Source organism: Paenibacillus sp. MAEPY2 (genome assembly GCF_000499205.1).
Taxonomy (GTDB): domain Bacteria; phylum Bacillota; class Bacilli; order Paenibacillales; family Paenibacillaceae; genus Paenibacillus; species Paenibacillus vandeheii.
Window position 1 is genome coordinate 1 of record NZ_AWUK01000006.1, and the last position, 57671, is coordinate 57671.

The following is a 57671-nucleotide window of genomic DNA, read 5'->3' on the forward strand; positions in this document are numbered from 1 at the left end:
GTGCTGGCTTCTTTATTTTACCTTTCTACATAAGCTGAATTTTAGTTTATACCATAACGGAGAGTGCAGAACCAATCTGAAGAAGCAGTAGCGTTCTCCTTTATCACCGGATTTTTTCCTACTTCATAGGGAATCAAGAAAATCTGGGGATAAGAGAGATCGAAAGATGGTACTGCAATCGGAGTGACAGGTGTAACCTTTCAAAATCAACTTATATACCTTCTATTTTTTTGCCATATACTTACGGATATCAAATGCCACCGCGGCCACAATAATCAACCCTTTAATAATGAGCTGCCAGTAAGGACTTACGCCAATAAAGGTCAGACCATAGTTGATAACCCCAAAGATCAGCACCCCTGCCATAACTCCAGGCACCGTACCAATACCACCCGCAGTGGAGACGCCCCCCACAACACAAGCGGCAATGGCATCCAGCTCATACATGTTACCGTAATTGTTCGTTGCCCCGCCCGTACGCGCGGCTTCCAACACACCGCCCAGTCCATACAATGCACCTGCAATGGCATACAACGCAATCAGGTTGCGTGCCACGTGAATGCCGGACACATGTGCAGCCTGAATGTTGCCACCAATGGCATACATGTTCTTCCCGAGTCGAGTCTTGTTAAAGACGACCCAACAGATCAGCGCAACTGCTATGGCAATCAATACGATATACGGAATGGAATAACCACCACCAAGATCAATGTAACCAGATCCGATAACGGTAAAATCCTGTCTCAGTCCACCAATTGGTTGTGACTGGTTGGGCTCCGTATCAAAATAAATCGAGTTCAAACCATAAACCGCAACCATCGTACCCAGGGTGGCAATGAAAGGTGGAACATGCAGTTTGGCGACTATGATGCCATTAACGAGTCCGACCGCCAGACCAGCGATGATCCCGATGATGATCGGAAATCCCACCCATAAATGTGGCAGATCGGGAAAGAACCGATTGGCATATTCGTCGATTTGCAGCATGGATGCCGATACAACAGCGGTTAGACCAACGACCCGTCCTGCCGACAAATCGACCCCACCCGTTACAAGGATAAACGCAGCACCCAGCGCAATGATGGCCCGTGTGGAGGACTGTTGTAATATATCCCGAAGTGTAGAGAAAGCAAGAAAGTGTGGATCGGCAATGGCAATACCAATGACGAGCAAGATCAGCACAATAAAAATCGCGCGCTGCGCCACATACTGCTTCACCTGATTGATAACCTGTGTGTTCATGTATTCCCTCCTGACTAAGCCATCCGCTGCTGCGCGGCCAGCCTCATGATATCCTGCTCTGTTGCCTCGGCTCCATCCACGATTCCGGTGAGCCGTCCTTCACTCATGACCATAATTCGATCCGACATGCCTAACAGTTCGGGCATCTCCGAACTGATCATAACAATGCTTTTGCCCTGGCGGGCCAGTTCCGTAATAATCGTGTAGATTTCAAATTTCGCGCCCACATCAATCCCGCGTGTCGGTTCATCGAGCAGTAGAATTTCCGGGTCAGTCAACAACCATCTAGCCAGTAGCACCTTCTGCTGATTTCCACCAGAAAGGTTGCGAATTAGCGTGTTAACCGAAGGAGTTTTGGTTCTGAACTTCTGAGTCTGCTCACGTGCCTCATCTCGGCCTTTCTTCTCATCTAACAGACCAATCCGATTCCGGTAACGTCCGAGACTCGCAATAATGGTATTTTCATATACAGACAATACCGGAAAAATCCCCGTGACTCTTCGCTCCTCGGTCAGCAGCGCTATGTTATGGCGCTTCGCTGCGGCGGGCGACTTGATCTTCACCTTGCGTCCATGAATTGATATCGTACCTGAAGCAAGTCCGCGTAAGCCAAACAGCGACTCAATCAATTCTGTTCGCTGTGCCCCAACAAGACCGCCGATTCCAAGCACTTCGCCTTTCCTCAGTTCAAACGTCACGTCCCGGAATGAATTCGGCTGGCTGGAGGTTAAGCCTTCTGCCTTCAAAATCACTTCTCCAGGTACATTCGTCCGTTCCGGGAACCGTTCATCCAGATCACGTCCAACCATGCGGGTAATGATCAGATCGGTCGTTAAATCGGCAGCATCCCAAGTACCCACCACAAAGCCATCCCGCATAATCGTGACCTCATCCGAGATCGTCAGAATTTCCTCCATCTTGTGCGAAATGTAGATAATGGACACGCCGCGACTGCGCAGCTGATTAATAATGGCGAAGAGCTGGTCCACTTCCTTGCCCGTGAGCGAGGACGTTGGCTCATCCATCACGATGACTTTGGATTGAAAAGAGACTGCTTTGGCGATTTCCATCGACTGTATTTTGGAAACGGATAGAGTTCCGGCCAGAGCCTTGGGATCAATGTCCAGATTGAGATCCTGGAACAGGGTCAATGTATCAGCATACATTTGTTTCTCATCCACCAGCAGTCCCCACTTGGGAAACCGTCCGAGCCAAATGTTCTCCATCACCGGACGATGAGGTACCGGATTCAGCTCCTGATGAATCATCGATATGCCATGCTGAAGCGCCGCTTTCGAACTCGGAATCTCCACCTCATTGCCGTCCATCCGAATCGTTCCTTCATCCGGGCGATACATACCGAACAGACATTTCATTAGCGTGGATTTGCCCGCTCCGTTCTCTCCCATCAGCGCATGTACCGTGCCCGGCTTTACCTTCAATGTGACCTGACTCAGTGCCTGCACACCCGGAAATGCTTTGGATATTCCGTCCATCTCCAGCAGGTAAGGTGATTCCATCTTTCATCCTCTCCTTCCGTAAACCCGGCAAAAAAAGGACGCCATCTCATGACGGACGTCCCTGTTTGCTGCTGTTATTGGGCGTCGGCAATGTTGTCTTTCGTAATTTTTTTGTATGCAATCCAGACGTATTTGCCATCCGTAATGTCATAACCCGTATTTTCCTTCGTTGGCGTCTCACCCTTGGCGAGTACGGAAGCGAGTGCAACCGTTGCTGCGCCCTGGTTCTTGGCATCATTCAACACCGTACCCAGCATCGTTCCGTCCTGAAGAGCCTGAATGGCTGGAGCGGTCGCATCTACACCGACAACCGGCATCGTTTTGCCGTCCTTGAAGTATCCGGCTGCTTTCAACGCCTCAATGGCGCCAAGTGCCATGTCATCGTTGTTAGCCAGTACCGCTTCGATCTTGTCTCCATGGGAGGCGAGGAACGCCTGCATTTTTTCCTGGCCTTTGACCCGATCCCACATCGCCGTATCTTCTGCCAGCGCCTCTACCTCGATACCTGCATCCTGAATGGCCTGAACGGAATATTTGGTCCGCAGTTCAGCATCCTGGTGGCCCGGTTCGCCTTTCAGCATGACGTATTGCAGCTTGCCGTCCCCGTTTTTATCTGCCTCAGGGTGAGCCTTCCAGTAATCCACAATGAGCTGACCCGAGATCGTGCCGGACTCTTCCGCCTTGGCTCCAACGTAATACACTTTATCCCACTTGTTCATGTCTTCGGCAACTGGCTCACGGTTCAGGAAGACCACCGGAATGCTTGCCGCTTTGGCTTTGTCAATAATGACGCCTGCTGCGGTCCGGTCCACCGGATTCACGGCCATTGCATTGTACTTCTTGGATACAAACAGATCGACTTTTTCATTCTGGGTTGGCTGTGCGTTCTGGCTATCCACGATATCGAGTGTGGCTTTGCCTTCCGCTGCTGCGGTCATTGCATTCCTTACCCCCGTCATGAACGTATCATCGAACTTATAGATCGCCACACCTATCTTCGGTGTTTCTGTTCCTCCTGCTGCCTGACCTCCTGCATCTGTTCCCGTACTTCCGCCTGCACTGTCTCCGCCACTGCTGCACCCCGCCGCCGCAACCATACATGCTGTAAGCAACAATGTCATCCACGTTTTCTTCATATCCTAATGACCTCCCCCAAGTTCATTCGGCTTTACCGATGTCTTTATTATGAAAGGGTTTACAATAAATTCGAATACAATATCTTCCTCTGTTTTATCGAAATCTTCCTCAATTATCTTCCTGTCTTCATTGTACAAAAGGAAACAGCAGCTTCTGGTTATCCATCCAGAACATATTGTCCGTACTGACCAACTTCGTTTCCAGCGTTACTCTGGCTTGCACCTGTTGTTTGTTCAGCCGTGCAGCGGCCTGATTCACGCCAAGATATCCTGCACTGAATCCATTTTGTACAATCAAGTGCTGAATTCTGCCTTCCTGTAACTGTTCTAACTGCTGCTGTTCACTGCCAAATCCCACAATCTTTACCTTGTTCCCATTTCTCTCGGAAATTCGCCGGTTCAATTCATCCGCTGCACCCAGAGAAGCAGGTTCCTGAAGGGCAATTATTCCGTCCACCTGCCGCTGATCAAGCAGTTGCTTCGTCGCCTGCCAGCAACCATCCCGGGTGCTGCACACGGATTGTGTCTCCACATGAATGTCCGGATAACGGGCTAGTGATTCCTCTACCCCTTGCTCTCGGTTAATCAGACCCGGATTTACAGGATCAGGACCGAGCAAGGCAACGCGCCCTCGTCCTCCCAGCAGTACAGCCATGGCCTCGCCCGCCTGCCGTCCAGCCTCAACGTTATCCATCGAGATGACACTTGTTATGCCTTTTACAGGAAACTCGTCATTCAGCAAAATTACGGGGAGGGCCACTCCGTTGACATCCTTTGTCTGTGCCTTCTGGATGATGCCGGTTAGTGCCTTCTCACTCAAGGGATCGATCAACAGGGCCGAAGCTCCCTGTTCCAGTGCCAGCATGACTGCATCGACCTGAGCTTGTTCACGCTCGCTAAGTGGATAAGTTCCATTTTGCAAATGCTCTTGCTCGACCTTTCCCTGTCCTGCTGTGAAGTCAGGGTTAGAGGGCGCGTAAGTTAACCCCTCCGAGGGAAAAGCCTCCACCGTAATCAGCTCTGCCCCCACTTCTTTGGCAGCCGCTTCAGCCCCAAGACGAATCGCTTCTGCAAGTTCCCCTGTTCCCGCTGGCGTAATTAGTGCAATACGCGGCGGCGACCCCGTCGGATCAGCGTTCGACAACCCACACGCCATACATAACAACAGGCAGCAGATAGCTGCTGTCATGGCCATATAACGAAGTATAGCGACTCTCACGCGAATATTTTCCACGCGTATGCAGAGTTTCATTTTCATAACCAAATGCCCGATCCAGTCAGTTCTATTGATCTTATTCGCCTTGTTGGTTCGCTTGGCGCACGTGCTGTTCCCTTTATTGTTCATCATGAACATCGTCCTCCTCCCGTTCCCATTGGAGCGGAATCCGAATCCAGACCGTTGTACCTTCTTCCAGCTCACTATCGAATTCAAGACCATAAGCCTCGCCATAATAGAGCTGAATTCGATCATGTACATTGCGTACAGCTACACCTGATCCTGCACCACTTTTCACGATAGGACTGCCTACCAGGAGTTTGGACATCTGTTCTTCCGTCATGCCGACCCCATTATCCGTAATGCGGAACACCAGCTTGTCGTTCTCCCGGTATACACGAATCTCAATACATCCCTCGTCCATATGATATTCAATGCCATGTACAATCGCATTTTCAATGAGTGGTTGAAGCACCAGCTTAAGTGTCAGGCAGTCCAGCGTGTCCTCATCCGCATTCATGCTGAAATTGAATTTGCGCTTGAATCGCATTTGCTGAATTGTCAGGTAATGATGGGCATGCTCCAGTTCTTCCCTGACCGTAATAATCGTTTTGCCCTGACTGAGACTGATGCGAAACAATCGGGACAACGAAGTGATCATCGTAATGACTTCCTCATTCCGGCTCATGCCCACCATACGCACGACCGAATTTAACGTGTTGTACAGGAAATGCGGATTAATCTGAGCCTGCAAAGCTTCCAGTTCAAGACGCCGTTTCTGTTCCTGTTCATGTATAATTTCACTCATTAAGGTACGGATTTTATTAACCATCAAGTTAAAGCGACGGGATAAACGTTCCACTTCCAGCGGCCCTTCAATAGGTAGCTCCACGTTGAAATCGCCCCGTTCCACGGCCTTCATCTTTCGTTCCATGCGCCGAATTGGACGTGTCAGACTGGAAGAGAGGAACAACGAAACCAGGATGACCAAGACCAGCACAACGAGCAGCACCCGAATCAGATATCCATTAACCTCCTGTCGGGTCGTCATGATCTCATCCAGATAGGCCACACCAACGATCTTCCACCCAATATTGGCGACAGACTTGACGGTATTCAACCTTTTCTGCCCATCCGCCTCATCTTCATAACTGCCCGTTGCAACCAATGCCTGTTCAATATTTTCACTTTTGAGCCCCATGTACATCAATTGCTGCTGTGGATGGTATACGATATTACCTGCACTCTCGTCGATGATATAGACGTATCCCCGTTGCCCCAGACTGACCCGGCGGCTCAGTTCATCCATCTGTTTGAAGTTGATATCCACCAGCAAAATGACCTGCTGATCCTGACCTTTTTGCCGTATGGTGATGCCTTTGCTCATGGAAACGACCCATTTGTATGGGCCTGTGTACATGTTCTGGATATGAGGCAGCGAGAAACTAAGGTGATCCGGCACCCTAAGCGCAGATTGAAACCACCCTTGCTGTGTCACATGGGCACTCGGTTTTAATTCGGCTGAAGGTCTGTTCTTGAGCAAATGCCCTGTCGAATCCAGCAAAGTAATGGAGATGATATCTTCGCGGCTGCTAAGCAGCGTGTCCAGCTGTTTGTCTACTTGATCCCCTTCCCACGTTCCATCCCGCAGCATATGCTCTTCGATAGCTCGATACAGATGCGACATGCTGCGGACATAATCCTCCAGATTGTAACTGACCTGGTCCACGATCTGTCTCGTCGTCAGCTCCGCACTTCGCTCCGCAGCCTGTGTGAATTTGTCATGCAGCAGCAGCGCCATGATGGTGAGCACCAATACGATGAAGACGGAGAAGGACCACGTAATAATAAAGCGGATACTGCTGACTCTCGATGACCTCAACCTGGACCGCAGCCTAAGCCAAAGGGATCTCATCCATCCGGCAAACGGTCTCATCGGATTGAGCCTTCATTAGCTGTTAGTGCTGCCTGCTTGCGATATTCTTTAGGCGAGATGCCGATATGCTTTTTAAAACAAAAACTGAAATAATTCGGTTCGGCGAAGCCTACCTGACCTGCAATCTCAAACGACTTCAGCTCCGTGGAGCGAAGCAGTTCCTTGGCCGCTTCCATACGGATCTGCATCAGATATTGCAGAAAGGTGAGCTGCACTTCTTTTTTGAAAATGCCACAAAAATAACCCGAGCTAATATGCAGATGTCCGCATACTTTCTGAATAGACAGATCCGGATCGGCATAGTGTTCTTTGGTAAACGATAACGCCTGCTCCACAATATCCTTATATACATGCTGCCGTCCGCTGGCGATGCGATGTTGTACAAGCAGACAAACCTCCCGCACTTTGTTCTGTGCCTCGGACAAGCCTGGTAAACGGAACAAATCAGCGTACAACTGGAACCCCGCTCCAAAGATGTCCTCCATCGCCTCACCTGATGCCTGAGCTGCCTTCCAGACGGTCGTTAGAACTTCAATTAAATAGAGCTGAATGTCACTTCGCCCATGCTCTACCGTAATTTCCCGGAAAATGATCTGCAGCGCTTCGTCCAGTTCCGCCTGCGTGCCCGCCTTCAGACAGCGTGTCAGCGTCTGCTGCTTCAGCTCGTCAAAACGAAGCTTGCCCGCCGTCTGCCGCTCGACATCGGCAATATAGATAAGCGGATCGGTCCCCGGCACAAGTCGGTAATCCAGCGCCAACAGTGCATCCTCATAAGCATGCTTTACACCCGCCAGTGTATTGACAATCTGTCCTGATCCTACGGTAGCGGGAATACGCAAATAATGGTTTATGCTGCGCATGACATTTTCGAGTGCCTGCTGCTGGCGTTTCTCCCCCTCTGCTCCACCCCAGCGATCCATGTAAAGCAATACAATCGTCTCCTGATGCATAAAAGCATGTCCGGCCCCGTGTTCCATCCACACTTCTGCTGCAATGTTCAGCGCAGCGAATTGCTTCAACTCCGCATCCTCCGATTGAAGCAAGGACTGTCCTGTACCTTGTCTATGTTCAAGTGTATTTTGACGTTCAGCACCAGACGGCTCGCGATCCACTCCTTGCTGCACTATCTCAGCATTCCGTGCCTGTGAAGTTTCCGCTTGCATACGCCGCGGCATTTTCTTCCCTTCTCCATCCATATGGAGGGTCAATACAGAGACACCATACCGTTCACCGTGCAGATCCAGTCCGCATTGCTTCGCTTTGTCATGAATATATTCCGGCGATTTCTGCCGATGCAGCAAAGTTGCCATCAGATCGGCCTGCAACAAGGGTAAGCTTGTATAATAGTGATCGCGTAGCTGTTGTACATTTTCCCGTTCAGCTACTTCGGACTCCATCTGCGCACGCAATCTGGTAAGCAGTTCTGTCAGATGCTCCGCCGAGAAAGGCTTCAGTAAATATTCATCCACACTCAGCGAGACCGCTTGCCGGGCGTAGTCGAATTCATCATATCCGGTCAAAATCACCACTTTCACAAGCGGATTACGCTCCCGTAACCTTTTGGCAAGTTCAAGTCCATCCATAAAAGGCATGCTGATGTCTGTCACCACAATATCCGGGTCCACCCGCTCGGCCATCTCCAGTGCTTCCCGGCCATTCTCCGCCAGACCAACAATGCGCAGATCGAGCGCTTCCCAATCTACCTCTACGACCAACCCTTCGCGTACATCCTCTTCATCATCCACCAGCAATACCCGGTACACGTTCGGATTCCTCCTTTATTTAAGGGGCCTTAAGCCCAAGCAATAATGTATATGTCGATATGATCCAAGGTTGCCATCATAATATACAATATAATTTCGATTGTGTAACCGCTTACTTTCAAGGTGATAAGATTATTAAAATGGCGCTCACAAACGATATATATGGTAAATTATTGAAAGGAGTCCATCTACTGATTCCTCACGCTGGGAGAACCAACCTCAAGAACTTCAAGAGAAGTTAACAAAATCGTGGAGCGGGGGTATAGAAGCGATTCGTGACACGCTGGATGAACATGATGAGAAAGAGAATATAACCGAATGGAAACTGTTTAACAGCTTGGAGGATTCATTAACCACACTTCCCCATAAAGAGCAATCTTCCTTCATCGCTGCCTATTATAGTAACGAACGAAGAACTATGTTGGAAAAAGGGGACATCATGCCAGCCTTGCTTTTACATCCAGATCATACAAAGGCGATGCTCTTTTGGGAAAAGCATGATGGAACCTATGCCACGATAATGATGGATACCCGAATTAATGAAAATGGCAAAGACGAGTGGTATGTAAGTCGTTCACAGGAAATAAATAGGCCCTAACCCATTTAAGCGGGCTAGGGCGTTAATCATCCTCAAGAGGGAACTGCTTAGGTCCAGTTCTATCCACTGCTGTGTACACCTCATGCTCAATTGCTGCATGTGCTTTAATCAAATTCCGTTTCTCCATCCTCTTCTACTGACGAAGATAGATTGGCATTTAACCCCTTCACATAAATCATGGTGGTATCGGGATTGGTATGCCCCATCATTTCGGCCAAGCGATGCAGTGGTGTATGCTCGGCCATAGCGTATCCGAACCGATGACGCAGATCATGGGAACTTAGCCCTTCCAGTCCGGCTGTGGTCATCACCTTTTTGATCAAATGGCGCAGCGCCCTCTCCGTTAAGCGATCACTGGTTTTCTCGGAAGGAAACAGGTAAGGACTATCCAGATCAAGTCCAGCCATATACGCCTTCAATATCGCAATACACGTCATGTTCAGCGGGATTTTCCGTTGACCGTTTCGTTTATCGGCCCTCACGGTAAGTTGCCCGCTTCGTTTTCCCAATTCAATATCTGTGGGAGCAAGATTGCATACCTCCATCGTTCGCAACCCCGTATGAAACATGAGGGTAAGGATGGTCTGATCCCGAAGCGAGTTGCCGTTCTCGACCGCAGATATGAACGATTTTTCTTCCTCGGTAGTCATTCGGCGCGGGCTAACCTTGTCTTCCGGAATGAATTTCAGTGGTTTGGCAGGATCACTGATCATCCTGGATTCCGAGGCGGCCCACTTGAAAAAACGCTTCAATGTAATCAATCTGCGATTAATGGTAGATGGTTTCAAATGCATTATCTTTTGTGAATCTTCCCGGTAACGGACTAAAGTCGATGTGTGCACGTCCTCGATTTGGAATGAGATCCCTTCCCCCCGAGAATTATTTCCTTTATACCATTCGGTAAAATGCTTCAAATCACTCGCATATTCCTTCAAGGTTTTGGGAGTCAATTCTCCCTGAATCATAAGTATATGTATGAATTCCTGAACAACCATTTCTCCTTGTACCGAAGTACCAGATCCCTTATCCAATAGAAAAAACCTCCAAATCTTGACTTATATTAGCGGACATGGTATTATCATATTAATCGATACATTAGCGGACATCAAGTCTGTGGGTTTGAATATACCTGATTAGCGTTAATTTTCTAAATTAGCCTTTTCAAAATGGTCGTTTAAAAACTTATTTTTTTGGAGGAATCACATGCAAACAGGTACAGTGAAATGGTTTAACGCGGATAAAGGATTTGGCTTTATCGAAACTGAAGAAGGAACAGACGTATTCGTTCATTTCAGTGCAATTCAAGGCGACGGCTACAAATCTTTGGATGAAGGACAACGCGTCCAATTTGAAGTAACTCAAGGTAACCGTGGACCACAAGCTGAGAACGTTACTAAAGTTTAATTATATTAAGGCTGCCTGTACAAGGCAGCTTTTTGTTTTATTTCAACCAAATACGAAAAGTGAGGTATGACAAATGGACAAAGAACAATTGATCACAGAAGTAGCCAAAAACGGCGGATTCTCCAAAAAGAACGCTGAAAAGGCCGTAACGGTTGTACTGGATTCGATTTTGGAAGCATTGAAAGAGGGCAAAGAGGTTCAACTGGTCGGATTCGGCAAATTCGAAGTACGTAATCGTGAAGCACGTACGGGCAAGAGTCGTAGAACGGGCAAGGAAATTCAACTTCCAGCAGGTAAGGTTCCTGTATTTACAGCCGGATTAACGATGAAAGAAGCTTTAAACTAAATAGCAACAACAGGATTGGAAAAGAGGTTTTTATTCAAACACACAATGAACATTTTGATGTAAATGTCGTGTTTTCTACGGTTGATGATATCATTAACTTTTATTCCGGCAAGCAGACAGACCAGAATAACGCGGAAGATCACACCCATTCAACACCCCCATTAGAAGAGTCTGCACAGACGCCACAACCACCCACTCGCTAAAACGAACCTTTCATCTTGGACAATAAGAAGCCCTGTTCCGCTCAACACGGTCCAGGGCTTGATTTGTGTCAATCGAGCACCCAGGGAGAATGAATTTTGGGTACGTCATTGATTAATTGCTTGGTGTAGGGATGCTCTGCATGGTGAATGACCTCCTCTGCTCTCCCTGCCTCCACCATTCGTCCATGCTCCATAATGCAGATCGTGTCGCTCACATAATAAGCCAGACCCACGTCGTGCGTAATAAACACAATGGTCATGCGGTTCTCGTCACGCAGCTTGAGCAGCATATCCAGAATGGTTGAACGCGAGCAGGCATCCACCATGGAAGTCGGTTCATCCGCAATCAGCACCTTGGGATGCAGCATGAAAATGCGAGCAATCATAAGCCGTTGCATCTGTCCACCGGACAGCTCAAACGGATATTTGTTGTATAATTCCTCGAACTTCAGGTTAACGAAGGAACAAGCTTCCTTCATTTTGGCATATTCCTCGTCTTTGTTCAGCTTCAGTCCCTGAAGTTTGATACAGTCCACCAGCAGCTTTTCCACCCGGTGAAATACGTTGAACGAGGAGAACGGGTCTTGGAAAATAGCCTGAATATCCTTCCAATAGGCTTTACGCTCACGGTAACGCTTCAGCTGTCTGGGCTTGCCATCGTATTCGATCGCTCCACCCGATTCCTTGAGCAATCCCATAATCATTTTCGCAAGCGTGGTCTTGCCACTGCCGCTCTCTCCCACAATGGAGATAATCTCCCCTTCATGAAAATCAAAGCTCACATCGTCCACTGCTGCCTTTTTGCGATTGCCTGTACCGTACACCTTGGTCAGATGGCGGCCGCTGATCAGCACCTTGCCCATCGTCATACTACATCACTCCTTTCGGGGAGCCTTGATCCGAGCCGATTACGCCCAGAAGGAATCATTTCATTGGTCTGCACTATCGTCTGTGTCGACTTGAACATCCTGGACTTCTTCTCCGTTAGAAGCGTTCTTTTCTTGGTTCTGTTCCCTCTCCTGGGACTCTTCGTTCACACGCTCCTGCACCCTGATCTGCTCCAGCATCTCCGGTGTCAGGAGACAGCGATATATGCGCCCATCAACATGTATGTTCTCAATTTTTCCCTGGCGGCACTCGTCGGTCACCAATGTACAGCGCTCTGCGAAGCGGCAGCCTTCCGGCACATTTTTCAGATTCGGTGGTGCACCGGGAATCGCAGCCAGCTTATGCTCCTTCATACCCTCTTCCGGCACAATAATGGAGCCCATCAGCTTGCGAGTGTATGGATGCAGCGGATTAAAAATCATTTGCTCTGCCGTTCCTCGCTCCACGATCTCCCCGGCATACATCACCATAATTTCATCCGTCACATGGTACAGCAATGGCAGCTCATGCGTGATGAACACCAGTGATTTAATGACCTTGCGTTTCAGCAAATCCTTCAACAGACGGATGACTGCCTTCTGAGAAGTGACGTCCAGTGCCGAAGTAGGTTCATCCGCAATCAGCACATTCGGATTCAGAATCGTGGAGATCGCGATGACCGTACGCTGCTTCATACCGCCGGACAATTCATTTGGATACATATCCAGCACATCCGGCGACAGATTCAATGATTGGAAGCGCTCCGAAGCCATCTTCCGCACATCCGGACGTTTCATCTCCGGACGATGCTCCTTCATGATGTCTTCAATAAACCTGATAATCCGCAGCGTTGGATTCAGTGCATTCATGGCGGCCTGTGGAATATAGGCAATTTCCTTGCCTAGAATTCGAGCACGAAGCTGCTCTTTGTTCAACTGCATAATATCGGTACCATTGATCCGGATCGAACCACTGCCATAATGCAGGGGCGGGAAATAAAAGCCCATCAGGCTGAGTGCCAGCGTCGATTTGCCACAGCCCGATTCACCTGCAATCCCAAGAGTCTGCCCCTCTTTCAGCCCGAACTCCACCCCGTCAACGGCAAAGACATTTTCCTTGAGCCGGGTACGGTAGTAGGTTTTGAGACCGCTGACCTGAAGTATAGGTTGGTTCATGGTCTTAGCTCCTTATTTTCGGATTGAAAATTTCGTCCATGCCCGTATTCATCAGATAAAGCGAGAAGGTAATGACGGCAATCGCCAGCGCCGCAGGAATGAATGCCCACCATGCCCCTGCTACTGGGGCTTCGAACACCAATGCCCAGTTCATCAGAATGCCGAGTGAGATCGTATTATACGGTCCCAGCCCCAGCATGGAGATGGAAGCTTCGGACAGGATGCCCGAGGCCGTCTGGAGTACAAAAGCCATCACCACATAAGATGCGATATACGGCAAAATCTCATGAATAATGATCCGCGGCGTACTATGTCCCGAAATTTTCGCAATATGCACATGATCCCGGCTGCGAAGAGATGTCGTCTGGGCTCGCACAGCCCGGGCTGTCCAGGGCCAGCTGGTTATCCCGATAATAATGGCCGTCACTAGGGAACTGCGTGAATCAATGCTGACCGAGATCAAGATCAGGATGATGAACGAAGGTATAACGATGAATATGTTTGTAATTGCCGTCAGAAAGTTATCCAGCATGCCTCCGATATATCCCGACACCAGGCCCATAACCAGACCGATAACGGTCGCAAAAATACCTGCAATCAGTCCCACGCGTATAGACGTCTGGATGCCATACATCAATTCAAGGAAAATATCCCGTCCAAAATTGTCCGAGCCAAGCAGCAGGCCATCACCCGGCGGCTGGAACGCCATCGCAATCATCTCCAAGGGATCACTGCGATTGATGAGCGGATAGATTGTAACCAAGAGCAGCATGCCGACAAAAGTCACCGCGCCGATCATGAATTTGGGTGACTTCAGCAAAATAGAGATCGAATGCTTCATATCACTGTTCCTCCATTTGAGCGGCCTTGATGCGCGGGTCAATGAAGCCGTAGATGACATCGATGGTAAAATTCGCAAGTAATACAGCAATAGCAATCAGAAGCGTGCACCCCGAAATTAGAGGATAATCCAGCTGCCGTATAGCCGTGAACAGCCATGTGCCGATGCCCGGATAACTGAACACAATCTCACAGATGAGTGATCCGCCAACCATCGTACCGATGGAGAGCGCAAGTCCCGTAATTTGCGGCAGCATAGCGTTGCGGAAGACGTAACGGGAGATCTTTCCGTCGCGTATGCCCAGCAATTTACTGTACAGCACATAGTCGGAATTCAGCTCATAGATGGACATCTCCCGCATGCCAATAGCCTGACCGCCAATGGTCACAAGCACAATGGAGAGAAATGGCAAGGTATGGTGGCGAACGACGGACATGATGAAGTCGAAGCTCAGCTGCGGTACCATCTGGAAGTCATATCCCCCCGACAGCGGGAACCACTTCAGTGATAACGCAAAGACATACAGCATAATAATAGCCAGAGTAAAAAAGGGAATGGAATTGATAAACAACGCTACCGGAAAAAGCACTTTATCAAAAACACCCTTCCGGTACGCCGCGATGGCGCCGAGCAAATTGCCAATCAACCAGCCGACCAGGATGGCCGGAAGTTGAAGCCCCACCGTCCAAGGGACGGCGGAGGCCAGAATGTCCGTCACAGGTTTCGGATACAGTCCAAAGGACGTACCCAAATTACCTGTGAACAGATTTTTCAAATAAATGCCGAATTGGGTCCATAGTGGCTGATCAATGCCGAATTCAACCGTAAACGTCTCATACACCCGCTTGATGGAATCCGAGTCGGTCATCCCTGAAGTCATTTTGGAAGCAATCATGCTCACCGGGTTACCTTCAATCAATCTTGGCAAAATAAAATTCAGTCCGATGGCTATGACCAGGGTCAGGCCGTACCAGAATACTTTTTTGGCGACATATCTGGAATAGGCATTCATAGAATTTAGCACCCCCGAGTTTAGCGGATAAGGGCCTTATGTCTGAAGTGGCGTGTTACTTCATCGTGTCCTGATTCAATATGAGTTCCTTAATTGTGAATCTGATATAACGCCTTGATGCCGGCTCCGTCCATCGAGATTTGCGGTGGAATGTTGGTGCCATCTCCTTCGGTCGGGAAGCCCTTCCAGACCGATTCATTCACGGTGTCAAACACCCATGGTCTGTACATCAACGGAATGGAAGGAATGTCTTTCAACCAGATCGTATTCAACTCGGTATAGAGTGCCTTCAACTTCGCCTCATCAGACACGGATGGAATCTCTTCAATAATGGCGTCTGCGCGGTCATTCTGGTAACGTCCCCAGTTCCAGAACGCCATCTCGCCCATTGGGGCAACCCCTTTGGAGTACATAATCGTCATCGCACGGTTCCACGGCTGGCTTGGGCTGACCCCGCCTGCAGGTGTGTTCATGATGATATCGAATTTGCCGGTTTGCAGATCATTGGTCCACACCGGGGATTCCGGGAATTTGGTGCGAATCTCGATACCTATAGCCTTGGCGCTCTGTGCTACGATCTCCAGGGCAGCGTTCCAGTCGGACCAACCGTAAGGGCATTCAACTTCGAAAGGCCCAAGGCGTGTGCCGTTAAGGACGCGGATGCCATCCTTGCCTTTCTTCGCTCCAATCTTGTCGAGCAGGGCATTGGCTCCTTCAATATCCATCGTCCATTGCAACGACTTGATGGCATCCTGGTCAATGTATTTGGACTCGGCGTCCGAGTTCAAGGTCAGGGAAGGCTGCATCGGTGCAGAATATCCGCTCATGGCGAGCTCCGAGATTTTGTCATAGTTGATGCTCATGGCTATCGCGCGGCGAACGTCAGCATTATCGAGTCCAGCTTTGGACAGATTGAAGAAAATGCTTGGCATGGAACCGGGCAGGTAATACGGCGCATCCTTCAAATACGTTTTGACGGCAGCCCCGCCTTCCCACATCTTCCACACCTGAGGGATAAACTGCTGGGAGACGTCCACTTGCCCGCTCTTGAACGCCAGATCTCCTGCGGCATTGTCCTTGTAGATCACATGGGTGATGTACTTTGGTGCAGGCAACTTGCCGAACAATTTCTGCCCCCAGTAGTTGTCGTCACGGACAATCGTAATTTTCTGGTCGTTGTAAAAATGAAGCTTATATGCTCCGGTTCCCACCGGATTGTCATTGATCTCTTTGCGAATCGCGGTCAGATCATTATTGTTTTTCTTCTCGATCTCTTCCCAGATGTGCTTCGGCAGCATCGGAATCAGCTCAATGCTGTCCAGCACGGTCAGCTTGTTCGGGTTATCGGGGTTCAGCTTGATTTCCACGGCCTGTGCTCCATCCGCTTTCACCTCACTGATGTAAGTCCAGAAGCTGCTCCAGTTGATATCGTATTTTTTGCCCAGCTCATAGGTATATACAACATCATCTGCCGTAAAAGCCGTACCATCGCTCCACTTCGCATCCGCATTCAATTCAATGCGCAGTGTGGTTTCATCCGTCCACTCATACGACTTGCCCAGCAATGGCTCAAGCCCGCCATCCAACTGGTTCACCATAAACAGCGTCTCATATACCAGTTCCCTGGAGTTGCCGTAATTCACAGGAAATGCGGGATTTCCGCTCAGCAGATTAAAGTTGGTAGGCGGCCCCCATTGCAGCCCATTGATATACAAGGTCTCGTTACGCGGGGTCTCCTTGTTGGTTTGTGGCGCAGGTTCGTTCTGAGTTGTCGTGGTCGGTGTATCTACCGTCCCTTGTGGTTCACTTACTGATGGCGGCTGAACACTTTGGCATGCGGCTAACAGCGTGACAGACATGAACAGAGCAACGAGCGGTTTTGCAGCACTCTTGAATCGCATCCTGAACCCCTCCGTGAATTCATTTTGACATTATTGGAAGCGCTTACTTAAAGTTATTCTATGACTTATCTCACACCAAACATTCCATCTCTTTTCTCAATGTTGAGACATTGTTTTTGCAGTCACACGAAATAACCAGCTCCGCATGGGACAGCTGGTTATTTACTGATTTGTACTATTACTCCACTGAGGATGAGGCAGGTTTACTTGACGAATCCATTACGAATCGCAAAGACGACCGCCTGTGTGCGGTCTTCCACCTGAATCTTTTGCAGAATACGATGTACATGAGTCTTGACTGTGCTCTCTCCAATAAAGAGCTTGCGGGCAATCTCCTCATTCCGTAATCCGTAGGCCATCTGTTGCAAAACCTCCAATTCCCGTCCGGTAAACGGTTCCGGCAGTTGTTCGTTAGCCAGCGTTTCCTTCACCGGATCCGAATGACTCGGGGTTGAACGAATGGCGAGGCCGATCACCTTCGATGCCACCGCAGTGCGATAAATAGCCTCCCCCCGGTACGCAGCTCGTACCGCATCTACAAGTTCATCCGGTGCCGCATCCTTGAGCAAATATCCGACAGCCCCGGCACGTATTCCTTTATAAACATAGTCCTCATGATCGAAGGTGGTCAGAATGACCACTTTGCAGTCAGGCAGCACCTTCAGCAACTCCGCTGTCGCTTCCAGTCCGTCTCCTGCTTCCATCTGCACATCCATTAACACCACATGTGGACGAACCTCAGCTGCCAGCCGGACTGCTTCATGTCCCCCGCCCGCTTCGCCTACCACTTCCATATCCTGTTGTGCATTAATAATAAAACGGAGCCCATGCCGGACCAGATGCTGGTCATCCACGAGTAGTACATGTATGTTCTGCTCCATTATTGTTCATCACCTCCCATCATCTCCTTCGCATCTTGTGGAATCGTGAGGGTTAGTCTCATTCCATGTGGGTCGACCGCATCAATGGACAAGGAGCCGCCTGCCCTTTCACACCTTGCTCTCATACTCGACAGTCCGAAACCGGGGGAGATTGGATTTTCTTTTTGATACATTCCGTTATCCTCCACAATCATATAAAGCTGATGCTCCTTCTCCAATATGTCCACCTTCACTTGGGAAGCCTGGGCATGACGAATGATATTCGTTAACGCTTCCTGAAGTACACGGTACAAGAGCTCGGACGTTTCTGGCGTCCAATGACTCGTCTGCTCCTGGGGAGTGAGTTTGATCGTGAAGCCTGCCATCTCTCGTATCTCATTCACCAGACTTGTCAAGGCGACCAGCCCGAGGCCGGCTTCATTGCTGCCCATCTGATGAGCAACGGTCCGAACCTCCTGGAGACATTGTCTGACCACTTCAAGTACTGTTCCCATCGCATTGTCCGCTTCTGTTGTGTCCATCTTCATCATATAAGGTAATGCCTGAAGCTGAACAATAATGGAGGTCAATCGGTTGCCAACACTGTCGTGCAAATCCATGGAGATCCGGCTTCGTTCTTCAAGCACGGCATACTGCATCAAACGCACGGTAGCCTGTTCCAGCTCCTGATGTGTATCCTGAAGCTCTTGATGGGCATGTGTCAGTTCAGCATGCACTTTCTGCAATTCCTCATAATGGCGTTTGCTGTCCTGTCTGCTTTCCCGTCTAATTCTTGCAGCCCAGCACAGAATATAGGTTACAGCGTGAGCCATCGAATACACCAGAATCTGATTGGGTTCGTATTCATCCATATAGAGCAGCGCCGCATTTCCGATGAGAATAATGATACCGAGCAACGAAGAACGATGAATGGGCAGCTTCAGCGCAGTATATCCAATGAGATAAAAGGTTAATTCAAATATGCGATTCTCGGCTTGGAAGAACTGGGCATAGAGCAGCGTCACGATCCAAATCACCAATACCGCTAACGTCCGTATTCGCTCATTTCGAAGTGACTGTGGGACCCAAACCAACATCAGGTATGGCAGCCTAACGATCAGTCCTGCAGCCAAATCAATCCATGCCAATTCTTTGAAGGGCTCAATTAGACTGTAGAGCAGTAACAACGTTAAAATAATATCTGCTGTATGATCCAGTACAACCTTTCGAATCTGCATCCATATCGAATCGTTCTGCATAGCTATCCTTTCCTATCCTAAAGTTTAAAACAATTACACACCTCTGCCTTGAAAACGCCGGACTTTGGCATACAGAAAATAACGCCGGGCAGCAATGCTTCCCAAAGGCAGAAACAACAGAGCACTGCTCAGTGAGACCACAGCATGATGCACATCCCATTGGCTGGCGAGCTGTCTCAGCATCATAACTACGATCAAGAGCAAGCTGCTCGCCAGCGATCCCTTGGACATCATTTTGCCTGTGGTCGGATGGATTCGAAGCTGTTCCAGATGTACACGCCACGCGCCAAGCCCGCAACCTAAAATGAGAAAAACAATATATAACAGGATGTTGCCCACCGTTAGTGGCGTCTGTGCTATGCTCGAAAGCACCCAAAACGCAAGAATCGCTGGTAACAACCATAAACGTGAGGTCTTCACTTCCTTCTCCCTTAAAGATAACAATAGAACAATGACGGCTACAATCACAATATTCATCATGTTTTTTTCCTCACCTTCTCCACATGTTCTTCGATCTACATTCAGTGTAGCCGAATTCCGCGGGAGTTAAGTCCACCTATAGATGGATTGGCTCTCTTCCGCTCTTCCATCCAGGGGCTTAGCGCGCAGATCCGAATTTCCATGAAGTGTGATCAAGGATATATGGAGGCCAAAATAAAAAAGCCGGCTCCATAAGGAACCAGCGATAGCCTCGCATTTTTGCAAATGAATTCACGCACAAACCTACTTGCTCTTTAGAAGCTCACGCAATGTCTGCGGATCATATGTAGAGACCAGTCGATCCAAATGTGTGTCCAACCACGCCTCATCCTGATCCCACCATTTCAGCTCCATCAGTAAAGCAATGATTTCATCGTCGAAGCGCTTTTTAATTGGCTTGGAAGGATTTCCACCCACAATGGTGTAAGGCTCGATGTCTTTGGTGACCGTAGCATTGGAAGCGACGATGGCACCGTCTCCAATAGTGACACCCGGCATAATGGTTACATTTTGCCCAAGCCAGACGTCGTTTCCCAATACAGTGTCTCCCTTAAAAGGAAGCTGATCCAGCGTAGGGGTTACTCTCTCCCAACCACCACCAAAAATATTGAAGGGATAGGTCGTCATGCCCTCCATTCGATGATTGGCACCATTCATAATGAATGTCACGCCTTCGGCAATTGCACAAAACTTGCCGATCACCAGACGATCACCCAGGAAATCATAATGATGCTGAATGCGGTCATAAAATTGCTCAGGTGGACGACTGTTGTCACTATAATACGTATAATCACCGATCAGCACATTGGAGCGCGGCGGCAAATTTTGAATGTAACAAACGGTACGAATGTTATCGTTAGGGAAAAGTTTTGTTTTATCGGGAGCCATATGTGTTCCCTCCTTTTCCCTCATTGTACCAAAAAGGGATTCGATCTGACCATCGAATCCCTTTTCTCGTTCTCCATAGAACAACGTTACTCTACCGGAGATATTTCTTATTTGGATGTAAGTGTTACTTGTGCAGCTGTTTGATCCCAATCCACAGTCAGTCCCAGTCCTTCAGAGATGAAGCGTACCGGCACAAGCGTGCGACTGTTTTTGATTATGGCTGGTGCATCAATTTCGAGCGTTTCACCATTCACTGTAGCTGTGCTGCTTCCGATCTGGAGCACAAGCGTCTGGTCATTTAGAACGGCGGTTACGGTTTTCGCTGTTTTGTCCCACGTTACTTCTGCACCCAAAGCTTCAAGGATAGCGTTCACAGGAACCATCACTCGTCCGCTTTGTTGCAATGGGTCTTGATCCGGGAACGTAACTGATTTGCCATCCAGGGTTACAGTGATCGCTTTGTCTGTTGTTCCTGTTCCGTTATCCGTACCTGTATCTTCCGAAGTCTCAGGCAAAGGCGTTACTTCACGTCCAAGCTGCTCTTGCAGGTTGGCAAGTCGGTTCAGGGCAAACGTGGTCAGCGATCCTGCTGCCATGGAACCCATACCCCCACCTCCGCCAAAGTTGACGCCAGGACGTGTCTGGGTATTGCCTGCGCTGTCTGTTGTCCCTGTTCCCGCTGTACCATCTGGCTGTGTTGGTGGTGTTGTTCCATCCGGTGGTGTCATACCTTCAAACCCTTCCGGAGGCGTCATGCCTTCCATGCCCTCTGGCGGTGTCATACCTTCGAATCCTTCTGGTGGTGTACCACCCATGCCGCCCATACCGCCCGTTGCATCAGCGTTGGCAGAGTATGCAATGTTCGATTCAAACTGTTCTGTTGTGTAGAACTTCGTTGGATCTGCTTCTACATAAGGACGAATGATGTCAGCCAGACCTGTGATGCGGTCCTGGATGCCTTCCAAATAATCCGTCAATTCGTTGACGTAGCTCAAGTATTTTCCCTTATACTCAGGCACTTCAAGCAAGTTGTTGATCATCGGTACATTTTCCATGCTAATGCCCAGTACTGGCTCGTCCACAGATACGTTCGTTGCATTGGTGTTAGTCGTGGTCGATCCAGTTGTTCCACGTCCGCCTCCACCCGAGTATCCATTGAAGGACATGTTAAAGTCCCAAGGTACAACGGTGAACTTGCCATCCGCATCGCCATAAAGCATGTAGTTATGCCCTTTGTCGCCGCTATAGCTGTCATAGTTGCCAAAAACCATGTTGCCCGCGATATATTTCAGCGCCGAATCGACATCCAGTACGCTCTCAATATTGCCTTTTTCACCTTCAGGCATGTCATTCAGCGTTTTAATAAAGTTTTTGAGCTTGGTTTTGTTCTCGTCCGTACCCAAATCTTCCGTGATTGTGCTGTAGTCACTGCCTTCTGAATATTGCAGGTAACTCTTCTCATCCGTATCGTAGAGGACGCCGTCCTCGTAATCTTCTCCGTAGTTGCGTTCCAGATAGCTGTCATCTACCGCTTCAACCCCGGTATAGAAACCAACCAGTTCGCCGTTTACATACAAGTTAACGTAGTTCGTCATCGGTACATCCATACCAATGCTGCGCAGCGCTTCATAATGAAGAACTTCACGCATGTATGATGGATCGGCGTAGTTGTTGTTCAGGACCATTTTGTCCAGACCGAGCAGGGTTTGTGTTTTGTCGTATTTATCGAATTTCAGTCTGAAACTGTAACGGTCCGAATCTTCCATCGAAGCTACGGATTTCAAAGTCAGATTGCCCTTGGTGGAGAAACCAACGTTATCCAGCTTGTTGCCGTCCACTTCCACACTGACCTTCTTATAATCCTTATCCAGCGGACTTTCGAGCATGCTCTTCCAGTCTGCATCATCAATCGTAACATTCACATCAATCACGTTGTCCGTCTGGAACAACGATTCATAGGCTTGCGTGACACCTGTGCTGGTGCTCGTATCTTCTGCGGCAAATGCAGCGTTCGGGCTTCCTACCAAGGCAAAAGATGATGATGTTACCATCGTCACGGACAAGGCCGTTACTGCAACTTTACGTAGTAAACTATTCAATGATTGAATCCTCCTTCTTGGTCTCTGTTAAGCAACTCAGGCTTATGAAATCATGGTAGAGGACAAACCTTTAATGAATCTTAAATCAATGATTCACAACAAAAAGTAGCCCATCAGGCCTGACGCCGCCTGCTGGGCTACTTGTTCTGATCCTTTATAACTCGGTAACTGTCACACCTGCTGCTTTGTAGTAGTTCTCATTTACGTTGTTTAGAATGTTGGCCTTCAGCAGAATGCCGACTCCGGCAAAGAGTCCGATTCCGTTTGTGTTACCTTCAATTCGGTTATTTTCAATCAACACATTCTCGGGGTTCCCTTCGCCGATGTTGCCTGCTCCGGCATCTCCTTTGTCACGCTCAAGCCGCACACCCCAGTATCCATTGGCGGTATTGTTACGGATTACATTGCCTCGAATCACCGTACCCGGTCCGTTCAACACTTTAATTCCTGCGGCATCTGCAATCGTGGTTGTATTCTCGATAAGATTATCCTCGATTAACGTATCTGGTGTGCCCATGGTTACCGAGATGCCGATTTGGCTATTCGTGATCGTGTTGTCATGAATGTAGTTTCCTTTGCCTGATTTGCTGTGGTTGCTGGGTGCTGAACCCCCTGTATTGCCAAGTCCAACCCCTGCACCTGTCAGCACATCGGTAATCACATTGCCGGAGATTTCATTGAAATACTCCAATTCGCCATGAAGATCGATGGCATCCAGTTTCGTTCCGTTAAACGTATTGCCACGCAGCACGTTGTTGTGAGCCACAAACTGGATCAGTGCTCCATGTCTGAGATAGGGACCCTCAAACGTGCTGTCCTCCACCACATTCCATATCGTATCATTGGCAAAGCCGAGCCGATCGGTCTTGGCCGTCCCCTGAATGGAAATTCCATAGCCTGAACCTCCTGGGCCCAAATCTGTTGCATTGCGGAATATTGCATGCTTCACAACAACATCGCGGCTGTGCTCGATGCGGATAGCCATTCGTTTGAATTTCTCCACAATCACGCCATCGATCGTAATGTTATACGACGGAGCCTCGCCATAGTTGGCGATGTGAATCATGCTATCTGGCCCCCCTGCGGAGGGATTATTGGATTTGTGGTCGGTCGTGTAGCTACCGGACCAGGAAGAAGTTATGGTCATATTGGATATGAGAATGCTATGCTGAGCCGATGCTTTCAGGACGGCGCTGCCCGTCACCTGATCCAGCGATGTCTTGAGCACGGTTCCTTCACTGCTCTCTCCTCTCAGGTTCACCCCGGATTTGAGCATCAGATTAGTGGTCCCATCTGGTCCGGATAACAAATTGTACACTCCATTAGGTAAAAACACTTCATCGCCAACGTTCGCCTCATCAATCGCAGCCTGTATAGCAAGTCGGTCATCGCTTGTATTGTCAGCCAAATCTGCTCCATAATCTCGTACATCAATCGTACGTCCGGTTACGGCATGTGGAGAATGGACAGCATGTGGTGTACCATCTGTCTCCGTCAGACCTGGAGCGATAAAGGGCACCGTTCCCTCCGGTGGTTGGGGCTCAAGGTATGGAATCAGTGCAACAGGCGTCCCTCCACCAGCAAAAGGGGCATACAGATGTACATCGGTCAGGCTCGTATAAATACTTGAATCTGAATTCCCATGCCCGGTGATCCGTACATAACGCGCAGAAGTGTCCGGGATATCAAATGCTTGCATCTCTGTCGTATCCCCGCTGCTTTCTCCGTCGAACACCTGCGTCCACAGTTCACCGTCAACAGATGTTTCGATTTCAAAGAAGGTCTTCCTTACATCCCCTTTGTAAAAGCCAATACCAACATAGCCAACTTGCTGGGTCTGCCCCAGATCATATGTGATCCACTGCCCCACTCCGGCAACAGACCAGCGTGTATAACTGTTATTGTCGATGGTATTGGTCGCCAGGTTGCCATCGCTGCCGCTTGCCAAGACGGAAGCAACGGGCAGGGAAGATACGGGAACGACAAGGGTGGTCAGGTCGGTTGATAAAGCACTGCTGACGTTGCCCGCCTCGTCAATGGCTCTCACTTGAAACGTGTACGATGTTCCGGCTGCAAGTCCGCTGTCACGAAATGACTTCTTATCTTGTTCAGCCAGCAAAACTCCATCCCGATAAATCCGGTAGGCAGATACAGCTATATCATCGCTTGCAGCGGGCCATCTCAGTTCGGCAAACTCCGTTCCCCAGTTGCGAACTGCCAGTGCGGCGTTCGGCTCCCATTCCGGGGGTTGTGTGTCAGTTCCATCTTCGATTAAAGCGATGACGGATAACTGCGGACGCGGATTGCTCGTTCCGTTGGCTTCCTTGGTATACACGTTCACGGAAACGCCTGTTGACCCGGCGTCCCCGAGCAGAAATGCCACCTGTCCCGCCGCTGAACGGCTCTTCACATAATCGGTCACATCGACTTCGTAGACTGCCGGGCTTCCATTACGATCTGCCGTGACCTGGAATGAACCAAGTAACGAACTTTCACTGAGACTTTTGACTGGCGCATTCGACCAAGTTAACGATGATTCGCTCCAGTCTGTTGCATCCAAACCGTACACAGACAATTCCGTATCCGTATTCGACGTGCCTTTCTTTGCGGCAATCCGCAATCGATACCGATCTCCCTCGGGCTCATTTCCGGTCAAATTAAACTTGAAATACACATATTTCTTGGTGGACGAAGTCGAGGAAATGCTGAGCAATCCGGTGCTGGAACCCGTAGCCTGATTAAAATTAACGTCAGGCTTGCCGCTATCAATCGCCGCATCGTCGCTTGGCAGCTTGCTGGCGATGACCTTCTCTATCAACGGTTTGTCTTCTTCCTCTTCTTCATTTCCAGGCGAAGTTTCTTCGGGATTGCTTTTGAATATGATTGGTTCCGTAACGACCCGGTTCTTCACATGTTCATCCAGGAAGGCCCACGCCTCTGCATTAGCAGTCTCGGATGCCGTTCCCGTAAACCCATGGCCCTGACCGGGTACGACCTTCAGATCCACAATTGGGACACCCGCGGATTGAAGCTGTCCGGCAAAAGTAACGCTGTCGGTATAGGGAATGGTGGCGTCAGCATCGCCGTGCCGAATCCAGAACGGTGGGTCATCCGATGAAGCATATGTGCCCGGCATGGCAAGTCTGGCCTGTTCCGGTACATCGAATGCACGATGCCCGCCAAGCAGAGCCGTGACCGAGCTATAGTTATTGGCAAATGTCGTCGTAAAATCAGCGGGTCCATACCAGTCGGCGACCGCCTGCACTTTGTCGGAATACTCAGGCCATCCGCCTGAACCTTCCAGATCAGGGACATCTACCGTCACTCCTGTATCGAGCACTACAGTGTCACCAGCGACCATGTCCCCTGTTGTGCCGAGTAATGCAGCCAGATGGCCGCCAGCAGACGAACCCCAGACACCGATGCGACTCGGGTCCAAATTGTACTGGGCTGCATGGGCCCGCAAGTATCGGATAGCGAGCTTCACATCCTGAATCTGGGCAGGGAAAGGCGCCTCAGGCGTCAGCCGGTAGTCCAGAGAAACACCGATATAACCGCGTTTGAGTACATAATTGCATATGGAGTTCAATGCCTGCTTCCGGTCCCCGTGGTTCCATCCACCTCCATGGATATAGACCATGACCGGCATCGGTTCAGCTGTCGCTGTCTCGGGAACAGCAATGGATGAATAGATTGCTCGCCCGCCAGCTGTGCCTATCTCCACATCCTCGTATAAAGTCACTCCTTGTGGTGGTGTGAATTCAGTCTCCTCTTCTCCAGGCGGCACTGGGGAAGGGGCAGGCGTTATACCGGGAATCGCCTGACCGTAAATGGCAACATTGTCAATATACATGTTGGCCTGCATGGCATCTCCTGTCCGAAAACGAATTTTCACCGCGCTGTTATTGTTCGCCTCTGAACCCAGCGTCCAGCTTTTTAGCGTATTGCCTTCCTTGTTCTTCACGTCAGAAGTGCCTAGAGGAAGTTCAAATGTCTCCAGCGTTATCCAGGAAATGCCCCCGTCCTTCGACCATTCGATAATAATGCTTCCGCTGATATAGGAAGAAGCACGCGTGTAGTAGCTCAACCGGATGTTTCCGTATCCGGTCAAGTTTAGCGGCAGCGCAAGCGCATCATTTCCGTCAATCTTGATCATGTTGGGCAGCGACGGTGAGGTTGTGGAAGATGACGTTTTGGCCTTGCTTCCGCCTGCACCTTCCTGCAACCAGGGAGCTCTCAGTGCAATTCCACCCGTAGAGCCAAAATTGTCCGGGTCATCAAAATTTTCCGCGTAAATTTCCAGCTCCGGGCCCTCCGGATCTGGGATATTCTCCTCCTGCGTCGCATTTAAAATAGAATGAGGAGCAGCGTCATCCATTGCCCGGACTTCGTGTACTGGAACGATGGTGCCGCTAATGAGAATCACAGACATGGCAACAAGTACAACGCACTTTTTCCACGTTTTGAACAAGTCATTCACTTGTATCCCCTCCGCACGGTAGTCAAATCTCCTGACATTATGCCCTTGCGATCTGCCCGTTCTCCGGAGCTGCTGCTTCTCGTTGACGTGTTTCATCTGCACGGTGAGCAGGACATCCTATTGCTAATTGAAGTCGTTGCTTATCCCGCACAATTCTAGCGACGCGGCAAAGATACGCCTTCACCGTCCTTGAATTTCTGCGTGGCTTCCTCAATCGCACGATCGCCGCCTTTGGATTTCCATTCCTCAACCACTTTCGGCCAATCGGAGATCGGCTCCTTCCCGTATACCATCTTGATCATGTGCGTGAGCAATACCTGAGGAGGTGTATCCGAATTGGGAGCGATATCAGGATTCTGTACAAAAGCTTCTAAACGTGGATCAAAGTTGATGCCATCCCGGCCTTCTTTTGCTAAAACAGTATCGTAAATATTCATCAGCTTTCTGCCTTCTTCTGTCAGTGATAACGAGCCTTTATTGTACGTTGTGTCCTGTACGAACCATAAGAACGACTGACGGTAACGCTCCTCGTCCACGCCAGCAGAGTCTGTCGGAGCTGTATATGAAATCACGCCATTATCCTCTGTGTACGTCTCTCCTTCCGTGCCGTACGTGAAAAATTTCTCCGCTTCATCTGACACCATCCAGTTAAAAAAACGGATAATGGACGCCGGATCAGCCGCATCTTTGTTAATAAAGTAAGCTCGTGTCACCGGACCGTACAGATAATAACCACCTTTTCCGTCCGGGCCGACAGGTGAAGGGATAATCTCGATTTTGGCATCGGGAACCGACGCTTTAATCTGCTTCTCCCACTGGATCAGTTCGTTGGCGTTCATGGACCACATACCTGCTTTGCCCGAAAGAATCGTATTTTTGAAAACCGTTGAATTAATGGTCGCGAACTCTTTGTTAATGAGCCCTTCCTCGTACATCGTCTTGTAGACAGTGAGGGCTTGCTGCATATTCTCATTATCCATAAACTTCGGTACAATCTGATCACCCTGCTGCTCCATCATGGACAGGAACTGCTGTACGTCATAGGCACCGAAAAAGGTATCTGCATACTTGAAATCTTCACGCCCCATATACGGATTCTCCACGCCAAGCTTCTTAAAGGCACGTAAAACGTCCATAGTCTCCTCGACCGTAGTGGGCACCGGTAGTCCCGTTTGATCCAGTAAATCCTTGCGGATCCAGGTTGCCCGGCGAGATGGATTGGATAAATATTCGGGGATGGCATAAATATGGCCGTCATGGGTTACCTGGTCCCAGGCTTCCTTCGGCACGGCTTTGAGCAAATCTTGCCCGTACTGCTGCAGCAGTTCATCCAGCGGCTGAAATACTCCTGCTTCGACCGATCCGGCCATCTCTTTACCGTTGACCCCGCCGTCACCCTGCACCACATCAGGAATATCATTGGTGGCAAACATCTGGACCATTTTCTGCTCATATTCCTTATGAGGCACCAGGACGATTTTCAGATCGGTATTGGTCAGATCCTCCAGCTTCTTGACCCATTTATCCTTGTTAATGTCCGGCGACTTCTCCACATACGTATACGCCAACGTGCGCAACGACATGGAGAACTTCGTTTTGCCGTCTCCCCCGCTCTCACCGGATGCCGCGCCGCTCCCCTTGTTGCACCCTGTCATGACAGCTGCTACCAACAATAGCGCCATGCCTGAGACCATCCACTTCTTCATGCTACCCCTCTTTTCATCCTGATTTAGATTTAGGTACCACTCGTTGGTGAAGCGCTTTCAAATTAGATGTTAAAACATCCCTACCGCCTGCAACAATGGGGATGTTTTAGATGAGGTTGCGTTTTCTTTAGGTCAGCATCCCTAGTACGTCTTGGATACCTCGATCTTCTTCGTTACACCGTTGTCGGTGAAGTAGAGATGAATACCGTGATCCTGGTCATCGATGAAATAGGGGACATATTTCGGCTCCTCGACCTTATACGGTACAAGCAGTGTTACAATTCTATGGCTTGAGGCAGACCGCGTTTCCGCGCTTAGATGATAATGTCTTTCCAGCCCTTCGTACTCTGCCGGGTCCACCTCTGCAAATTGATCCGTCTGGCTGAGCGCCAGCTCACCGGAGGAAGCATATACAAAAGTTCCCTCAAGCCCTGCCTTATTCCCGTTTAGACAGAAGCTTTGCCCTTTTAGCTGTAGCGGGTGCAGTGCATGGAACAGCCATTGAACGCTGTCCGGCTTCTCCAGATCAATGTGGTCCACAATGACGAAGTAGGATGATTGTAGAAAATGGATTTCCCGTACAACACGCTTCACATGTGGTACGGTGCTGGCGTAGGCATCGGTCGCTACCGCGCGTACATAACCATCACCGTCTCGCCAATAGGCTTCTTCAATCTGTCCCGTTGCGGCCATATTCAGCACCTTGTTGTTCTCGGCGTACTGTCCTGCTCCACCAATCAGCAGGTTGTTTTTGGAGCGCGTCTGCCTGCGCCATTCCCGGTGAAAGGAGCTGCCGTGCGCGATATAGTAGCCAGTATCCGCGGCGAGCGGCTCACCGAATGCATGCAGAGTGAAGCTGTTCTGGTCCGCATGACTGTGGCTGATGGAGCCATACCGGCTCGACTTGAGCAGCAGCATCATATGCTCATCCGGATCATCCATCCGGTGATGCATGGCTACCCACCCCACATCCCGGAACCACTTGAGCGGTTCGATGTCTACAGGAGACTCTTCCTCCACCTGGGGGTAATCGTGGCGGTATACCAAGTCGTCAAAGTTAAAGTCCCACCAACCGTAGTTATAAAAAGCTCCCTCTGTCCCCGGATCGGATTGGCGTACACGTTCAAAGTACCACTGGTACCATCGATTGCCTGTAACACCTGCCAATTGGCGGACAAGATAGCCTGTTTTCAAGTTTACCGGGTCACCAAGCGTAGACTGATCTCCGAAGCTGGCGCGCCGAGCATCAGGAGGGTACACGTAGAGTGGAAAATCCCCGGTACGCTGGAAGAACGGCCGACGGAAGAAGTCGATGCCCGCGTAGTTTCGCAACAAATTCATTGCTTCGGTCACATAGGCCATGCCTGTTGTCCAGTACATCGGACCCTCGGCCCAACCTCCATCACTTCCTCCCCAAGGGGAGTACAGACAGGCATAATAATCGATCGCATAATCCAGCCACGCTGCGGCCTTTGGTTCCTCATGCAGCAAGGCCATACAGCAAGGTACAAGCACGGAGGACAATGAACGCACCGCATGGCTGTCGTAAGGCACATGATGGATCTTCGAGCGAACCATCACATGCTGGGCCACCTGCTCTGTCCGCCGCAGCAAACTGCGCCTTACCACATCTTGCTCTTCGCTGTTCAGCTCATCATGCAGCCAGTCATAACCCCAAGCCAGCGCGGCGGCAACCCGAAAGGCTGCCTCGTCATTATAATCGCGGGATGTCGTTCCCTCCGTATCCCAGGCTACCACATGCAACAGCCATGTTTTTGCCGCTTCAAGCAACCGTTCGTCACGAAGCACCCGGCCAGCGATGCTCAGATGACGAATGGCATATAACACTTCCTGACAGTCAATATACATTTGGCGCCATAACGGAGCGACGCGTTTGTTATCCGGGTAAGGCAGCGGTTCACTAATCGGCTCGCGGTTTGCCCACGGCTCAACGGAATTTGCCATAAATACATCCCAGCCGCAATATGAGGGATCGGACGCAATGTCATCTGCAAGTGCCTGCAGCCCACTTACTCCGAGCCATAACCGGGGATGAGCCGTGTCCGTGGAAACATACCGCTGTGCCCGAGAAGGTATCGGTGTCTCGGGTAATCCCGCTGGTACCGTAAACCGCCGCACCTCACTCCATGCCGACATTTCCTGCTGCTTCCCCAGAACGGCGTCCACTTCGGCTTCGCTTCCTTGCTGAACTCGATGATCTACAAGCAGCGCATATCGCCAATAATATTCACCAGGTTCAAACACCCGGTCTGGCGTGAAAAAGTTATACGGGAGCGGTGCAAAGGTCCTCGTCTCTTTTTCCTGAAAAGATGGCCCCACTGACACCTGTAGAATATAGGCATTCTCATCCTCCTGCTGTGCCGCCATCCAGGTAAACCTCGGTGGATTCTCTGCCAGAACGGTATGTTCATCAGGCTCATAGTCCACATGGAACGGCCCGCTGATTGGTTGGTATAACGGTCTTTCTGCAAGTTTCCGCTTCACTTCCATCGTATCGTCCCCTCCTTATCGCAATGGTGTAGCATCAACGCATATACATTCCGCCATTGATTTCAAGCGTTTCTCCCGTTATAAAAGAACCCAACTCCGAACACAGGTACAGCGCCGCACCTGCAACATCCTCGGGACTGCCTTCCCGTCCAAGGGGAATGCTGCTTACCGCAGAAGATCGGCCTTCCTCCGAGGTGAACGTTGCATGGAACGCCGTTTGCCCGATGAAGCCCGGTGAGAGGGCATTAACCGTAATCCCGCCAGGAGCCAGCTCTTTGGCAAGCCCTTTAGTTAACGCGATGACTGCTGCCTTGGAGGCTGCGTAAATAGCTGCACCCGGACCGCCACCATTATGAGCCGCTACCGAAGTCAAATTGATTATTCGACCGCCTCCAGCTGCCTTCATGCCTGGAATGACCGCTTTGGAGACAAATACGGCACTTTTCAGATTCACATCCATAATTCGGCTGTAAAGCTCCTCGCTCATCGTTTCAATGGGGCTCCGCTCCACCAGATGTCCCGCATTATTGATCAACAGGTCAATCGGACCACCAAAGCGGAGCGTAATATCCCCAACCATCGATTCAATCGCATCCGTATTCGTCACATCTGCCTGAAATGCTGCTGCTTCACCGCCAGCATCTCGAATTGCAGCCACAACCTCCTCAGCCCGATCCATATTATGCAGGCCATTCACAGCCACCTTTGCCCCGCAACGAGCCAATGCCCCAGCAATGGCAGCCCCAATCCCTCCGCTAGAGCCTGTGACCAGCGCAATTTTGTTCTGCAAGTTAATATTCATTTTCTATCGTCCTCCCTGTTATAGGTTCAATTAAATCCGCTTACTATGCTGATCCGCCGGAAGCGCCATCGTAATGGTCGTTCCCAATCCTTGCTCACTCTCAATCATCAAGCCATACGTTTCTCCAAATACCAGCTGAATTCGGCGATGGACATTCATGAGCCCGATGCCCCCGCGATGGTACACATCATCGGAATCTTCGCCTGCCAGGCGGTTCAATTCCAGACGTCGACGCAGCTTCTCCAAGCGTTCCTCACTCATGCCCATGCCGTTATCCTGAACGATGACAAGAAAGCGATCTTCAAGACGCCGAGCGTCGATTCGGATAAAGTGACCGGGCTCCATGCCTCGCGGAAAAGCGTGTTGTAACACATTTTCCACCAGCGGCTGAAGGGTGAGTCGAACCATTTTCTCCAACAACAGATCCGGTCTAATGATGACCTCCACTTCGAGTTCCCGATCCATGCGATGCTTCATGATGGAAAGGTAGGCCAGCACATGTTTCAGTTCATTCGCAACCGTGATTTCCTCCAAGTTCGTCTGAATGGAATAACGGAGCATATGGGCCATTGATTCCACCATTTGCGTAATTTCTTCTGAATCCTGTACAACGGCATAACATTTGATCGTCTCCAGGGTGTTGTAGAGAAAATGCGGATTGATCTGCAACTGAAGTGCCTGAAATTCCGCACGGTGCCGTTCCAGCGCCTCCTGCTGAAGCTCGATCTCCGATTTCTGACGGCGCAGTTCCGATTCATACACACGCTCAATCATGTCCGACAAGCGGCTGACCATCAGATTATAACTGCGAATCAACACGCCGATTTCATCGCGCCTTTCCTTCATCTCCACCTTGTTCCAGATTCCCTTCTCGGTCTGTCTCATTCCGTTCATCAGCACACGAATGGGCTCCACCTGTGAAGCGCCGATTCGATAGGCCACGACTAGTGCAGCCAGGAGTGTTCCTGCACCAACCCACAATGTGGTTGAGCGAATGGTTGCAATGGGTCGTTGAAGCTCCTCCAGGGGCACGGAAGCAACAAAGCGCCAGCCAGAATACTCGGACAGCTCCGAAATGAACAGCCGTTTGGTGCCATCCGTGTTCAGTTCAAGCGAGCCTGCCTCCATTTGCATAAGTCTGTTTACGCTGCTGGATGGCATCGCTGTCTGCGCCTCTGCCTCACCGGGTGTGTATATAACCGTTCCGTTCTGATCTAACACATACTGATAGCCGCCCTGGCCGAGGTCGAGTTCTCCCCATATTTTGTCAAGCTCCAGCACATTCACTTCCATCGCCAGTACGCCGTTGGGGGTATAGGAGGACACTCCTCTGATCCGGCGCGCAATCGTAATGACATTGGCACTCTGCTCGCTGCGAATACTGCGTGTAAGCAATGTGGATTCACCGTTTGTAGGCGTTGCGGCCAGCAACTCCTTATACTGCTGAGCCGCGTCCATATCCGGTATACCCGCTGAATTCTGGTTGTCGTCAATCACAACACGTCCGTTTTCCCCAATAACATACAGAAACTTGATCTGCGGATATAACATAAAAACAGGCGGGAACACGTTCGTTTTGATCTGACGACTGTATTCGTAATAGGCATAACTATCCTCCGGATTCATGTCCAGAAATTGCTTAACACTTCCACTCGCCAGAATGGAGTACGTGGCCCGATCATAATTTTGCAAATACAGGTCGGTCTGGTACGCCGTATTACGCATCGTTTGGGCGATATTGTCCGCAAGCTGATCGTTCATTTCGGTTGAAGCATAGGTATAGGTAAACAAGCCGATGGCGGACAGGGACAACGTAATTACAATGGCAAAATGAAAGAACAGGCGGATCGACAGGCTGCGCTTCATCACTCAATGCCCAACTTACTGCGGTACTCGGACGGTGTCAGTCCGGTAATCTTCTTGAACGTCTTCGTAAAATGGGGATGATCCGCATACCCCACTTCGTAGGAAATATCCGTAATCCGGTTACCCGGCTGTTCCAGCATGCGCTTGGCCAGTTCCATTTTGCTGCGTATCCGGTATTGGATAAAGGTCTGACCTGTCGTCTGTTTGAACAGCTGGCTGAAGTAGGATGGGTTAAGCCCCAGCTTGGCTGCAATCTCATCCAGCGATACTTCACGGCGCAAATGCTTCTCCAGATAGGCTTTTGCTTCTTCTACCGGATGCTTGCGCTTGCCGCTGCGCTTTTCCTTGATCGTCTTCATTAATCTGTGAATCTCGTTGCCCAGAGTCTCAAAGCATTCTTTAGAGGAAGCGCTTACATTAATCTCGCAGGACGTACTCATCGTTCCGTTGCCACGTGCATTCATTCGGGCCACAATCAATTCGAGCAATTCCTGAAAAAGCTCCGCTGTCTGTTCAGGCATCAAGGAATATGCCGGATAACGACCAGACCATGCTGCGAGCAGCTCTGTCACATCGGACTGCCGTAACTCCCATATGGCCTCTTCCAGGCGCATCGCCCAATCATTCAGCTCCCTCACGGGTACAAGGGAAACCGTAGGTTTTTCCTCTTCAGACGCAAGCAATTTGAGTAACAGCTCATGAAGCTCCTGTCGTCCCACAGGCTTCAGCAGATATCGCTTTACCCCATAATCCATACAGGCTCTTGCATATTCAAAGTCCGAATAACCGGAGACCACAATAATGCGTATCGTACTTCCTTGCTCGGATAAACGTCGACACAGCTCGATACCATCCATCGTTGGCATGCGGATATCCGTAAACAGGATGTGTGGCCGAAAGGCTTCAACCACCTGCAGTGCCTCTTCCCCATGTGCTGCCTGCCGAATCTCACAGTCGAACAGCCCCGCTTGCTTGATCATCTTCGCCAGACCCATCCGAATCATCGGCTCATCGTCCGTAATCAAGATTCTGAACATCGCCATTCCCCCGTTTCCGTCAGATCTGTATGCTTCTTGTACTTAAGATTTGACGGAGCCGACCATGATTCCTTTTACAAAATGCTTTTGCAGAAAAGGGTAAATGATAATAATCGGTAAGGTGGCGATGATGATCGTTGCCATTTTGATGCCTTCCGGCGATGTATGTGCAAGAGTGCTATAGACGGCAGAGCCCGGATCGACGGAAATATCGTCACTTTCAAACAGTTTCTTAAGTGTTACCTGGATCGGCCACCAGGCCGGATCATTCAGATAATATAGCGCGGTGGAGTAGGCATTCCAGTGGCCAACCGCATAGAAGATGCCGAGTGATGCCATGGCCGGTTTGGACAATGGAATGACGATACGCCAGATGATACCGAATTCCCCACAGCCATCGATGCGGGCAGCGTCGATCAGTTCACCCGGCAGCTGTGCGAAGAACGAGCGCATGACGAAAAAGTTAAAGGCATTAATCGCTCCTGGCACAATCAGTACCAGCGGATTGTTGACCAGATGCAGTTCCTTCATCAGGATAAAGTTCGGAATGAGCGGCGCCGAGAATACAACGGTCACTAGAACAAACATGACAACCAGCGAGCGCCCTTTGTACTCTGGACGGGAAACGGGATAGGCCAGCGATGCCGTTGCGGCGAGATTGATCAGCGTCCCGAACAGTGTCACCCCAACCGATACCGCAAATGCCCGCCAGAACGAAGCATCGCCGAATACATATTCATAATTGATCCAGGTAAAAGCAACAGGCCAGAAGCTGACCTTTCCGCCCATGATCGCTTCCGAGCTGCTGAGTGATTGGGCCAGCACATTAATGAAAGGCAGAATCATCGTCAACGAGAGCAGCGTAAGAAAAACGAGATTTCCAATGCGGAATATACGGTAACGGACACTGGGGGTACGCATCTATCTCGCCTCCTAATACAGGCTTTCGCCGGTTGTTTTTTTGCTGAAAAAATTACCCAGTAGAATAAGCATCAGGCCAACAACGGACTTGAACAACCCGATGGCCGTTGTATAGCTGTATTGCTGTGAGAGAAGCCCGGCTTTGTAGATGTACGTATCGAGAATTTCACCGGATTCCAGATTGAGCGGATTCAGGAATACGAACACCCGCTCAAAGCCCAGATCGAGGAACTTCCCGATGTGCAGCAGCAGCAGAATCATAATCGTCGGTAGCAAGGATGGCAGGGTAATCGACCATATTTGCTTCAAACGTCCGGCTCCATCCACCTCTGCCGCCTCATACAGATCGGGATTGATGCCCGCAATGGCAGCCAGGAAAATAATTGTGCCGTACCCGGAGTCGCGCCAGATTCCGGAACCGATTAGAATGGAACGAATGTATGAGTCTTCCCCAAGAAAGTAGATTGGCTGCATCCCCAGAAATCCAAGTGCCTTGTTCACCACCCCGGCATCCATCGAGAAAATCCCCATGAAAATACCACTTATGACGACCCAGGACAGAAAGTGAGGCATGTATACAATCGTTTGCAGCAAACGCTTGAACACAATCATCCGCACCTCATTCAGCAAAATCGCCAGCAGGATGGGAACCGGAAATGCAATTACGAGATCATATAGTCCAAGCAGAATGGTGTTATTGAGAATCCGCAAAAAGTCATAATGGCTGAACATCTTCTGAAAATGCTCCAGACCTACCCAATCACTTCCGGTGATGCCTTTGAAAATGTTGTAATTCTGAAAAGCAATGACCGAGCCGAACAGAGGTACATATTTGAAGAGGAAAAAATACAGGATGCCCGGTACCGAGAGCAGATATAGTATCCGGTATCGCCACAGATAACGTCCCGTATCTCCGAGCCGGGTGCCCAGACCAGACGAATTAAGTCTGGCTGTTCCCCGGCTTGGCGGCGCGATATCCGCCGGCTTCACGTCTTCTCCCCTCCCTGCTTCTGTGATTGCATGTTTCTCAAATTATCAGGAACATTCTCGTCCCATGGGATTTCATTGAATTCAACGGAAATGTACTCCGGCTCACGATCGATAATACGTGAAAGCTCACGAGTGAACACCTCCACGATCTCCTGCTTTTGCTCATCCGTCCTGCCTTCATACAGCCTGATTGAAATTTCTGGCATCCGAGTTCAGCTCCCTTTCACCACGTAATGTAAACGCTTTAACAACTTCATCTTAGCGTTCCTGTGAGAGAGCAACAATGGACTGTCTTTTCGTTCACTTGTGTTTTCTTTAGGTGAGAGCAGCCCTGGTGTTCAACGCTTCCGGGCTAAAAAAATGTAGTTTATGTAAATTCAGCCTATAGCGGTTTTTCCCACTATAGGCTGAACATGCTTGATATTATGGTTTTTCACCTCGTTAGAAAGCCCTTCTACTAGTCAGCTCTCTAGGACTACATTTATTTTCCTACATACTCATACAAAAAACGATCTACTCTTTGGAAATATTCAGTGGGGTAGTGGTTGATCGCATCGATGTGCTCTGTATTTTCCGGATACCATACTTCTGCGCTTGGATTATCTTTTAAGGACTCATAAATCACTTCTGTATTTTTATAACTAATTTGCTGATCTCCAGTACCATGGATGAGCATTACTGGCTTGTCTTGCATCTTTTTTACCGCATCCATAGGAGATACGGAATCAAGATCAACCTTATAGACCCAATTGGCCATCCAGGTCGATGTATAACTGAATGGGAACGCAGGTAAACCTGAAAAGAAAGGCAGACCCTCTCTCAGAAATAGACCGGCATTGCGAAACGGACTATCCGCGATTACAGCTTGGATGTCATCACTTTCACTCGCGGCCAGCAATGAAGTAGCAGCGCCCATTGAAAAGCCGATCACTCCAATGTTATCACCCGCATGATCCTTGGATTTTATATAGTCTACGGCTCCCAGCAAATCGTATTTTTCATTGAGACCAAGTGTAATCAAATCACCCTCGGATTTACCTTGCGAGCTGAGATCAAATGCTAATATATTGTAGCCTTTTGGAACGAAATGTTCTACTAACTTCGGTGTCCGCCCTTTGACTAAACGATTGCTCGTATATCCATGGACGATAATAATCGTCTTATCGCTTGATTTAACACCAGCATGTGCAGGAAAGAAAGTACCTCTAATCGTGTTATCATTTTTCAAACTCTTGAACTCGACCTCTTCGTAGGGAGTTTTATCGATATTCAATTCGTAGCTAACATTCGTGTCTCTAGGATGGTGCAACAAGGTGTCTACTACTTTAAACGATATAAAAAATATAAGAGCCACCACAAGCAAAAACACGATTCCTAGGCTCCATAGAATTTTCTTACGTTTTTTCACACGAACGTTATGATTGGTTTCTAATGATGGTTGATTCAATCTGACTCCTCCAGTTTTTCTATAGGTGTGTGGGTGCGAACAAATAAAAGGCATGCGCCTTCAGATTTTCCCACTCGGGATGATGAATAATACTTTCTCCAAGAGTTAAGGCCACTCCATTTAAGAAAGAGATATAGGCACGAGAAATCATTGCTGGAGAAAAGCTTTTGTTGAATTCTCCCATTAATTGTCCCTTGGCATAGACACCTTCGATCTCATCTGTCATTACCTTAATACTCTCAAGGACCTCCTGTGTAAGTTCAGGGAATCTTTCTCGTTGTCCTAAGATAGATTGGGCAAGCCGCAATTCATTGGTATAGAAGTAGATATGGTTGAATTGTTCTTTCACCATGTTCTTAATCAATGCGCCCGGCGTTCCCTCTTGTTGTAGACAAGCAATTGATTTCATCTGAATATCAGCAAGCGGCTCAAGAACAGCGGCATAGAATAAAGCTTCTTTGCTAGGGAAATATTGAAAAATGGTTCCAGAAGTAACTCCTGCACTTTTCGCAATGATAGCCGTTGTGGTATTGGAGTATCCACTTTCTGCGAACAGGACAACAGCTTCTTTTAGAATCTCTTTACGACGCTCCAGCCTTTTTTCTTCATTGATGGGTCTTGCCAAATGTATTCCCCTCTCTAATACACCTTAATTAATTAAATGATCAGTTAATTAATTAATAATATATCTTTAATTATGGATGATTGCAAGAGCTAATTTAGCTTAACTCCAAGCAGGATGAATCTCTACAAATACAAATAAGCCGGAGTGCAGCCCAACATGCCCCTCCGGCTTATTTGTATTTGGGTACTTTTGAAAGAACACGTTTCGCTTTCCATAAGTATTTTGCTGATCGTTCATAAACGCAAACAAATTTCAATACACACACTTCATGCAGAGTGCGACAACTATCAAGTCACTCCTAAAGCAATGGAGAAGTTATTTCAATCCACGCAGTCCATACGGAGTGCGACTTGAACCAGTACCAACCATAGTTTTGACTATTCGTTATTTCAATCCACGCACTCATACGGACGTCAACATGTCAACATATTGTGCAATTATTTTATTGGAGGAATCTTCTTGAACGAATTAGTTATTCGCTGCCGTCTAGGTGACATTATGAAAGAGCGTGGATTGCAAAACAAAGACGTTGTAGAATTATCAGGTGTAAGTCGTAATACAATCACGTCATTGGCCGGTAACGCGACAAAACGTATTGACTATGATACTCTCGGTGCCCTCTGTTATGGGCTTGGGATTACACCAGGAGATCTCCTTGAATACATACCCAAAAACGAAAAGGGTCGTTAACTATACGGCTCTTTTTTGCATGGATTACCGTGAAATCAATAATACGATCAAATTACCGTAGGGTCTACGACCTAGAATTTGTCGCTTACTAACAACAGTTTTTAGAATTGATATTGTGAAGTAAAACTAAGCATATTTTAAAAAAAGGTGAAAATTGATTTCATACGAAGTAGTCATATTATCCTCAAGTATGGAATTGTCATAATTGGCCTACATATTGGGACACAAAAAAGCGATAGCACCCCTAAAATCTGCTACCGCTAATCACTATTCAAGCTTTATCGTCACCACGGGCAAGGTGAATGTGAGATTGCTACGTCAATGCGCATTTGTTTCTTCATTTAGAAAAGCTCTTGTTTCTTATTCAACGTATACCAAAATGGAATTGTATTTACATATGACTTGAAGCACAATTTAATAATACTCGTACCGCCTGGTCGTTTCTCCCATTTCTTCCGTAGTACATTGAAAGCTCATAACTGAATTTCAGATAATATGAAGCATCCACATCAGGAATTCCATTCCAGTTTATGGCCTGTATATTCTCTTCAAATAAACTCTCAAAATTATTTATTGGCAATCCACTTAATCGATTTGCCTCAAGTAATGTTAAGAGTCCAGAAATCAATTCGTCCTTACTTTGCAGTATAAATGATAGGTATTCATCTAAAGCCTCTGCTTTACCTTCCAATAAATCTAGCACCATCAAATTAACTTTAGAAATCTCTGTATAATATTTAATTTCATTTAGCGTTTCTGCATCTGTGCTTCTTAACCATTTGAGATTACCATAACTATTAATACATTCTCTGGCTTTTTCAAATTCCAATAATTTTTGATGAGCTATTCCCCGCATCAATAGAGCATAGCCTATATAGTAAACAATTACACGATCTGTGTGTATCTCTTCGGTGTACCTTTCTCCAACTAGCATATTCAAATTGTAAATTCTTATGGATTCATCATATAACGGTTCGCTTAGTTTAATTATTTCGCTCCAATGATTTAAATCATAAGCTATTCTGAGTAGTGTCACAGTCGAGTCTAATCCGTATCCATCATAATACCTCGACATACCCTCCCTCCTTATTTTACAATTAATAACATTATATTGATTTTTCTACCATAGTCAAACCTATTTGTCTAACAAAATAGTTTAAAATATGCTGCATTTAATACAATATTTCAGTTTCGGAATTTCCCCTAGATCTTATTATGTCTCTTAAACAAAAAAAATCTTACCCACTTATCCATGCTTAGCATAGGAAAGGTAAGACTCTATTATGGAACTCCACTATCTTTGCACTTCCATTCGAAAATACCCATGATAATCGTGAGATCTTCGTTATATCCTTAATGCAGCAGTAAGACCCAATGTGATACAAAGATAATTTAAAAAGAAACGTTATTCTCAATCTACGCACTCCATACGGGGTGCGACGATGAAGTTAGAATATTCATATATTATTACATATTTACGATCATTCGAAAGAGTTACACTATCAATTTTGCTGAAAAATCAGCATAAATCCTACTTACCTGTTGCCAAAAGGTCATACAAAGGACGCTTTCGACAAAAATTGAGGTGCGAATTTCCTAGGGAAATCATGTGAGTTTGGGGTTCGCACCTGCTCAGATGGAACTCATGGCAATCAACAATCTGAACGATCCATTGATAGATACGAAGGCACATCAATTCACACTATAAGATTAAACTCACAAAAATCACATTTTCAATCAATACAGATAATGCAAACTCTTTATATCAACCCATTTGAGATTAGCTAAAGTACGGGTTGAAATGCTCTATTATAAATTGTTTGAACAAGCTTGAAATTTCGTTCATTTTATTAGATTTTAATTCAATGATATTATGACTAATGATGATCGGATCACCTAGTTTTATAATTTTCAGTGTGTTTGAGGATAACTCATTTTCAACTGAGCATTTGGGAACTAATGCAATACCGGTTCCATTAAGCACCGTCTGCTTGATCATTTCCAGACTAGCATATTCAATATTTTTGTAATCAAATTTGCCTTGATCGAGTAAAACCTTGTTAGCCACCGATTGATAAATGCAATTATTTCCAAAGGTAATCACTTTAATTTCATGACTGAACAGCCTCTCATCGGTTACGCGGTTAGATCCAATAAAAACAAATTCTTCTTCAAAAATAGGCGTACACTTAATTTGATTAAGTTTAGGATCAACAGGAGCAATACCAAAATCGATTTTTTGATTGATTACATCGTCTATAATGCTTTGATGAAAACCCGTCGTTAATTTGATCTCAGTAGTATTATACCGTTCTAAAAAATCGACGATAGGTTTGGAAAAATGGGTCACACAGAACGATTCCAAAGCTTTAATTTTAACGATACCGCTAATCTCATTGATTTCATCATATAGCTCTTGTGTTAGTTGCCAAAATGTTCGAGCATATTTTGCAAATATTTCTCCTTTATCGGTTGGAACTACACCGTTAATCGTTCTGTGAAACAATTGTACATTCAATAACTCTTCAAGAATATGAATATGGTTGGTAACAGTAGATTGGGAGTAGCCTAATTGAATAGAAGCCTTGCTTATATTTCGTTGCTCATATGTTTTTAAAAAAGTATACATATATTTGCCATCTAATTGGTTTAGCATTATATACACTCCATCTATTTATTAGATAATGATCATCGACATTATTCATTATATAGATGCCCGGTCTTCATGTATACTCTGAAATGTAGATGAAAACATTTGTAGAGGAGTAGTCATGTTGTATAAAAATCTAAAATCTTATATGAACAAATTTTCAACCGATACTCGTTCCCCACTAACGATAAGCCTGTGGCATGCTGTTGTTGCTTTTACAGGTGGTTTTATTACGATATTTATGTTAATGAGTCTTTCTGAAGGATTGCAAATATCTTTATTGATGGCTCCTTTTGGAGCTAGCTGTGTTTTGGCTTTTGGACTTCCCGAGGCTCCTGTGTCGCAACCACGGAATATTATCGGTGGGCACTTCATTACAACTCTATGTGGACTGACTGTTTATCATTGGATAGGTCAAGGGATTTGGGCTATATCTTTAGCTGTTGGATTAGGGATTGCTTTGATGATCATAAGCAAAACCACACACCCTCCTGCAGGTGCGAATCCAATCGTTGTGATCACAGCCGCAAGCTCCTGGTCTTTTCTTTTCACTCCTGTGTTAATCGGTTCTATTATTATTGTGTGCGTTGCCTTGCTATACAACAACCTGATTAAACATAGGAAATATCCGACATTTTGGCGATAAATTAATGTTATGATCGCAGGAATTAGACGTAAAATGATGCCCCGTCGATCTGTAACAAGCAGAATATTGCCTGCTAATGTACCGGAACAGTACACAAGCATTGGAAAAACCTTCATTACGAAAAGCTTCATCAGGAATTGGAAAACGCTTCTGAAGTGCCTGCTAGAAAGATTTCAATTCACGCACTCCTTACGGAGTGCGACTTGTAAGTCACTTTTGCACCCAACGATTCAGAAACATTTCAATCCACGCACTCCATACGGAGTGCGACAGCGAAAAAACACGTATCTTAACGATCTGATCCATCTAAAACACGTTTTTTCACTATTATTCTATGACTTTCCATATCATAATTAAATCTATTCCTGTCTGTCTTTTGCCAAAAGGCAAAAAATACCCCTTTTCGACAAAATCTGAGGTGCGAATCCCCCAGGGTTTTCATGTGAGCATCACATTCGTCACCTGCCTAAGTCACATACTGATTCTCCTGAAAAACATTTTCACTCTCCCATGTACATTATGACAAAGATCACATCCACTCTGCCTGTTCGAGTGCTACAGTTATAAACGACCAATTGACCGGATAAGTAATTTAGTCAATTTCGAGTTTACCCTTTAACATTCCATACGACTAGGAGGTGGATTTGCTATGAGAACAATCGATCGAAGGCAGCAAGTCATTGACTCGGCTGAAAAATCATTCGCTCTGTTTGGCTACAAAGCAACAACCATGGAGCAGGTTGCCAGACTTGCGAATGTGGGCAAGGGAACGATCTATAATTTTTTTGAAAATAAAGAAGAACTGTTCGGGGAGATTCTCCACTCCATCATTGCTGATATGAAGCAGATTACAGAACAAACGGTTAAGGAAGAGAATTCATTTCTGGACAACGTACACCTTAGCATGGACTCTTTGCTGGAGTATAGAGAGGAACATGAGCTGTTGATCAAGCTGTTTCAAGAGGTGAACGAGTTCGGTACGCCACAGGCGAAAGAAGGTCTGCAAAAAGTAGAGACTGCGATTCTTGAATATTTAGAGCGCCAAGTAAGACGTGCCATGGAACTACAGCAGATTCGCGAGGACGATTCCAGACTGGTGTCTTTTGTCCTGCTGAAGCTGTATGTCACTTTAACATCCGATTGGAACAAAGCGCATCCTTCACTGCACAAGGATCAGATCAAGGATTTCGTGGGCCTCTTTCTCAAAAGTGGATTATCCCCTACATAAAGAAAGATGAGCGGCTGAATCCTTTTAGAAATTAGAGAAAGAGATAGATATAGCAACAGAGTAGCGTAATGATAGGGAGAGAACATGATGAAATCATTCACTGTATTTGGGCAGGATTTGAAATCCGCCTTCAAGAAACCAAAAGTATTTATTCCTATTCTCGTGGTGCTGTTCATTCCGGTGCTGTATAGCGGTCTGTTCCTCAATGCATTCTGGGACCCTTACGGCAAAATGAATGAACTGCCTGTCGCCGTGGTCAACACGGATCAGGGGGCAACCTACAATGACAAATCGCTGGAAGTTGGACAGAATCTGGTCGATGAATTGAAAAAAAGTGACGACTTCAACTGGCAATTTGTGACACGTGAAGAAGCCGAACAAGGCATGGAAGACAACACATATTATATGACAATTGTTATTCCGGAGGACTTTTCCGCGAAAGCAACCACGCTAATGGATGACCATCCCGAGCCGGCAGAGCTGATCTATGAACCCAATGAAGGATACAACTTCCTCGCGGGTCAGATTGGCGGGACGGCGGTCAAACAGATCAAATCCAAAGTCTCTGCCAAAGTGACGGAATCCTATACCGAAACGTTGCTGGATCAGGTGGAGAAAATCTCTAGTGGTTTGGCAGATGCCGGAGATGGCGCAGGTCAGATCAACGAGGGTGCGGTCAAGCTGGATGAAGGTGCCTCCAAGCTGAAAGAGAACCTGTCCAAACTGGCCGATGGAACCGACAAACTTGAAACAGGTATTGCCCCTTTAAAAGAAGGCACTAGCATCTTGGCTCAGGGAATTGATGAGCTTCATACGGGAGCCAGCTCCCTTTCCAACGGTTTGTCCCAATTGGCGGCAGCAGGTACGAAGCTTGGTGACGGAGCAGCACAGGCTGAAGCTGGCGGCAAAAAGTTACAGGCTGGGATTCAATCTGCTCAGGAAGGAGCCGCAAAATTGGACGCTGGACTGGCAGCAACCGAGGAAGGCAGTGCCAAGCTGACTGCAGGATTGCAGAATTCAGTCGGAGGCAGCGGCAAAGTAAGTGAAGGAGCCAAGGCCGTTGCGCAAGGTCTTGCTCAATTAGCTGAGGCCAATCCAGAGTTAGCTGCTAACCCGGGTGTACAGCAGTTGCTGGCAGCAAGCCAGGCTGTTGCCGCTGGTAGCGAACAGGTATATCAAGGGGGACAGCAATTGCTCGAAGGCAGCCAAAGCCTGCAAGCTGCACAACAGCAGCTGTATCAAGGCAGCAGCCAGTTAGTGCAGGGTGAGCAGCAGCTTTTAGAAGGAGCAACGCAGTTGTCCGCTGGACAGGGTCAGCTTGCGACTGGCCTCCAGCAGTTCAACGCCAAATTGTCTGAGGCTGCCGCTGGTGGAGCTAAACTTTCAGAGGGTTCGAGTCAATTAAACGCAGGTGCAGGGAAACTGGTTGATGGATTGAACCAACTTTCAGATGGAATCACCACCATCGCAGACGGTTCCCGCAAGCTGGATAATGGCGCAGGAGATTTAAAAGAAGGTACCGCCAAGTTGACCGACGGCTCTGGTGAGCTTGCCACCAAACTGAATGATGCCGCCGATCAAACGGGCAGTGTGAAAAAGACGGATGAACTCGTAACGATGTACGCAGAGCCCGTTCAGGTGGATGAACATAAACATAACGAAGTGCCCAACTATGGAACAGGATTCTCGCCATACTTCCTGTCATTAGGGCTGTTTGTTGGGGCATTGATTGCAACGTTAGTTGTGCCCACACGCAGCAGCTCGGTTGCCGATGCGAGTGGCTGGAATCGTTTTGTGAGCAGAACACTCGCGTTCACGATCATGAGTGCTGTGCAGTCCCTGCTCGCTTCATGGCTTGTCATGTCCGGTTTGGGACTGGAAGTTCAAAGCGTGCCTTTGTTCCTTTTGTTCAGCTTCATTACAAGCCTGACCTTCATGTACATCATTCAGGCTCTGGTTACTTGGTTAGAGAATCCCGGACGCTTCCTGGCGATCCTCATGTTAATCTTCCAACTGACCACCAGTGCAGGTACGTTCCCGTTGGAGCTCATTCCAAATTGGCTGAAAGGTTTCAACCCATGGCTGCCAATGACCTATTCGGTAACCGGGTATAAAGCTGTTATTTCGAGTGGACAGTTCAGTGTGGCATGGGACCAGATCGGAATACTGTGTATCTTTGCTGTGATTGGGCTGGCGGCTACCTTCACCTATTTCATGGTGCATCGTACGAGTGAGGTCGAAGAAGTAAGCGGTGAGGCAGCACTTCACGTATAAAATGGGAAAATAAAAAGCAAGGCATGTGTATAAGCAAGGCCCACGTCTGAACACAGCGGGTGTTTGCTTATACACGGCCTTGCTTTTTTAGTGAGGAGACAAATGCAGATCGCCCTTCCTCATTCCTCATATCCTAATATGAAGAAATCTCGCCGCTGGAGAATGCGAGAAATGCAACCAGCAGGAACAAAAAGATAATCGCATAAATTGCCGTGCCAATGATGCCACAGACGAGACCGGCAATGGCGAGTCCTCTTCCTTGTTCCATGCGAAGCTTGATTTCTTTAAGAGAAATAGATGCAAATATGATAGCAACAATTCCAATCAGAAACCCCAAGTATGGAATCATGATTGACAAAATCCCCATGACAAGCGCTGCGATAGACTTGCCATTGGTTTTGGGTACTACATAAGGTGGTGGCGGAAGCGGATCGCTATAATAACGATCTGCATCATGCTGACGTTGGTCCAAAGGTAAATCCTCCCTGTTTATTAAGTAGTCTCATTATACTTGATTAGCTGGGAAAATATGCTCCATTATTTGTAAATTTTCTGATTTTATTAAATATATTTACTTATTTGACCGGAAACACGGAGCACCTATGAACACAAAAATTATGATATTCTAATTTAAGGATAAGGAGGTTTATTATGTATAAGTTTGCACCTTTACTATTGTCGGTTACTTTTTTGATGACAGGCTGCAGTGGATCGGATAAGTCTGTCGAAGCTTTGAAGTCGATGGAACTTAATCAGGAAAATATGCAAACCATCAAGGAACTACGTGAAGAAAACGTTCATCTTCAGGAACAGATCGTTCAACTTCAAGAGAACGTACATAGCGAGGAGCTCAGAAACAATTTAAGAGAAACTCTAAACATGACGTTTAAGCTGATCGCTGCTATGGAGTCTGGAGATATTGCGTATATTGAGTCCGTATCTTCACCCAATGTAGATATATCCAAAAATAGCAATACCATGATTATTCATAATGCAGACCACTCCTATGAAGTCAATTTCCATAAAGGTATACAGTGGGATGAATTCGAATTTAGAGGTTATGACCAAAAGGATTCGGACCACTTCATGCTGTTCATAGCCAAATACATCACGACAAAAGGTTCGGAAGGAAATATCGCATATGAGTTCTCTTTCGTCCGTTCGCCCGAAGGCGTTTGGCTGTTTGACGGATACGTCTCTTAATTGATCTTGAGATAGCCATAGCTGTAGTTTTCATAAATTCACTGACTCGGCCTTCATTAAACTCACCAATAATAGAAATCAATATCGCTGTCTTCGTCTCCTGCACCTAGATGATCTTGAACCAAATCAACGTTTTTAAACGATCTACTTATTTTACAGGAAATAAAAGGCAATTTTAAACCCCCTGCAAAAAACAGGGGGTTTCTCCACAACCTGAAGCCATAAAAGTATAGCTATTTCTTATAAAGGAGTGCAGTGTTATTGAAACGAGCGAACTCTGATTTCAAACTTGTAAAAAATAAGTTGCTACAGCAAAAATAATAATATTAAAAGGCATGATGTAAACGGCCATTCTTTTTGCTTTTATTTTTCTTTCATAATTTGCTTTGTTAAATAGAAATTCAACAAAAAAAGTAGATGCACTGGTTACAGTTGCAAGGAAAAAATACAGTAAAACATTACTACTGTAAAATTGTGTGTATGCCAGCGAAAGTATTATTAGTAATAACAAGAAATTAGTTGAAATTATATAACGATCCAAGAATGTTTTCATCAATTATCCCCCTATGGGCATAATAAGGAGCCTCCAACCCATATAGCCCCTGTTATCGCCGTAATTGCGAACAGTGCTGGCGTGGTTGCAACACCCAAAATCAGCATTGCTGCATTCATTTGAACGCCGTGAAATAATCCAATTAGACTCAATGCAGTTGAACAGGCGCCATAGGGTTGAATAATTGGACCGTCTTTTTGGTTTTCTTCAATGAGGCCGTTAACCTGGTCAATATCTTTTCTTATCTGTTCATAACTGGTATTAGGCGCTTGATTGAGTATAGTTTCCTTTAACTGAGCTTCATCAACGAAATAAAATAACCCTGTTTTTTCATCGACTTTTAAATGCTCAATAAGCAGATTAGCAACTAATACTTCTTCTTTTGTCATACCATTCGCATCTACAGAGTTTTGAGCTTGAGCGTAGGTACTACCAACTAAACTAAAAAACATTGCTGACACCAACATAATGATAGAAAATTTGTTTTTCAACATCCTCATAATTCAAACAACTCCTTTATTTGGTATGAAATAATCATACACATACTTATAAATAATGTCAAATATATCCATATGTAATAAATTTTATATATTTATTATTGTGTTTATAATAACAAAGACCTGAACGGGCATATTTGTGTAGACAGAGGGGACATGCAACGTCTGCTTGTATCTTCAGAAATATCATCGACTACTGCTCTGAAGTAATTTCAATCCACGCATTCCATACGGAGTGCGACCTACAACCAACTGACAGACTACGGTGTCAACCAATGATTTCAATCCACGCATTCCATACGGAGTGCGACCGCGCTTGATGTACTCAGTGAGATTTGCACTGGAATTTCAATCCACGCATTCCATACGGAGTGCGACAGCGAAAAAAACACGTAACAACAGCATATGTATATATACTAATTACGTGTTTTCGGTCATATTGTCATTTACTATATTTAGTTTAATATACGAAACCCATTATATTCAAGTAATCTATTGCCAAAAGGTCACAAATAGGACCCTTTCGACAAATTTTGAGGTGCGAATCTCCCGGGGATTTCATGTGAGCTTGGCATTCGCACCTGCATACTTTCCCAACCACTTTCTACCCTTCCACTTCCACCCGCTGCAAAAACGTACGCGTACGCGAAAGTTTCGGATTGCCAAAGATCTGTTCCGGAGGTCCCGCCTCGGCAATTTCACCGTTATCCATGAAGAAGACGCGATCCGCGACATCGCGGGCAAAGCTCATCTCATGAGTGACGATCATCATCGTCATATTCTCTTGCGCCAGCTGCTTGATGACGCGCAGTACTTCCCCCGTCAGCTCGGGATCAAGTGCCGAGGTCGGCTCGTCGAACAGCAGAATGTCGGGCTGCATCATCAGTGCGCGCGCAATCGCTACGCGCTGTTTCTGTCCACCGGACAGATTGGCGGGATAAGCATCCGCCTTGTCGGACAGCCCTACTTTACCGAGCAATTCAAGACTTCGCTGCCGGATGATCGCCGAGCTTTCTTTTTTCAACGTCTTCGGTGCCAGTTCCAGATTCGCCTGTACCGTCAGATGTGGAAACAGGTTGAAATGCTGAAAGACCATGCCCATGCGATCGGTAATCTTCCGTATATCCGCGCCGCCCGCATATGTTCCGTTCTCAGCCAGCGTCTGGCCTTGAATGCGAATGGTGCCACCCGAAATATCCTCGAGATGAATCAGGCTGCGCAGCATCGTACTTTTACCAGAACCAGAAGGTCCGATCACGGCAATGACTTCACCCGGCTCCACGTGGAACGATACCTGCTTCAATACATCAAGTGTACCGAATGATTTTCTTAATTGATTCACTTCTATAATATGTGTCATATGCAGACAGTCCTTTAATTGATCAGATTGGATAACTTCGTAAACTTCTGTTTCGTGCGCGTTTTACTCAAATGTATAGCGTTTCTCCAGTGCCTTGAAGAACAAGGTGAGTACCATGGTCAGCAACAAATAAATAATACCGGCAATCAGGAACGGTGTCAGACGGAAATCACGGTTTACCGCGGCCTGTGCGTAATGCAGCAGCTCAGGTACAGCCACAGCATACAGCAGCGCCGTATCTTTGATTAACGTAATCGATTCATTCGCCGTCGCAGGCAGCACAACCCGGATCATCTGTGGGATGATGACTTTCGTCATCGTCTGCCATTTGCTTAGACCGAGTACCTGTGCAGCTTCATGTTGTCCTTTATCAATCGAGAGCAATCCACCTCTGAAAATCTCGGCAAAGTACGCACCATAATTTAAAATAAAAGCCAACGCTGCCGCCGTAAAGCGGTCAAATACAAGATACTCCCCTACGCCTGGAAGCAGCGGCAGACCGAAGCAGAAGAACAACAGCTGAAGCATCAGAGGCGTTCCCCGCATCACATATACATACGTATGAGCGATCCACGCCAGTGGCTTGAATCGGCTTTTCATCAATAAGGTTACTCCAAATCCAAGTGGTACAGACACTACAATCGCCAGCAAAAATAAAAAGATCGTGGTCTGTGCCCCTTCAAGCATGGGCTTCATAACGCCCAATAAATACTCCCAGCTCATCGCAATCGGCTCCTCTAATCTGTTAACCCCGAATTCCGCAGGAGACTTGCTCCTTTTTGGAATCCGGGGTCATGTTGTTTACTACATATGTCAGGCAAATGGCCTGATCCTATTTCAAAACTTCATCTTCACCAAACCATTTGGTGGAAATCTCGGCTGCTGTTCCATCGGCATTCAGCTCATCCAATGCCTTTTGCAGCTGGTTCAGCAGTTCTTCATTGCCTTTTTTCACACCAATACCGTATTGTTCCGGAGCAAGGGATTCATCCAGCAATTTGAATGTGCCCTCTTCCTTCGACATGTAATATCTCGCGACCACTTCGTCAATGATGACTGCATCCAGACGTTTGGTTTTGAGATCGGTCAGCGCAAGTACATTGTCCGGGAACTCGGACGCATTCACTTTATCCTTCAGCGGACTTGCCGCGAGTGCATCTGCAGCAGAGGACAGCGCCTGCAATCCTACATTTTTGCCATCCAGTTCATCCAGCTTCGTAATCGGTGAGTCCGCCAATGTAACTGCAACCTGGCTGTTCTCCAGATAAGGCTTCGTGAACAGCACTTTATCTTTCCGCTCATCCGTAATCGTGTACCCGTTCCAGATCAGGTCGATGCGGCCGCTGTTCAGCTCCGATTCTTTGGAAGACCAGTCAATCGGCTGGAACGTAATTTCTTTCCCCATTTTCTCCGCTGCCGCTCTGGCATAGTCGATATCAAAACCAACAATTTCATTCTTGTCATCCCGGAAGCCCATTGGAGCAAATTTATCATCTATCCCCACGATAATGGCATTATCATCCTTGCTTCCCGAGCTGGAACAACCCGCCACAACAATCATGCATATGCTGATCAATAATAGAAATATCGCTTGTTTTCTCATCTCTCTAACCCCTCCATGTCTATAACCAAACCCAAACGCTTTAGTTCGTTACCACGTTATCAGAGTCTTATAATAACATAGCATGGGAGAAGAGTCGAGCATGTTGCCAAGTTCATTCGTATCTATTCCGGTCAATTGTCAACAATTTGTGAAAAAGCTTCTTTCACTTGCGCCGGTTCCACTAGCTTCTTACGTACCGATGCATCCCACTTATCCGGTTCCTGAAGCGTCTTCAGTTCCGTTCCGGCCCATTGCTGGGCGGCTTCACGGCTCAAAGTATATTGAACATCCTCAAATGAATAAAGTACATGCTCCAAATTATCAATCCATACAAAATTGGCAGCAGCATTATATACAAGGATTTGTTCCAACTCTTCGGGCTTCATATCACTGGCGTTCATCCTGTATTTAATCTGAGCCGTAAATGTCTCTGGATACAACTGATACCCATTCAACTGGTCGCTTAGAGGCAAGGCCTGATTTAAATGGCTGAGATTGGAGAAGTCTCCCATATAAGCACTGCGATATTTCGCTAATGCCGCAAAACCATGGGTTAACGGATCTTGCTGCTCCGCTTCATACTGTGCCTGCTTGGCCTCTATTCTCGGATTAACGACACCCTCAACCACAATGACACCACAAATACCGAGAATAACCAGTGCAATAATCCATTTATTCTTTCCCGTCATATGACATCACCGACCTCATACTTGCCCACAACCCGATACGCCCTCTGCACGATTAAAGGAATAATAATACTTAATAAAGGTATGGCAAAAGCAATCGTAATTACCGTAAATTGATAGGGTCCTTCTACCTGAATCGGACGACTATACCAGATGTTGCTTCCAAATCGCAGCGCAGCCTGTGTTCCCCACAGCACAACGATGAGCCCTGCCCATAACCACCACACTCTGCGCGTCCACTGCAATAACACAGGTGTTCGAATTACGGTGATGTCCACTGGATCAGCCGAAGTATTTTTATTTTTCAACATATAAAACACATACATTCCACCCACGATCACACTCATTAGCATGAGCAAGTTGTTAATGGTTGCACCTTGGATCATGACTCTCATTGGAATAGTAATGATCCAGGCGATAAGACAATAGATCAAGGCAGACTGCAACACCGCAGTCCAATAAGGAACACGCTGTACCCTGCGATGGTCACTCATGATCTGATCTATACCAGCTGCATGCAGAATAGCGGTCTGAAAAGCCTGCTCTTCGTCCATTCCCTGCTCCAAATAATCTTCAATTCGTGCAGCAAGATTGCTGTGAATCTCTTCTTTTAACTCCCGATTGGCTAACGTATCCTGCGCGCGATTGAAAAGACGATTCACATGGCGGGTAATGCGAGCTTCTAATGTCATATCCCTTCATCTCCCTTTTCCCCGGAAATAATCATGCAATCAATCAATGTTTTGGCTGCATGCCAAGCTTGAACTTGCTGTGTATAAGCTTCCTGGCCCTGCATTGTAATCCGGTAATATTTGCGTCGTCCTCCCTGGGTCTCTTCCCCCCAGTAGGATTCCACATATCCACTCTTCTCCAGCCTTTTCAGACTGGAATATAGCGTCGGTTCCTTTAATTCAAACCGTTCTCCACTCTTGCGATAAATTTCCTTAATAATGCTATAGCCGTAGTTATCCTTCAGTATAAGTACACTCAGAATAATGGGGTCAATGTTGCCTCGAATTAGATCACTGTTAATCGCTTGCTCATCCATCTGCCAGATTCACCGACTTTCTTCAATCCTGGGTATACTATAATACATATTACTATGTCTGTAAATGTAATATGTATCGTGTAGTAAATACTCATTTATATAAGCAACATTCTTCTCTTACTTCTCGTCTGGAAGATATTAGGGAGGTGGATACAATAAAAATCTACAATACTATGGGAACGTTGATCTCACTGTTGTTCCTTACAATTTTGCTGACATTATCTGGCTGTAATCCTACTTCAATTAATGGTACAAACGGAACTGCCTCGCCCCCAACAACTAATCCAAAGGAAGGCGAAATGGGATCACAACAGGAGAAAGCTCATGAACCGGAGCCCAACTTACCTCAGGAACTGCCTACACCAATTATTAAGAGCAAAAGCGGCATCTCCATTCCTTCTGTACAGGGCAGTTATTGTTGGAGTGGAACGTGCGCTGATTACGCTAGCCTAAATTTTGAAGACAAAAGTCCGATCTCAGTTCTTGCCGGTGAGGAAGTATCCATAGATATGGGCATAGATATCCCCCCGGATGAGATAAGTATTTCTGAATATGTGGACAACCGCAGTCAACCCATTACTTCAACGGGTGGGACCTTCCAACTTCCCAAGGAACCAGGGACATATTATTACGGAGCATTTGTCCGCTGGTCTTCCCCTCAAGATTCACTGATCAGCCTGGGAGATACTTCTTTTGCATTTGTGGTTCGTGTTGTGGAGAAAAAATAAAACCAAATAGGGCCCCTCCACTACCGGAGAGGGCCCTGTTTACTGTTTATATTTCGTTATTTCTTTCGATCATATTTCCATTTATATTCCGTTGTTGTATATCCTATCTTTATCTACTGCTGCACTTTCTCGCGATCTTTCCCTTTATCCGATTCACCCGCATTTTTGTTGGCGGCATCGCGATCCTGCTGCATCTCTTCAACGGTTTTCACTTTGAGACGTGCAGCACCTTCATATTCCTTCGTTGGAATCAGGTTGCCCGCAGCGAGTCTTGCTTCTGCAGCGGCAATGGCATCACCATATTGCGGCAACCACTCGGCTTGAGCGACCAGCATTTCGTCGACCATTTGCCAGATTTCTTTTGGATTACATACCGCACCCACGAGTGGGTCCATCATGAACGCCTGACGCAATAGTTTGTAGTCACCATGTACAGCAGCTTCAACCGCAAGCCGTTGTACGGAAATGCTTACGTTACACACGGCAGCCGGACCGAGCGGTAGATCGCCTACATGTGGCATCGAAATGCCGTTGCGGTCCACATATCCCGGTGCTTCGATGATGGCATCATCCGGCAGGTTGGAGATCACACCATTATTAACGGTATTGAAATGTCCACGGTATACGCGCCCCGTCTCCAACCCTTCTATAATGTAGGAACCATGTTCTCCGCCGCGTTTTTCTGCAACAAATTGCATCGGCTCATCCTTCATCCAGTTCGGGAAGTCGGTCTCAAACCAATTTCTGCCCTCTGTACATACGCGTAAATACCCGCCTGTCTCGCCATTAATCCAGCTGTCCAGGTCGATCCAGTCCATGATCTCTTCCGGACGTTTGCGGTACCAAGGCACATATTCACTAAGGTGACCATTCGATTCCGTACTGTAATAACCAAATCGGCGCAGCATATCGATCCGCACTTTCTCGGTTCGGCTGTACTCTGGATGTTTTTCGAAGGCTTCGAGCAAATCGCCCGTAAGGTCTTTACCTTCATGGGACGCCTTGATGTACCAGGTCTGATGATTAATTCCGGCACATACGATATCCACTTCATTCATTTTCAGTCCAAACGCTTCCGCAATCTGGTGATGCCCATGCTGTACGCCGTGACATAGTCCAATCGTACGCACACCGCCGTACTTGTTGCAGGCCCATGTCAGCATAGCCATCGGGTTGGAATAATTGAGGAGCAGCACATCTGGTGCGCTTTGCTCGCGAATATCTTTGCAGATGTCGAGCATTTCGGCAATTCCGCGCTGTCCATACATAATTCCACCTGCACACAATGTATCCCCTACACATTGATCCACCCCATATTTGAGCGGAATATCCACATCGGTTGCAAAAGCCTCCAACCCACCCACACGGATTGTACATAGCACATACTTCGCGTCCTTGAGCGCTTCTCTCCGGTCCGTTGTTGGCTGAATCTGAATATTCAGTCCATTCTCGCGGATATCCCGCTGACACAGCTCGGTAACCATGTCCAGATTGTGTTGATTGATATCGCAGAAAGCAACCTCAATATTGTTAAACTCCGGTACCGCGAGCAAATCCCGCAGCAACCCCCGTGTAAATCCGATACTGCCTGCCCCGATAAATGCCACTTTAAACGACATGCACAGTTCCTCCCGTAATCCGAGTATATTCGTCCCGGTTAATGATCTCACTTCTTGAAATCATTGTAGCAACGGGTTGTAAGGAAGCGTTATCAAAATCATGACCACTTCACCACGAGGTTGTCAAAAATCCTCACTTTTGTATCCGCCGCGCCTTACTATCCAGATAAACTGCACGATTTATTCTTCAGCGGGATAATGACTAACATGTCGCTCCATCAAGGAACGGAATTCAACCGGAGTTCGGCCTGTATATTTCTTGAATAACATATGAAAATATTGTCTGCTCCCCACCCCCACGTAATCGGAAATTTCGGAAATTGGAATATCTGTCTGTTGCAGCAGCATCTTCGCCTTTTCCATTCGAAGCATTGTGAGATAATCGGTAGGCGTGCGCTTCGTGTGCTGGCGAAAAATACGGTGCAAATACCCCGGATGCAGATTCACCGCTGCCGCTATATCCTTCATTTGAATATTGCGATCCATATTGTGATGCATGAATTCAATCGTACGTTTCACATACAGCTCCGTTTGATCCAGCGCACTTCGATTGATCTCCCCTCGAAGTCGTGCGACCCTAACCAGCAGTTGGATAAAAAGTGTACGTACCAGCGTCCCCTGCTCAGGGGATTTCAGATCCCGGGCTTCGCGATGATGTGAGCGTTCCTCCGGCGGAATAATCCACATGGGCGCAGAAGATCGTCCCTGCTCCATCAGACCGCGCTGATCCAGCTCCAGCACCAGGCTTTTCATAATGTGATACACCTCTTCCGGGTCAGGCAGTACCAGATAAGGCGAATCTTGTGTTAGAAAAGCATGGACTTCTTCTTCTTCCAGCGCGAGCTGGCGAATGGAAGGCTGCCCTGGCTCCGATCTGGCAACTCCAAATTCCACATTCAGCATGCGGCACGGGACGCCATCTTTCACCAGCAGACGATGCGGAACCCCCGCATCCAGCAGAATGAATTGCCCTTTTTTCAGTACAGCCTGTTCCGAGCTGCCATCCGGCATCTGTACATCGACCCGGCACATTCCCGAAATAATGTACATGATCTCCGTGGAATCATGATCGTGATAGGACATCTGGTAGTTGTCCCATTGCTTGTAATAGTACGCATAGAAACGCGGTCCATAGTCCTCCAAGCGCAGTTTCTCCTGAAACAGACTGCCTGTCCAATGTTTTGCTTCCAATGCCCTGCACCTCCGTTGTTGCAACGATCCTCACTTTTCTCCATTGTAGCAAGTCCTGGCCATGTATAGCATCATGTAAATGAAAAACATTGTGATTATAAATTAGATAATTATATAATTAGCTATAAATCTAATCATTTTTTATCCAATCTATAAAGCAGGAGGTCTTGAGGGATGAAAACTACATTTTTTCTGGTGAGACATGGGGTCAAAGAAAAGCAAATTGGAGATGTACCCCTCACATCCGAAGGAGTAGTACAAGCTAAGTCAACAGCACTTTATTTGTCTAATGTACCTGTCACCAAGATCATTGCAAGCCCACTTCGAAGAGCAATCGACACAACGACGCATATTGCTCTCCAAACAAACGTGACAGTGACTGAGGACCAGCGTCTGCGGGAACGCGCCAACTGGGGTGACCTGCCTGAACAAACCTTTGAAGAATTTATCGCGATGTGGGACAGATGCACAAATGATCCAGACTATGTCCCACCCGTAGGCGACTCATCCAAGCAGGCAGGCGAACGTTTGGCCTCTTCCCTAATGGAATTGGTGAATGTAGAG

General features: G+C 47.4%; 51 protein-coding genes (1 of these 51 running past the window's edge). 10 read left to right on the top strand and 41 right to left on the bottom strand.

The annotated features are described in order from the left end of the window. Positions 1 to 222: 222 nt before the first annotated feature. The 6 genes from mglC to P364_RS0103765 all read right to left on the bottom strand — a co-directional run bounded on the left by mglC (position 223) and on the right by P364_RS0103765 (position 8813). On the bottom strand, positions 223 to 1242 hold the full coding sequence (gene mglC / locus P364_RS0103735; RefSeq protein WP_024628818.1) for a galactose/methyl galactoside ABC transporter permease MglC: 1020 nt from the start codon (positions 1240 to 1242) through the stop codon (positions 223 to 225). 14 nt (positions 1243 to 1256) lie between these two features. Further along, entirely contained in the window at positions 1257 to 2762 is a 1506-nt protein-coding gene (locus P364_RS0103740; RefSeq protein WP_024628819.1) for a sugar ABC transporter ATP-binding protein, read from the bottom strand. Positions 2763 to 2836: 74 nt separating this feature from the next. After that, the gene (locus P364_RS0103745; protein WP_024628820.1) at positions 2837 to 3898 is read right to left on the bottom strand and encodes a galactose ABC transporter substrate-binding protein; all 1062 of its coding nucleotides are present in this window, start codon (positions 3896 to 3898) and stop codon (positions 2837 to 2839) included. A gap of 127 nt (positions 3899 to 4025) precedes the next feature. Then, positions 4026 to 5246, bottom strand: coding sequence for a substrate-binding domain-containing protein (locus P364_RS0103755; RefSeq protein WP_024628821.1), 1221 nt, complete (start codon positions 5244 to 5246; stop codon positions 4026 to 4028). Beyond that, entirely contained in the window at positions 5233 to 7029 is a 1797-nt protein-coding gene (locus P364_RS0103760) for a cache domain-containing sensor histidine kinase (RefSeq protein ID WP_052016497.1), read from the bottom strand. Before P364_RS0103760 ends, P364_RS0103755 begins: the two co-directional genes overlap by 14 nt. A gap of 17 nt (positions 7030 to 7046) precedes the next feature. Further along, positions 7047 to 8813, bottom strand: coding sequence for a response regulator transcription factor (locus P364_RS0103765; RefSeq protein WP_024628823.1), 1767 nt, complete (start codon positions 8811 to 8813; stop codon positions 7047 to 7049). A 337-nt stretch (positions 8814 to 9150) separates the two neighbouring features. Here P364_RS0103765 and P364_RS0103770 point away from each other — a divergent pair, with 337 nt between their 5' ends. Then, entirely contained in the window at positions 9151 to 9411 is a 261-nt protein-coding gene (locus tag P364_RS0103770) for a hypothetical protein (protein WP_024628824.1), read from the top strand. A gap of 104 nt (positions 9412 to 9515) precedes the next feature. Here the strand turns inward: P364_RS0103770 and P364_RS0103780 are convergent, their stop codons facing one another. Beyond that, positions 9516 to 10442, bottom strand: a complete 927-nt coding sequence (locus P364_RS0103780) for a tyrosine-type recombinase/integrase (RefSeq protein WP_024628825.1) — start codon at positions 10440 to 10442, stop codon at positions 9516 to 9518. A gap of 172 nt (positions 10443 to 10614) precedes the next feature. On the opposite strand from P364_RS0103780, the gene P364_RS0103785 reads away from it, so the two are divergent. Both P364_RS0103785 and P364_RS0103790 read left to right on the top strand, forming a co-directional pair. Beyond that, positions 10615 to 10815: a cold-shock protein gene (locus tag P364_RS0103785; protein WP_024628826.1), complete on the top strand. Its 201-nt coding sequence runs from the start codon at positions 10615 to 10617 to the stop codon at positions 10813 to 10815. Positions 10816 to 10888: 73 nt separating this feature from the next. Continuing rightward, positions 10889 to 11161, top strand: coding sequence for an HU family DNA-binding protein (locus P364_RS0103790; protein ID WP_024628827.1), 273 nt, complete (start codon positions 10889 to 10891; stop codon positions 11159 to 11161). A gap of 271 nt (positions 11162 to 11432) precedes the next feature. On the opposite strand, the gene P364_RS0103800 is transcribed toward P364_RS0103790, so the two are convergent. The 21 genes from P364_RS0103800 to P364_RS36035 all read right to left on the bottom strand — a co-directional run bounded on the left by P364_RS0103800 (position 11433) and on the right by P364_RS36035 (position 39131). Beyond that, positions 11433 to 12233, bottom strand: coding sequence for an ABC transporter ATP-binding protein (locus P364_RS0103800; protein ID WP_024628828.1), 801 nt, complete (start codon positions 12231 to 12233; stop codon positions 11433 to 11435). A 60-nt stretch (positions 12234 to 12293) separates the two neighbouring features. After that, on the bottom strand, positions 12294 to 13406 hold the full coding sequence (locus tag P364_RS0103805) for an ABC transporter ATP-binding protein (protein ID WP_024628829.1): 1113 nt from the start codon (positions 13404 to 13406) through the stop codon (positions 12294 to 12296). A gap of 4 nt (positions 13407 to 13410) precedes the next feature. Beyond that, the gene (locus P364_RS0103810) at positions 13411 to 14247 is read right to left on the bottom strand and encodes an ABC transporter permease (protein ID WP_024628830.1); all 837 of its coding nucleotides are present in this window, start codon (positions 14245 to 14247) and stop codon (positions 13411 to 13413) included. A 1-nt stretch (position 14248) separates the two neighbouring features. Continuing rightward, the gene (locus tag P364_RS0103815) at positions 14249 to 15259 is read right to left on the bottom strand and encodes an ABC transporter permease (RefSeq protein WP_024628831.1); all 1011 of its coding nucleotides are present in this window, start codon (positions 15257 to 15259) and stop codon (positions 14249 to 14251) included. A gap of 89 nt (positions 15260 to 15348) precedes the next feature. Further along, positions 15349 to 17160, bottom strand: a complete 1812-nt coding sequence (locus P364_RS0103820) for an ABC transporter substrate-binding protein (RefSeq protein WP_024628832.1) — start codon at positions 17158 to 17160, stop codon at positions 15349 to 15351. A gap of 203 nt (positions 17161 to 17363) precedes the next feature. Beyond that, positions 17364 to 18044: a response regulator transcription factor gene (locus P364_RS0103825; RefSeq protein WP_024628833.1), complete on the bottom strand. Its 681-nt coding sequence runs from the start codon at positions 18042 to 18044 to the stop codon at positions 17364 to 17366. Further along, on the bottom strand, positions 18041 to 19279 hold the full coding sequence (locus P364_RS0103830) for a sensor histidine kinase (protein WP_024628834.1): 1239 nt from the start codon (positions 19277 to 19279) through the stop codon (positions 18041 to 18043). Before P364_RS0103830 ends, P364_RS0103825 begins: the two co-directional genes overlap by 4 nt. Before the next feature lie 33 nt (positions 19280 to 19312). Beyond that, the gene (locus P364_RS0103835) at positions 19313 to 19759 is read right to left on the bottom strand and encodes a hypothetical protein (protein ID WP_024628835.1); all 447 of its coding nucleotides are present in this window, start codon (positions 19757 to 19759) and stop codon (positions 19313 to 19315) included. A 243-nt stretch (positions 19760 to 20002) separates the two neighbouring features. After that, positions 20003 to 20647, bottom strand: coding sequence for a Vat family streptogramin A O-acetyltransferase (locus P364_RS0103840; protein WP_024628836.1), 645 nt, complete (start codon positions 20645 to 20647; stop codon positions 20003 to 20005). A 107-nt stretch (positions 20648 to 20754) separates the two neighbouring features. Beyond that, positions 20755 to 22746 carry a CotH kinase family protein gene (locus P364_RS0103845; RefSeq protein WP_024628837.1) on the bottom strand — a complete coding sequence of 664 codons (1992 nt, stop codon included), beginning with the start codon at positions 22744 to 22746 and terminating at the stop codon, positions 20755 to 20757. A 154-nt stretch (positions 22747 to 22900) separates the two neighbouring features. Beyond that, positions 22901 to 27322 (bottom strand): alpha/beta hydrolase fold domain-containing protein, encoded by a 4422-nt coding sequence (locus P364_RS0103850; protein ID WP_236642173.1) that lies wholly within the window; start codon positions 27320 to 27322, stop codon positions 22901 to 22903. Between the two features lie 59 nt (positions 27323 to 27381). After that, the gene (locus P364_RS0103855) at positions 27382 to 28932 is read right to left on the bottom strand and encodes an extracellular solute-binding protein (RefSeq protein WP_024628839.1); all 1551 of its coding nucleotides are present in this window, start codon (positions 28930 to 28932) and stop codon (positions 27382 to 27384) included. 141 nt (positions 28933 to 29073) lie between these two features. Continuing rightward, positions 29074 to 31443: a DUF4962 domain-containing protein gene (locus P364_RS0103860; RefSeq protein WP_024628840.1), complete on the bottom strand. Its 2370-nt coding sequence runs from the start codon at positions 31441 to 31443 to the stop codon at positions 29074 to 29076. A gap of 34 nt (positions 31444 to 31477) precedes the next feature. Continuing rightward, positions 31478 to 32245 carry an SDR family NAD(P)-dependent oxidoreductase gene (locus tag P364_RS0103865; protein WP_024628841.1) on the bottom strand — a complete coding sequence of 256 codons (768 nt, stop codon included), beginning with the start codon at positions 32243 to 32245 and terminating at the stop codon, positions 31478 to 31480. 30 nt (positions 32246 to 32275) lie between these two features. Then, a complete protein-coding gene (locus P364_RS0103870) occupies positions 32276 to 34111 on the bottom strand; it encodes a cache domain-containing sensor histidine kinase (RefSeq protein ID WP_236642174.1) in 1836 nt (611 codons plus the stop codon). Beyond that, a complete protein-coding gene (locus tag P364_RS0103875) occupies positions 34111 to 35148 on the bottom strand; it encodes a response regulator transcription factor (protein ID WP_024628843.1) in 1038 nt (345 codons plus the stop codon). The genes P364_RS0103870 and P364_RS0103875 overlap by 1 nt, the downstream gene beginning before the upstream one ends. Before the next feature lie 42 nt (positions 35149 to 35190). Continuing rightward, positions 35191 to 36069, bottom strand: a complete 879-nt coding sequence (locus P364_RS0103880; protein WP_024628844.1) for a carbohydrate ABC transporter permease — start codon at positions 36067 to 36069, stop codon at positions 35191 to 35193. Between the two features lie 12 nt (positions 36070 to 36081). After that, a complete protein-coding gene (locus P364_RS0103885; protein ID WP_052016499.1) occupies positions 36082 to 36999 on the bottom strand; it encodes an ABC transporter permease in 918 nt (305 codons plus the stop codon). A 56-nt stretch (positions 37000 to 37055) separates the two neighbouring features. Beyond that, positions 37056 to 37265, bottom strand: coding sequence for a tautomerase family protein (locus tag P364_RS0103890; RefSeq protein WP_024628846.1), 210 nt, complete (start codon positions 37263 to 37265; stop codon positions 37056 to 37058). A gap of 275 nt (positions 37266 to 37540) precedes the next feature. Further along, on the bottom strand, positions 37541 to 38506 hold the full coding sequence (locus P364_RS0103895) for an alpha/beta hydrolase (RefSeq protein ID WP_024628847.1): 966 nt from the start codon (positions 38504 to 38506) through the stop codon (positions 37541 to 37543). A 19-nt stretch (positions 38507 to 38525) separates the two neighbouring features. Then, the gene (locus P364_RS36035) at positions 38526 to 39131 is read right to left on the bottom strand and encodes a TetR/AcrR family transcriptional regulator (RefSeq protein WP_236642169.1); all 606 of its coding nucleotides are present in this window, start codon (positions 39129 to 39131) and stop codon (positions 38526 to 38528) included. Positions 39132 to 39590: 459 nt separating this feature from the next. Between P364_RS36035 and P364_RS0103905 the strand changes: the two genes are divergently transcribed. Next, entirely contained in the window at positions 39591 to 39821 is a 231-nt protein-coding gene (locus P364_RS0103905) for a helix-turn-helix domain-containing protein (RefSeq protein WP_024628848.1), read from the top strand. A 391-nt stretch (positions 39822 to 40212) separates the two neighbouring features. Here P364_RS0103905 and P364_RS0103910 read toward each other — a convergent pair whose 3' ends face one another. Then, positions 40213 to 40896, bottom strand: a complete 684-nt coding sequence (locus P364_RS0103910) for a hypothetical protein (RefSeq protein WP_024628849.1) — start codon at positions 40894 to 40896, stop codon at positions 40213 to 40215. A gap of 705 nt (positions 40897 to 41601) precedes the next feature. Beyond that, a complete protein-coding gene (locus P364_RS0103915; RefSeq protein WP_024628850.1) occupies positions 41602 to 42477 on the bottom strand; it encodes a LysR family transcriptional regulator in 876 nt (291 codons plus the stop codon). A gap of 115 nt (positions 42478 to 42592) precedes the next feature. Here P364_RS0103915 and P364_RS0103920 point away from each other — a divergent pair, with 115 nt between their 5' ends. From P364_RS0103920 to P364_RS0103930, 3 genes are all read left to right on the top strand, one after another. Continuing rightward, the gene (locus P364_RS0103920; protein WP_024634558.1) at positions 42593 to 43117 is read left to right on the top strand and encodes an HPP family protein; all 525 of its coding nucleotides are present in this window, start codon (positions 42593 to 42595) and stop codon (positions 43115 to 43117) included. A 649-nt stretch (positions 43118 to 43766) separates the two neighbouring features. Further along, the gene (locus P364_RS0103925) at positions 43767 to 44345 is read left to right on the top strand and encodes a TetR/AcrR family transcriptional regulator (protein WP_024628852.1); all 579 of its coding nucleotides are present in this window, start codon (positions 43767 to 43769) and stop codon (positions 44343 to 44345) included. 87 nt (positions 44346 to 44432) lie between these two features. Further along, on the top strand, positions 44433 to 46619 hold the full coding sequence (locus P364_RS0103930; protein ID WP_024628853.1) for a YhgE/Pip domain-containing protein: 2187 nt from the start codon (positions 44433 to 44435) through the stop codon (positions 46617 to 46619). Between the two features lie 133 nt (positions 46620 to 46752). Here the strand turns inward: P364_RS0103930 and P364_RS0103935 are convergent, their stop codons facing one another. Then, the gene (locus P364_RS0103935) at positions 46753 to 47091 is read right to left on the bottom strand and encodes a DUF4190 domain-containing protein (RefSeq protein WP_024628854.1); all 339 of its coding nucleotides are present in this window, start codon (positions 47089 to 47091) and stop codon (positions 46753 to 46755) included. Between the two features lie 179 nt (positions 47092 to 47270). Here P364_RS0103935 and P364_RS0103940 point away from each other — a divergent pair, with 179 nt between their 5' ends. Next, a complete protein-coding gene (locus tag P364_RS0103940; protein ID WP_024628855.1) occupies positions 47271 to 47822 on the top strand; it encodes a hypothetical protein in 552 nt (183 codons plus the stop codon). 283 nt (positions 47823 to 48105) lie between these two features. Here the strand turns inward: P364_RS0103940 and P364_RS0103945 are convergent, their stop codons facing one another. The 8 genes from P364_RS0103945 to P364_RS0103980 form a co-directional block, all read right to left on the bottom strand. Then, the gene (locus tag P364_RS0103945) at positions 48106 to 48375 is read right to left on the bottom strand and encodes a hypothetical protein (protein WP_024628856.1); all 270 of its coding nucleotides are present in this window, start codon (positions 48373 to 48375) and stop codon (positions 48106 to 48108) included. An 11-nt stretch (positions 48376 to 48386) separates the two neighbouring features. Continuing rightward, positions 48387 to 48875: a hypothetical protein gene (locus tag P364_RS0103950; protein WP_024628857.1), complete on the bottom strand. Its 489-nt coding sequence runs from the start codon at positions 48873 to 48875 to the stop codon at positions 48387 to 48389. Positions 48876 to 49476: 601 nt separating this feature from the next. Continuing rightward, on the bottom strand, positions 49477 to 50232 hold the full coding sequence (locus P364_RS0103955; protein WP_024628858.1) for an amino acid ABC transporter ATP-binding protein: 756 nt from the start codon (positions 50230 to 50232) through the stop codon (positions 49477 to 49479). Positions 50233 to 50295: 63 nt separating this feature from the next. Next, a complete protein-coding gene (locus tag P364_RS0103960; protein WP_024628859.1) occupies positions 50296 to 50955 on the bottom strand; it encodes an amino acid ABC transporter permease in 660 nt (219 codons plus the stop codon). Positions 50956 to 51064: 109 nt separating this feature from the next. Then, positions 51065 to 51835, bottom strand: coding sequence for an amino acid ABC transporter substrate-binding protein (locus P364_RS0103965; protein WP_024628860.1), 771 nt, complete (start codon positions 51833 to 51835; stop codon positions 51065 to 51067). A 131-nt stretch (positions 51836 to 51966) separates the two neighbouring features. Next, positions 51967 to 52524 (bottom strand): DUF4825 domain-containing protein, encoded by a 558-nt coding sequence (locus P364_RS0103970; RefSeq protein ID WP_024628861.1) that lies wholly within the window; start codon positions 52522 to 52524, stop codon positions 51967 to 51969. After that, entirely contained in the window at positions 52521 to 53213 is a 693-nt protein-coding gene (locus P364_RS0103975; protein WP_024628862.1) for a permease prefix domain 1-containing protein, read from the bottom strand. The genes P364_RS0103970 and P364_RS0103975 overlap by 4 nt, the downstream gene beginning before the upstream one ends. Then, complete coding sequence (locus P364_RS0103980; protein WP_024628863.1) at positions 53210 to 53569, bottom strand: PadR family transcriptional regulator; 360 nt, start codon at positions 53567 to 53569, stop codon at positions 53210 to 53212. The genes P364_RS0103975 and P364_RS0103980 overlap by 4 nt, the downstream gene beginning before the upstream one ends. 299 nt (positions 53570 to 53868) lie before the next feature. On the opposite strand from P364_RS0103980, the gene P364_RS0103985 reads away from it, so the two are divergent. Next, positions 53869 to 54297, top strand: coding sequence for a hypothetical protein (locus P364_RS0103985; protein ID WP_161634245.1), 429 nt, complete (start codon positions 53869 to 53871; stop codon positions 54295 to 54297). 113 nt (positions 54298 to 54410) lie between these two features. Here the strand turns inward: P364_RS0103985 and P364_RS0103990 are convergent, their stop codons facing one another. Further along, positions 54411 to 55916, bottom strand: coding sequence for an alpha-glucosidase/alpha-galactosidase (locus tag P364_RS0103990; protein ID WP_024628865.1), 1506 nt, complete (start codon positions 55914 to 55916; stop codon positions 54411 to 54413). 180 nt (positions 55917 to 56096) lie between these two features. Then, positions 56097 to 57107, bottom strand: coding sequence for an AraC family transcriptional regulator (locus P364_RS0103995; protein WP_024628866.1), 1011 nt, complete (start codon positions 57105 to 57107; stop codon positions 56097 to 56099). A 174-nt stretch (positions 57108 to 57281) separates the two neighbouring features. Between P364_RS0103995 and P364_RS0104000 the strand changes: the two genes are divergently transcribed. Further along, a protein-coding gene (locus P364_RS0104000) for a histidine phosphatase family protein (RefSeq protein ID WP_024628867.1) crosses the window boundary here: on the top strand, positions 57282 to 57671 show its 5' portion. The gene runs 213 nt beyond the window's last position; only the first 390 of its 603 coding nucleotides appear in the window; its start codon is at positions 57282 to 57284; its stop codon lies off the right edge, out of view.

Bases quoted from the DNA above. Each gene is read 5' to 3' on its own strand.
- P364_RS0103855 (WP_024628839.1), bottom strand. From the start codon at position 28,932: ATGAAGAAGTGGATGGTCTCAGGCATGGCGCTATTGTTGGTAGCAGCT.
- P364_RS0103955 (WP_024628858.1), bottom strand. From the start codon at position 50,232: ATGACACATATTATAGAAGTGAATCAATTAAGAAAATCATTCGGTACA.
- P364_RS0103880 (WP_024628844.1), bottom strand. From the start codon at position 36,069: ATGCGTACCCCCAGTGTCCGTTACCGTATATTCCGCATTGGAAATCTC.
- P364_RS0103940 (WP_024628855.1), top strand. From the start codon at position 47,271: ATGTATAAGTTTGCACCTTTACTATTGTCGGTTACTTTTTTGATGACA.
- P364_RS0103805 (WP_024628829.1), bottom strand. From the start codon at position 13,406: ATGAACCAACCTATACTTCAGGTCAGCGGTCTCAAAACCTACTACCGT.
- P364_RS0103965 (WP_024628860.1), bottom strand. From the start codon at position 51,835: ATGAGAAAACAAGCGATATTTCTATTATTGATCAGCATATGCATGATT.
- P364_RS0103740 (WP_024628819.1), bottom strand. From the start codon at position 2,762: ATGGAATCACCTTACCTGCTGGAGATGGACGGAATATCCAAAGCATTT.
- P364_RS0103975 (WP_024628862.1), bottom strand. From the start codon at position 53,213: ATGACATTAGAAGCTCGCATTACCCGCCATGTGAATCGTCTTTTCAAT.
- P364_RS0103950 (WP_024628857.1), bottom strand. From the start codon at position 48,875: ATGAGGATGTTGAAAAACAAATTTTCTATCATTATGTTGGTGTCAGCA.
- P364_RS0103760 (WP_052016497.1), bottom strand. From the start codon at position 7,029: ATGAGATCCCTTTGGCTTAGGCTGCGGTCCAGGTTGAGGTCATCGAGA.
- P364_RS0103915 (WP_024628850.1), bottom strand. From the start codon at position 42,477: ATGCTAAACCAATTAGATGGCAAATATATGTATACTTTTTTAAAAACA.
- P364_RS0103985 (WP_161634245.1), top strand. From the start codon at position 53,869: ATGGGATCACAACAGGAGAAAGCTCATGAACCGGAGCCCAACTTACCT.
- P364_RS0103790 (WP_024628827.1), top strand. From the start codon at position 10,889: ATGGACAAAGAACAATTGATCACAGAAGTAGCCAAAAACGGCGGATTC.
- P364_RS0103890 (WP_024628846.1), bottom strand. From the start codon at position 37,265: ATGCCAGAAATTTCAATCAGGCTGTATGAAGGCAGGACGGATGAGCAA.
- P364_RS0103850 (WP_236642173.1), bottom strand. From the start codon at position 27,322: ATGAAACACGTCAACGAGAAGCAGCAGCTCCGGAGAACGGGCAGATCG.
- P364_RS0103800 (WP_024628828.1), bottom strand. From the start codon at position 12,233: ATGACGATGGGCAAGGTGCTGATCAGCGGCCGCCATCTGACCAAGGTG.
- P364_RS0103970 (WP_024628861.1), bottom strand. From the start codon at position 52,524: ATGACGGGAAAGAATAAATGGATTATTGCACTGGTTATTCTCGGTATT.
- P364_RS0103870 (WP_236642174.1), bottom strand. From the start codon at position 34,111: ATGAAGCGCAGCCTGTCGATCCGCCTGTTCTTTCATTTTGCCATTGTA.
- P364_RS0103830 (WP_024628834.1), bottom strand. From the start codon at position 19,279: ATGCAGAACGATTCGATATGGATGCAGATTCGAAAGGTTGTACTGGAT.
- mglC (WP_024628818.1), bottom strand. From the start codon at position 1,242: ATGAACACACAGGTTATCAATCAGGTGAAGCAGTATGTGGCGCAGCGC.
- P364_RS0103815 (WP_024628831.1), bottom strand. From the start codon at position 15,259: ATGAATGCCTATTCCAGATATGTCGCCAAAAAAGTATTCTGGTACGGC.
- P364_RS0103945 (WP_024628856.1), bottom strand. From the start codon at position 48,375: ATGAAAACATTCTTGGATCGTTATATAATTTCAACTAATTTCTTGTTA.
- P364_RS0103835 (WP_024628835.1), bottom strand. From the start codon at position 19,759: ATGATGAATATTGTGATTGTAGCCGTCATTGTTCTATTGTTATCTTTA.
- P364_RS0103860 (WP_024628840.1), bottom strand. From the start codon at position 31,443: ATGGAAGTGAAGCGGAAACTTGCAGAAAGACCGTTATACCAACCAATC.
- P364_RS0103810 (WP_024628830.1), bottom strand. From the start codon at position 14,247: ATGAAGCATTCGATCTCTATTTTGCTGAAGTCACCCAAATTCATGATC.
- P364_RS0103785 (WP_024628826.1), top strand. From the start codon at position 10,615: ATGCAAACAGGTACAGTGAAATGGTTTAACGCGGATAAAGGATTTGGC.
- P364_RS0103745 (WP_024628820.1), bottom strand. From the start codon at position 3,898: ATGAAGAAAACGTGGATGACATTGTTGCTTACAGCATGTATGGTTGCG.
- P364_RS0103925 (WP_024628852.1), top strand. From the start codon at position 43,767: ATGAGAACAATCGATCGAAGGCAGCAAGTCATTGACTCGGCTGAAAAA.
- P364_RS0103930 (WP_024628853.1), top strand. From the start codon at position 44,433: ATGAAATCATTCACTGTATTTGGGCAGGATTTGAAATCCGCCTTCAAG.
- P364_RS0103840 (WP_024628836.1), bottom strand. From the start codon at position 20,647: ATGGCTCCCGATAAAACAAAACTTTTCCCTAACGATAACATTCGTACC.
- P364_RS0103920 (WP_024634558.1), top strand. From the start codon at position 42,593: ATGTTGTATAAAAATCTAAAATCTTATATGAACAAATTTTCAACCGAT.
- P364_RS0103865 (WP_024628841.1), bottom strand. From the start codon at position 32,245: ATGAATATTAACTTGCAGAACAAAATTGCGCTGGTCACAGGCTCTAGC.
- P364_RS0103820 (WP_024628832.1), bottom strand. From the start codon at position 17,160: ATGCGATTCAAGAGTGCTGCAAAACCGCTCGTTGCTCTGTTCATGTCT.
- P364_RS0103990 (WP_024628865.1), bottom strand. From the start codon at position 55,916: ATGTCGTTTAAAGTGGCATTTATCGGGGCAGGCAGTATCGGATTTACA.
- P364_RS0103755 (WP_024628821.1), bottom strand. From the start codon at position 5,246: ATGATGAACAATAAAGGGAACAGCACGTGCGCCAAGCGAACCAACAAG.
- P364_RS0103875 (WP_024628843.1), bottom strand. From the start codon at position 35,148: ATGTTCAGAATCTTGATTACGGACGATGAGCCGATGATTCGGATGGGT.
- P364_RS0103980 (WP_024628863.1), bottom strand. From the start codon at position 53,569: ATGGATGAGCAAGCGATTAACAGTGATCTAATTCGAGGCAACATTGAC.
- P364_RS0103910 (WP_024628849.1), bottom strand. From the start codon at position 40,896: ATGTCGAGGTATTATGATGGATACGGATTAGACTCGACTGTGACACTA.
- P364_RS0103960 (WP_024628859.1), bottom strand. From the start codon at position 50,955: ATGAGCTGGGAGTATTTATTGGGCGTTATGAAGCCCATGCTTGAAGGG.